Genomic DNA, 56,713 nt, shown 5'->3' on the forward strand with positions numbered 1-56,713 from the left:
TGTTCTTCCGACGTATTAAAAGGCAGCGTTGGAAGCACATAGGCATCTAGCGCTTCACCGAACGCCTCGGCATATTTTTCGGCAATCAACGTATCGAGGTGCATCGGCAGGTAAGGACCAAACTGTTCCGTCGCACCAACCGAAATTATCGCAATCGTTGTTTCACTGGCGGCCACTTCCCGCGTACTATTTCTATAACTGATCATGGAAAAACCCCTTTATTCGTTTTATTTCTTGAACTACGACTGCTATTTCTAATTTTATCCAATTATAACAGAATTACCAACTAAAATTAGCAACGACTCCGTTTGATCCGATTGGGAAGATTGTCGTTTTAAAGTCAAGTAGCGAGAGAACGGCAGAGGTAGGGAAGATTCACCTTCAGCGTTAACGATCATTCCTTGAATGTATGAAGAAAAAACAAGCAGTAATCACGATCATGATGCCACAACACAGGAGTATCCATGCAATCGTGAAATGAAAGTAGAGCGAAAGTGAGATTAACGCGTACGACAGCGGGACTAAGCCGTTCGATGCCGCATTCACTAAACTCATGACACGCCCCATCATCGGCTGTTGACTTGTCGCTTGAATGGTCGTCAAGAGTAAGACATTGATGACAGCGGACATCAACCCCATGATAAGTAACAGGACGACACCTTGAAAGACCGTTGTGATTTGACCGAGTGTGCCTAACCCGATGCCTAATCCACCAATCAGTAGAAGCAGTAAGCGGATCGACTGACTTTTGATATTGCGTAGTCCTATGAAGGCAGCACCGAGCAACATCCCGATTTGATACGCCCCTTGCAGATAACTTAAATCAAGGGCTTGCCCGTGCAGCACACCATCGACTAACAACGGGATTCCCATTAAGAGTGGGCCGAAAAAGAAAAAATTGATGATGATTAAGATGAACAGAATCGTTCGTAAATAGGGTTCAGAAAAAACATAACGGACGCCTTCGACAAGTTCCGCCGTTGCAGATGTTGAACGTCGGTGTTCAACACGGCGTTCGCTAATGAATAACGAGCAAAGGAACGTCACGGACAAAAAACAGCCGACGACAACAAATAAAAGAGTAAACGAGTAGGCCGTTAAAAGAATCCCGCCGAGAAGCGGGCCTGACAATAAGGCGAGTTGGTTCGACGTTTGAACAACGGCATTTGCCCGTGTTAAGTCTTCGGATGACAGGAGTAACGGAAGGAGTGAGGAGCTGGCAGGTGAAAAAAACGCATCGATACAGCCGAATAGAAAGGCGAACAGTGACAACTGAATGATTCCTAAGGCATCATTTTGATAGACAAACAAAAGGGCGATGACAAAACCTAGCCGGAATAGACTGGAAAAGCGCATGATCATCGCCTTTTTGAAGCGGTCAGCAATCACGCCGCCGATCAACATAAGAAAAATTCGTGGAAGAAGCGTCAACATCAGGACGATACCGAGGTAAGCCTCTTGCTGCAACACACGTAAGATATACCATTGTTCAGCAAAGAGGTAAGTCGATAGTGCAAGAAAAGAACATGTACTCGCTAGCCAAAGACTAAGAAAGGAGCGGTTTCGAAAAAAGGAATGATTTTCATTCACCGTGCGTTCATACATCAGCGTTCCTCCTTCCGTTATTTTTCCTCGAACAATGCCTCATCGATTTCAAACCCGGTCGCCATGATATAAAAAAGTTTTTTGTCGTCTTCCGTCACGCATTGATCTTCTAACTCAGCCAGGAGCTGCCGGTATTTTTTTGTGAATTCTAAAAATTTTTGTGGTGTCGTCGAGACTTCTTTTTGGACGGACAAACTGGTCCACGCTTCGACATCGGAAGAACGTGGTTGAAAGGAGTCGTCCGGCGCAGTCAGGACACGTGTTTTCGCGCGGTCGAGGACTTCAAGGTAAGACTGGCGAGTCGCTTGTTGTGTCTCAACTAAATTAAGCAAATGATCAGCCGGGATAAAGCCGCGTGCGACGGATTGATAATATTTCAAGACGTTTCCGCCCTGAATCTCTTCTTTCACCAATGCAATCAGCTGGTACTTTTCGAGTTCACGTAAGTGGTACAGGATTTTTGCCCGGGAGACATCCAGTTTTTGAGCTAACTGGTGACCCGTATGCGGTTGTTCAATCAAGTGCATCAACATCTTTGTCCGCATCGGGTCACTGATGACCTTCAGCTGTTCATAGTGTTCTAAAATCAAAATCGATTTTTGCATCATTTCCAACACCTCTCATCATTAAATAAACCGGTTAATAAAAGTTAACCGTTAAACAAATCATAGCGGCAACAGCAAAAAATAGCTAGTGAAACTTACAAAAAAATCCAGATGTAGTAGTTACCGATACAAAAAAAGATTGCAGAGGAGAACCCTCTACAATCCACGAGCAGACATCCGCTGGTGATGCTGCACGATCAATTCGGTCAATTCTTCAAGCGTCCCGCTGCAAGGGATGATTTCCGGCAAATGATAAAACGTACTCGTCGTCTCGAACCGGTCATATGTCTGATCAACGCAATGGAGAAAAATCGGCTTGTCTTGTCCTAGTGCAATCCCGAGTTCGATGTGGCTTCCTTTCCCTGCCGGCAGTAAAATGATGACGCAGTCCGAGAGCGTGATGGCCTGTTTTTCAGCATGACCAATCGTTTGCAGTGCCGCTTTACTCGTCGCCCGTTCGTTTTGGGTCCAGTCATACGTCAGCGAAAATCCGCGATCAATCAGTTTATCCCGTAATATCCGGACATTCGTGATATTTGCAAAGCTTGATCCGATATAAAACTGCATCCGTCTGCTCCTTTCAGCATGGCTTGTCAAAAAAACTTAATTCGCTTACTTCACCTTCAAAATGACCTTCCCTTTCGCATGACCGGATTCCGAATACGCGAGTGCCTCCTGTGCCGCTTCAAACGGATAGACCCGATCGATGACCGGTTTGATTTGCCCCGTTTCAATCCATTCCGTGATGTGCTGCAGTTGTCGTCCGCTCGGTTTCATGAACAAAAACGTGTATGTGACGCGGTATTTCCGCTCGAGAAAGGCCTCGCGGACCGTCAAGAGACGAAATAACATCGTTTTTAAAACCCCGGACCCGTACGCTTTGCCGAACCGGCCATTCGGCAATCCGGAAATCGAAACGATTTGTCCACCGGGCCGGACAATCTTAAAGGCCCGTCTGAGCGTGTCGTCGCCAATCGTATCGTAGACACCATCGAAGTCATGTAAGACCTCATCAAACGCAACGGTCCGGTAATCGATGATCTCATCGGCACCGAGTGCTTTGACCAAATCATGACCGGCAGGACTGGCGGTCGTCGCGACATACAGCCCCATCGCCTTCGCCAGTTGAATCGCGAACGTTCCGACACCGCCGGCACCGGCCTGAATCAAGATTTTTTGACCCGGTGTCGCTTGTAAGACGTCGTGAAGTGCCTGATAGGACGTCAAACCGACGAGCGGGATCGACGCTGCTTCTTCAAACGATAACGCCTCCGGTTTTCGTGCGACGAGGTCTTCATGAATCGCGATGAATTCCGCGAATGTCCCGATCCGCTGTTTTTCGGCGCGTCCGTAGACGGCGTCGCCGACTTGAAACTGTGTTACCGCGGGACCGACCCTCGTGACGATGCCGGCAAAATCGTTGCCGAGAATCAACGGGAACTGGTAGGGAACCAACAGCTTGACCTTGCCGTCCCGAATCTTAAAGTCAACCGGATTGATGCTAGCGGCATGAATTTCGACTAGGACATCATGCGCCGAGACAACGGGAAGGGGCTGTTCGGTTAGTTCGAGTGGTACGTTTCCATATTTTTCAATCGTCATTGCTTTCACCGAGCATCCACCCTCTCTGACAAGTCTTTTTAACCAGTGTATCACGCCTTCCGATAATGCTATACTGAAATTGGATAGGGAAAATATGGGATTAACCAATCGTGAAAGCAGGTGACGTGTTGAAGAAATGGGGAGAACGGTTATTACAGGAATGGATTCGTATACCTCGCTGGTTGAAACGGACCGTTCCTTTAGCAATCACGTTCGTTTTCGTCTGGCAGCTTGTCAGGACGATGCTTGATTTTGAGATAGGAGCGGTTACGTTCAGTGATGTCCTCATTTGTTTGATTGGTGCGGGCATCATCGTCTTTTTACCAACGATTGATTCGAAACGATAGGGAGGTTACATCATGTCAACGAAAGACGAACAGGAACAACCGTTAACAGGGGGAAACGTTTCTGCCGTCAGTCGCGCAGGCGACACGGTCCGGCGGGAACAAAAGCCGGACAGTCCGCGGATTCACCGGCTGCTGGTGCACCTCGAGAAAAAAGAGTACCCGGCAAGTCCCCGGTTTCTCGGAATCGATCCGCAAAATCGGGAAATCCTGTCGTATCTTGACGGGGAGGCGGGAAACTATCCCCTCAAGGCCTACATGTGGTCGGAGGCCGTGTTAGCAGAGACGGCCCGGTTACTCCGTCAGTTTCATGATGCCACGGCAGACTTCGAAGTACCCGCGTCATGGGAGCCGCTCGATAATACGCCGTTGCCTTATACAGTCATCTGTCACAATGATTTTGCCGTCTACAATGTCATTTTTAAGGACGAGAAACCGATCGGCGTCATCGACTTTGATTTAGCGGCACCCGGCCCACGGATTTGGGACATCGCCTACACGTTGTATACGTTCGTCCCGCTCAGCCGGCTTCATCATGATGAACACGGGCGACAAGTCGACTATGACCCCGTTACGGGACCAGACCGGATCAAACGGCGTATCGACATCTTTTTGGCGGCTTACGGGATGCCGGAATTAAAAGAGCAATTGTTTGATACGTTGTTGTTACGGATTGAAGCGCTCCTGTTGACGATCCATCGGAAAGCGGCCGACGGGGAGGAAGCGTTCCAACGGATGATTGAGGAGGGGCACGCGACGCATTATGAGCAAGAACTTGCCTTTATCAAGCAGCATGGCGTGACGTGGTTCGATTAAGAAAGAGGGAGTGGTGCAAATGAAGACGGAAACAGATATCGCCCAAATGTTTGAACGGGACCGGGAGACAAGAATACTTCTTGAGGCGGTCGCGAGACTCGACTTACCGGACTGGTGGATTTGTGCCGGGTATGTCCGGGCGAAGGTTTGGGATGTGTTAGAGCAAAAGGAAGCGACAGCAGTCGCAGACATCGACGTCATCTATTTTGATACATCGGACACGACAGAAGCGACTGACCAAATGCTGGAAGCCCGACTGAACGAACAATTGCCGGATTATCCTTGGTCCGTCAAAAATCAGGCACGGATGCATACCAAAAATGACTTACTGCCATACCGGTCGTCCCGCGACGCAATGGCACAATTCCCGGAGACGGTGACGGCGATCGGTCTGACGCTACAAGCGAACCAGCTCGAATTTTTCACGGCCTACGGCGTTGGTGATCTGTTGCAGCAACGGCTGCGGCCGACGCAGCCCTTTCAAGCGCCGGCGCGGCATTTGATTTACCGAAAGCGGTTGGCGAAAAAACAGTGGGTGAAGAACTGGCAGGGTGTCCATGAAGCGGAAAATGAAACAACTGGATTAAAAAAAATTTAAATTGCTGAAACGAAATCCGTCGGTTACGCAGTCTAACAGGTAGTGACAGACAGAAAGGGGAGAACGGGCGATGATCGGTCGGCGAAACAAGCGGCAACCCGCGTTTGATGATGACGCGTTTCTGACGTTTTTGACGCGTCATGATACCTATCTTTACAAAATGTCCTACCTGTACTTAAAAAATGACCAGGATGCGCTCGAAAATGTCCAGGAAGTCGCCTATCGCGCCTGGAAACACCGCCAGACGTTACTGGACGCGACGATCGCCAAAACATGGTTGACGCGGATCGCAATCAATTGTGCGCTCGACATGTTAAAGAAAACCAAAGGAATCCGAGTCGACTACGCGACAGTGGCGAAGGAGATAGCGGAACCGGTCATATTCGAGGACCGACTCGTCAATGATCTTTACCTGCAGGACTTGCTCGAAGTGCTCACGGTAGCGGAACGGACCATCGTGTTCTTACGGTATTACGAGGATTATACGTTGCAAAACGTCGCCGATCTCCTGCAAATACCGGTCAGCACGGTCAAAAGTACACTCTACCGGGCCATACAAAAGGTTCAGACACGACAGACGGGAGGCGGGGCGGGATGAACGAGCAGGTCAAACAGGAAATCGATAAGATCGACATACCGCGGGGACAGGTCCGCAGTCAATTGCTCGCCGGCGTGGAGCGGGCACGGCGACCACGCTTCACCGGACGTAAGGTCGCGACAGGACTCGTTGCAGCACTCCTGTTGACGGTCGGGGGAGGCAAGCTACTGGGAGAGACACCGCCTGCGACAGAAATCGTTCGGACAGACGGTGCAATCGTCGTTCCGGACTGGACGCAGGATGAACAAGTGGAGGACAGTTCGACCGCGGGCAGTATGCTCCCGGGACTCGTCTACAAGCAGGAACTGTATCTGGCGATGGAGACACCGCTGACGGATGACGTCCGTACCCTGCAAGGGGAACGGCTGGAGCGCGTGACGGCAACACTTGAGGAAACAGGTGACGATGTCATCGAAAATGCCTCGAACCTCGGACCAGTCATTTTGTATCGGGTCGACGGTTACAAGCCGTCCGTACGCCTGTTTGCCGTAGGGGAGGAAGAAGGCAGAAAAAAAGTCTGGCTACTCGAACGCCAGACGGGTTTTACGGTGACTACGGGAAACGATTTTTTTAAGGATTTACATCTTGATCAACCGGTTAAGCACTTCGCCTATCAGACATTTGACGAGTGGAATGACGCCGAAACGGCACGACCGGTGACTGTCGAACTTCCGTACCGGGCCTTCCTGAATGCCTTGTATCAAAGTGATGCGATGATCCGCGAAGAAGTCCCGAAAGAAGTCGCGGACTACATGCATCCCGACAGAATGAAGGTCTTACGCGTGACGCAAGCCGATGGCATCACGGTGTCCCTGCGGCTGATCGCAGGCGGCTACGTCGTCTATCCGCAACTGGACGTCTTCTTTAAAGTCGATCCGGTCGCTTTTAAGGAGATGTGGGAGGCGTTGTGACCGCTGCATCAATCGTCTTCCGGAAACCATGAAACGGACGATAACCGAGTTGTTCGTAAAACGAGTGGGACGAGGCGCTCGCGAGAATCTCGAGCCGCGTCGCCGGGTACTTTGCGTGGGCATGTCCGAGCAAGGCTTGCCCGAGTCCACGTCCGCGGGCACTGTCTGCGATCAACAGCTCACAGATGTAGAGCGTGATCGCCGTATCCGTCATGCCGCGGATGTAGCCGGAAACGGTTCCGTCGATGACGACGACGTACGTGACGTTCGACGCCGCGAAGGCGCGTTTCGTTTCGTCCGACCGGGCGACGAGATTACTCCAGCCTTCAGCCGCATTCAACCGTTGAATCGCCTCGAAATCCTGTTCCGTGTAGGGACGGATTTGGTATTGTCGTTCTGACATGGTAAACACTCCTGTTCTATAAGTTAATTTTGAAGCACTGTGCCTAATTCGTCCCAGTCGTCGATCCAGTCCGTACAAGGAGAGAGTAGCGCCGAACCGTTTCTTTTCCAAATCACGTTCATCCCGACTTGCTGCGCACCGAAGACGTCGTTTACGGGATGGTCGCCAATGTAGACGGTCGCATGTGCGTCAAGGGCACACTTTTCTAAAAAATAGTTGAAAATGAACGGGTCTGGCTTTTTGATTCCGATGTCTTCCGAAATGAGGATGAAATCGAAAGAGTCCGCTATTCCTAAAGCGTCTAAAGTGGTGCGCTGGAAATCAGTCCGATCAGATAACCTTGTTTTCTTAACGCCTTTAACATATCCGCCGTACCCGGATAGGCGAGGCAATGGTTCGGAAAGGAAACAAAGTAATCGTCGAGTAATTGACGCCACGTCACCGTCGTGATCTCGAACTTCTGCAGCAACTGTTGATACACGATATCTTTTGAAACATACCCATCGTTGTCCAGTGTGATAAAGTGACGCGTATAGTCCGGCAGTGAAACGGGTTGGAAGTCGTTAAAGAAACGCTGATACTGTCCCATGATGAAATTTTTTAAGGACAGCTGACGATTTAAAAGCGTCCCGTCTAAATCAAACACAACTGCTGTTATATTTTTAATTTCAATCACCGCCAATTAGATTAATAAACCGTATACCCATTTCCATATTAATGGAATAATTGAACAAGAGAAAGTTATTTCGACAATTCATCTAAGTAGGAGAGGAAAAATCATGGCTCATTTCGATACAAAAACGCCGGGACGACCGCTCGTCATTCTGCCCGGTCTTGGCTGCAGCTATCACGAATGGTATCCGATCATCGAAGCATTAAAACAAACGTTTCGTGTCATCTCGTTTCACCGACATGAATTGGAGAACACGACTGAACACGGCACGGCGGGGGTTGCCGTGCAACTCAAACAGTTACTTCAAACAATAGGCGTCACGGAACCGGTCCTGCTTGTCGGACATTCTTACGGAGGGCTGTGTGCGCAACAGATGGCACACGATTATCCGGAGCATGTGCGCGGACTCGTGCTCGTCGACTCGACGTCCGTCCGCTTGCGGCACCTGGATGCCTTGACGTTACCGGTCCTCGATGCCCTGTCGACCGATCAGGTCTGGCTTGACAAGTGCCGAAGTTACGCGGAAATGACACAACACGCCTTATGCGAGACCATCCAGCCGGAACTGACGCAGGAGCAACAACAGTTACCCGTAAACGTCCAACAAGAGCTGCTCGACTTCGAAACCGATCCGTTGCTGTACAGTGAAATGGCCACAGCCATCGAACGGTGGCAGGACGACGCCCTTACGTTGGAACGGCGCGGTCGTCTCGCGGATCTTCCGCTCGCCGTGCTCGGACGCGATAAGGAACTGGCCGTGAACAGCGGAATCGAAGAGGGGTTGCCGGAAGCGGAGCTACGATTACTTGAGGACACATGGGAACGATTGATTTGCGAACAGGCCGACCTGTCGACTCAAAGCAAACTACTTTTTGTTGAGCAGGCGAGTCACGCGATTCATCTGGACCGACCGGAAGCCGTTCTTACAGCCATCGACCGAATCGACGAGCGTGCACACGATTAAGCCGAAAGGAGTGAATCGATATGGGATCACGAATCATGCACTACTGTATTGCGTCATTGCTCGCGGACACGCTGAAACTGGAGCCCCGGAGTGATTTTCTGTTGGGTGGGATCGCGCCGGACATTCACGGACTGATGGGTGTACCGAAAGGGAAAACGCACTTTAAGGACGTGGATGAGACAGGGAAAAGCCGGATTAACCTGGACCGGTTTTTGCATACATATGAATTAAAACGAACAGAACCGTTTTACCTCGGCTACTTTTGTCATTTAATATCTGATCAAGTCTGGTTGGATTTTTATTTGGAAAAGACCGCGTACGTCTCGCGCGGGCAGTGGCAAACAGATTTAGAAAAATCCTACCGTGACTTTCAGCGCTTGAATGGACGGATCATCAAACAGTACGGACTCACGATCGAGCCGTTGACGATCCCGTATTTTGAGATTGAAGGGTACGGCAAACAACATTTACCGACACTGATCGCGGAATTAGAAGCCGACTTTCGACACGATGTAGCGCTATCACGAGAACCACTAGAGGTATATGCCGATGATGATTCCGAAATCATCCAGTACATCGAACAATCCGTGTCACGGTGCCTGGAACGATTGCCAGAAGGGATTAAAACGAACAGAACGTTGCACGACAAAAATGTTTATTAATTTCAATTACCGTACTATTTTAATAAAAATAATTAGACAAACAACAAGTATATTTAAAACACTTTTCTCCTACAAGTTAAACAATCATGAATTACATCAAAAAACAGCTAAGGTGCTTTCTACCGTAGCTGTTTTTTCCAATTCCTCCGAAGGAGTGATGTCGTGTTCATGACAATTGTTTTTGTGCTGATTTATCGGCATACATTGCGGAATCAGCTTGTGCGATGAGCTGCTCAATGTCGTCTGCAGCACCCATCGCGAGACCAGAGGCAATCGCAATTTGGGACGCAGCCATCTCAGTATGAATAGCTGAGCGAACTGCCTCCATTTCGTCACACGACAAGTGCGATTCGATGATTGCAAATTCATCACCGCCAATGCGGTAGACGTTTTGACTGTGATTTTTCAAAATCGTAGCCGTCGTTTTGAGCAGACCATCTCCAGCGGCATGACCGTGATGATCATTTTGAATCTTCAAGTCGTTTAAATCGAATAACAGAACGCCGAGTGGAACATGTTCGCACGTCACGAGTTCCCGTACCATATTATCAAATTGATATCGGTTATAGAGTCCTGTCAAAGCATCGGTCCGACAGCGTTGTTCCAAGTTATGTTTTTCAGATATAGCCCGTTCGACATTACGAATGATTCCCTGGATAGCAACGAGCTGTCCATTCTCATAAATCGGGGTCGAGTATTCTTCGAACCAAATATAATGTCCTTCGTTCGTCCGCCACCGTTGCAAAAAGGGTGTCTCGTAATTTCCTATTCCCGATGCTTTTGCGACGAGAAGATCGAAGTCTTCCGGGTGAACCCGTTCGAAGCAGACAGCGGGGTCGGCGTAACTCGCAGCGACAATTCCTTCACCAAGATGTTCGTCAAGTGACGGGCTGATGTAACGAAAACGTTGAATTGGTTTTACTTCGAACACATAGACGATATCTTTCGTATGGTGGCCAATCAGTTCGACTGATGGTGGGGGAGCAGCGTTTGATTTTTTGAGTTTCATGAAGCCAAGCGTCATAAGAATACCGATACCGATTCCTAAAATAAGCATGCAAGGTCACCTTCTTCTAATCTGTATGCCCTATATCGTACCACGTAATTTGCAAATTTTTTACTTTTTTATGTGTAAATGGGGATTTAAATAATTAGTAGATGAAACATTAGTTTTAATGACTCTCTTTTGAAAGAAGACTTGTTTTCAAACAAATTGGAAACACGTGACTCTTTCCAGACTTTTTCGGGTATGGTCTTGATAGGAACTACTTAATATACGAGGAATTGAACGGATTGCGATCTGCTTTAAACAAGAAGCTGCTTCATCCTTTCCGCGTGCATCTACGGACAATCGACTGTCCGAATTGCAGACAACACTTTTTAAAGGAGAGAATGAAATGGGACATGACCACGGGCACGACCATGCACACACTGGAAACAAACGTGTGCTATTGATTGCTTTTTCCATCATCACACTATTTATGATCGTTGAAGTGATTGGCGGATACTTGACGAATAGTTTGGCACTTCTCGCTGACGCCGGACATATGTTAAGTGACTCGGCGTCACTCGCGATTTCGCTCGTCGCGTTTAAGCTCGGGGAACGGGCGGCGAGCGGCAGTAAGACGTTCGGTTACAGACGTTTCGAAATCCTGGCTGCCGTCATCAACGGTGTCGCCTTAATCGGGATTTCGCTCTATATCTTTTATGAAGCGATTCGTCGTTTTACAGAGCCGACGGCGATTGCTTCGACGGGGATGCTGATTGTCAGTGTCATCGGTCTTCTCGTCAATCTGCTTGTCGCTTGGATTATGTTACGTGGCGGCGACGTCAAAGAAAACCTAAACATGAAAGGTGCCTATCTCCATGTCTTGAGTGACACACTCGGCTCGATTGGTGCGATTGCAGCAGCCTTGCTCATCATGTTTTTCAGTTGGAACTGGGCCGATCCACTCGCAAGTATCATCGTTGCGCTGCTCGTCTTACGAAGTGGTTACTTCGTGACGAAATCAGCCGTCAATATTTTGATGGAAGGTGTCCCGGAGAACGTCAATCTCGAAGACATCACCGCGACGATTCAAGGGACAGAAGGTGTCGACGACGTCCATGACTTACATGTCTGGGCAATCACGAGTGGATTAAATGCCCTGTCGTGTCACGTCGTCACGAACGGGGACATGTCGATTGCTGAAGGGGCGGCGTTACTTCAGGAAATCAAGCATAAGCTTGAAGATCAACATATCCATCATGCGACGATTCAAATCGAGACCGCGAATCACGAGCATAGTGATGCCTTGCTTTGTGAACTGGAGGGGAGTGCCGCACCTCATTCGCATCACCATTAATTAAATGGATCAACATCATGCATCGTTCACGGCAGCTGTCCTTTTGTTTTAAAGGAGTTGATTAGATAATGGATCATCATTATTCGCCGAGTGAATTTAAAAAGAAGATGTATGCCGATTTAAAAGTAACACCGAGCGACTCTGTTATTCTCATGTGTTCGATCTTCATTGCCTCAATCGGTCTGAACATGAACTCCATTCCAATCATCATCGGCGCGATGCTCGTCTCGCCGTTGATGACCCCTATCTTAGGTGTCGGATTTGCATTATCTGTATCCGATTTAACACTCCTCAAACGTGCGACGAAATTATTGATTGTCCAAGTGTCTGTCAGTCTGATTGTGGCAACGTTATACTTTTCCATTTCACCTATCACGTATGCAAGTAATGAGATCATTGCACGAACGTCACCGACGATTTGGGATGTCGTGATTGCGTTTGCCGGCGGGACGGCAGGCATCATCGGTGCGCGAAAAAAAGTCAGCAATAACATCGTCCCCGGCGTCGCGATTGCGACCGCTTTAATGCCGCCTCTTTGTACGGTCGGCTATTCGATTGCGACGATGAATTTGGACTATTTTTTAGGATCGAGTTATTTATTCGTCATCAATTGCGGCTTCATCACGATTGCGACGTTCATCGGTATTCGGTTCATGGGCATCGCCTCTGCAGTGAATGCCAACAAACGCCAAAACCCTCGCATTAACATTGCGCTTGCCGTCCTGTCCATCCTGATTACGATCCCCAGTATTTTTTCTGCCGTGACGTTAGTCCAGGAAAGTCTCATCAGTACCGGAATCACGTCGTTAATCGATGAGCAGTTCGCGGATAACGTGGTGATTGACCAGTCCTATGATGAACAAAAAGAACTATTGACGGTGACGGTCACCGGGAAACGCCTGTCTCAAGAAGAGGTGACGGCAATCGAATCGAGTCTACCGGACTATGGATTAGCGGATACGAACTTAGTGATCAATCAAGTCCCGGACATCAACGCCTTGACAGGTGAACAGGCAGCAGCCGTCCTGGACCGTTATCTCGAAGAACGGTTGCGTCAATCCAGCTGGTTCAGCAACCGGTCATTCAATCTTGATGGACTTCCATTCCAATTAAAGGACTGATTCGATGATTGCCTTTTTCATATTGATGCGAAACATGTTTCATGTCGTCCGAATCCTGTTTCGCCAAGAAGAACAGAAAGCGGTCATGTTTTCCGTCGTCTTCTTACTCGCGGTCGGAATGTTCTTCTATCATAGCGTCGAAAAATTGACGTATCTCGATTCCGTCTACTTAGCGGTCATGACATTGACGACGGTTGGCTATGGTGACGTTCATCCAATCACGCCACTCGGAAAAATCTTTTCGATGGTTTACGTGTTGCTTGGCATCGGGGTCATCAGTGCCGTCATCGCCAACTTCAATCGGGCGTTAAAAGAATTTCACCAAACGAAACGGAAGCCAAAATGAGGTCTAAAGGAGGAGGGAAATGATGTGAAGTTCAATCTGGTTTTTATCTTCTACAGTTGCTTACTCGGGATTCTCGTCGGTGTAGTCGCGTCACTTTTTTTAGGAATTGTCAACGCATTGATTCATCTCGTGTGGACGACATTACCGGAAACGTTTGACAGCACCTGGTACCCGCTCTGGATGGGAGCGACGGGTGGGGTGTTGATTGGACTGTTTCAAAAGTACATCGGGGACTATCCGAAGACGATGCACGAAACATTACATGAATTTCAGGAAACCGGACGTGTTACGTATGAAGGGGCGATTATTAAAAACAGTAGCGCGGCGCTACTTGTCTTGACGTTCGGGGCAAGTCTCGGTCCGGAAGCGGCACTCGTCAGTATTTTAGGAGGATTGATGACATGGATCGGCGACCGGATGACATGGACGATTCATAAAAAGGAACAATTGCTTGAACTCGGAATCGGGGCGATGTTAGCGACGATATTTTATGCACCATTCGTCGGTGTCAGTGAAGCGATCGAAGAGGGAATCGCAGAACGTCGTTTTCAATCAAAACTGACGAAAGCCCTCTTGTACGGGATTACGACAGCATGCGGGATTTTAGCGTTTACGTTGTTGAACCGTCTTTTCCCGAGTACTTCCGTATTCGGTATCAGTACCCCCGAAGTCAATTGGACGCGGGAAGTCCTTTACTTCTTAGTCCCGGCAATCCTCATCGGGGCAGGTTTTGGAGCAGTGTTTCTTCTTCTTGGTCGATGGACGGACCAGCTTGCAATCAAATATTCATCACCGCTCGGACTCGCGATCAGCGCCGGACTCGCCATCGGTTTGTTTGGTATCTGGTCCCCGTATTTTTTATTTTCCGGTGAACATGAACTATTAGACTTCTCAAAAGAAGCGCTCGATCAATCCATTCTCTTTTTAGTCTTGCTTGCGCTTGGAAAAGCTTTGCTGACGAATATCTGTTTTTCATTCGGATGGCGGGGCGGGAAAATCTTTCCGGCGATTTTCTCGAGTACCTCCATCGGCTTCGCGTTTGCCGTCTTGTTTCCGTATACACCCGGGCTACTCGTTGCCGTCGCCGTTGCTGCGAGCTGTACCGTCATTTTGAAACAGCCTTTCGTCACGGCGACGTTGTTATTATTTTTGTTCCCACTCCAATTCTTCCCGTTCATCTTATTCGTCGCAATCTTGATTAAACGAACCTCGATTCGAATCGAAAGAAGTATCAAGTAAACGTCAGACCAATCATGCAATCCTTGATTTTCTCAATCAATCTCTTTTCCTGCTCCAGCAACGAATCACGAGCACAGAAAGCACGACGAACACGACCATCCAAGAGACGTGTTTCATGGCAAACGTAGCGATGAGATTCCAGCGCTCCTGTAAATAATAACCGCTCGTCATGAAAAGCAAGGACCAGACCGTAAAGGACAGTGCCGTCGAAAGTAAAAATGTCGTCAAGCGAATCCGGACCGTCCCGGCACCAAACGCAAAAACCGTTTTCCAGAGCGGGGACAAGAGCAGGTACCAGCCACCATACTGGCGTAAGTTGTGTTCGGCGCGTTGCAAACGGTCCGGACGTACGTGAAGCCACTTCGTCAGCGCATGCAGCAGCCGTTCACCGCCGAAGTAGCCGAGACCATACAAAACGAGTTGCGACAGGATGAAACCGATGACGCCCGTCGCGAGCATCAAGACGTAGGACAGCTGATTCGTCGCCACTAAAAAGCCGGCATAACTCATGATCAGTTCGGTCGGGATAAAGTGGGCGAACAGGGCGAGAAAGACACCGAGATACCCATACTGGTCCATCCAGAATTGCCAGTTTGTCATGTCATTTCTCCTCTCGAAGTCGTATAGCGGCAGGGCGCGCTAGAAGTTTACGGAATCGTTACACACCCTTCATAAATGAAACGGTCGACATCTCCGATAGAATCGACGAGGAGATGATACACCATGAGACCCAGAAAAAGAAAACGATTGCTGAGTGAACAATTGAACGGGTGGTTAATTCCGTTAGTCGGAATCGGCTTACTGACGATTAGTTTACTGAGCGTCTATGAAGTATATCAGACATCGACGAAGTCAGTGACGGAACGGCTCGAACGGGAGTTGACGATGCTCGATACAAGCGTCAAAGCGATTGCGCTGACCTATCCGGAAGCGAATAAAGCGCGGGATCAAGCAGTGAAACGAACAAAAAATCAGCAGTTGGCGGATCTTGCGCAAGATGATTATGAAGCTGCGTTCGAAACGTTCCGTTCGAAAGATCGGGTTTTCCCGGCAATTGCATTAACGCAGACTGAGCAAACCACCGTCCGGCGCGACTTAAAAACGAAAACCGTCACGACGGTAACGCATGGAGACCGGTTCATCCTAGCGAAAACGATTCAGGAACTCGATACAATCGTCTTCTTATCGGTCGACCGGGATCAACTGATCGGTCCTGCCAAGGCACTGGCATTCGAACTCGGGACCTTAAGCCTCGCAGTCCTGTTTTTCGTCAGTCTGCTGATCCGCTTCCGGATTAAACAACAGCTGACCCCATTATCCGTCCTCTCGCTGAAGATTGAAGAAGCGAACGCAAAACGGAACTATCGGCCGCTCTCCCTTAAGACCACCACGTTTGAGGTCGAACAGTTAGTGTTCCAGTACAATCAATTGATGAACCAAATCACAAGCTTGACGGGTGAACTGGGCAACACGAGTAACCAGCTCAAGCAGATGCAACCGGAATTCATGACCCAGCTATCGGCAACCGAGGAGTCGGTGACGGCGATCTCAGAAGTCGCCACTTCCTTGACCACCCATTCACGGGAAGTGGAATCTGTCGTCGAAGAAACAGATCAACTCCTGCACACCTCCTCGTTAGCATTAGAACGGATGAATCAATCACTACAAGAGAGTCAACGGACGCTCGTTCAGTTCCAGTCGGAGATCGTACAGGAAGAAAGCATTCTTGATGCGTTGAAAATCAGAACGCAGACGTTACATACGTCGTCCGATGTTGTCTTACGGTCACTACACAGCACGCGTGAAAAAAACGATTCGATGAACCACTCCATTCAGCAGATTCAACGCGTCGCTGAGGCGACACGACGGTTATCACTCAATGCCTTGATTGAAGCTTCGCGCGCCGGTGAAGCGGGGCGCGGTTTCGCAATCGTCGCAAAAGAAGTCGAACTGCTATCGCTTGACGTGACGCACTTGATTCGGAGCATCAATCAAGCCAACGACGAATTGACAGCGAGTGTCACGACGATGGAAGGCGATTTAAGCCAGATGACGACACACATCGATGACACGTTCCAACAGTTAGGTCAAGCGACGGACGGGATGACCCAGCTATTTTCCGGTTCATCCCGGATTGAAGAAGCATTACGGCACGTCGAGCTGGAACGCCATGCGGTCAATACGGTGAATCCAGCAGTCGTCTCGCACCTCGAGACCATCCAGCACACCTTACTGACGTTACAAACGTATGGAAAGACGCTGGGTGATCAAATGAATGTGAACATCGCGCGGCAGGAACAGTTAAAACGTCATGGGGATACGATGCATCAACAGGTCCAACTCCTTGAACGAGCGATTGATGCAAGTGACGACACCTTGACTAGACGGTAAACAAAAAAACCAAGACACACTCCAACGTAAGCACGGAGTAAGATATGAAAAAACCGTGTTTCCTGTCACTTCGGAAGGAAACACGGTTTTGATTAACAGGTCTCTAGTCATTGCTCCAAATAGCGGTAGAGCGTACTTTTGCTAATCCCCGTTTCTTGACGGATTTCAGCGAGGTTGTACTGTTTGCTTTGGTACATTTCGATTGCCCGTTTGACATTGGCATCTGCTTTACGCGGGCGGCCCGTCTGTTTCCCGTCCGCCTTCGCTTTCGTCAATCCTTGTCGTGTCGTCATACTGACGACATCGCTTTGGAGGGCGACAAGATGTTCGACGAGTTCTCGAAACGAATGCGTCAGCGGTTCGCGGGTATCGATTTGTTCCCGGATTGTCACGAGGTATGCTTGTTTTTGTTCGATTTGTTCAAGCAATTCAATCAAATGGCGTGACGAGTCAGCCAAGACATAAAGTTGCGAGACGACGACCACATCCCCCGGCGCTAGTGAAGCGATTAAGTGTTCGAGCGCTTCCCGTCGTTTGGACGAAGCGTGTTCTTCGATGACTTGACGTTCGGGTCTGAAGGCTTGAACGGTTTCCATTTGAAAGATACATTCCGGATCTTCATAAAACGGACGCATATAACTGATAATCATAAAATTCTCCTCACATCGTACACTAATCGTAAAATCAACCGTCCCAAAAAAGTTCCATTATGAGACTTTAAGTGGTACGCTTAACGGACATTCAACGAAACCACCCATTCGGGTCACCCTTAGTATACGGGAAACCCTGTAGGGGTGAAAGGAAAGGTGGAACGAAATTGATGAATTTGACACTCCGGGAACAATGGTTCTCAAACATCCGCGGCGATATTTTAGCGGGAATCGTCGTCGCCCTCGCATTGATTCCGGAAGCGATCGCCTTCTCGATCATTGCCGGTGTCGATCCGATGGTTGGCTTGTATGCCTCGTTCTGTATCGCCGTCATCATCGCTTTCGTCGGCGGACGACCGGGAATGATATCGGCAGCGACCGGTGCAATGGCACTCCTGATGGTCCCGCTCGTCAAGGAACACGGACTGGATTATCTATTAGCAGCAACGATTTTAACCGGTGTCATTCAACTCGTATTCGGTATCTTGAAGATTGCCCGTTTCATGCGGTTCATCCCGAGAGCCGTCATGATTGGTTTCGTCAACGCACTGGCAATCTTGATTTTTATGGCACAAGTCCCGCACTTCGTCGGGATTTCAACGTTGACGTATGTCGTTGTCGGCATCACACTCGCCATCATCTATTTGTTGCCGCGCTTGTTCAACGCGGTTCCGGCACCGCTCGTTGCCATCATCGTCTTGACTGGACTGACGATTTACTTCGGCTTCGACTTACGGACGGTCGGAGATCTTGGAACAATCGAACGGTCATTGCCATCGTTCTTCCTACCAGACGTCCCGCTCACATTCGAGACGCTCCGCATCATCTTCCCGTACGCACTCGCCTTGTCGATCGTCGGATTGCTCGAATCCTTGCTGACGGCAACGATCGTCGACGACATGACGGGAACGGAGAGCGAAAAGAACCGCGAAGCACGGGGGCAGGGGATTGCGAACTTCGTCACCGGATTTTTCGGAGGGATGGCTGGATGTGCGATGATCGGTCAATCCGTCATCAATGTTAAATCCGGGGGACGTGGTCGACTTTCGACGCTCGTCGCAGGATTGTTCTTAATGTTCTTGATCATCGTCCTTGGCAACTGGGTCATTCAAATTCCGATGCCGGTTCTTGTCGGGATTATGATCATGGTTTCAATCGGAACATTTGATTGGTCGTCCTTCACCTATATCAGAAAGGCACCGAAAGCCGATGCGATTGTTATGTTGACGACGGTCATCACGGTCGTCGCAACACATGATTTATCAATCGGAGTCATCACTGGAGTCATCTTGAGCGCCTTGTTCTTTGTCGCGAAAGTCTCAAAAATCAACGTCGCCAAACGACAGGAGAAGGATCAGACGATTTATACCGTCCAGGGACCCCTCTTCTTCGCTTCCGTCGATCACTTCATCGCATCTTTTGATTATGAGGTCCACGATACTGCGATCATCATCGATTTCTCATCGACACAAATCTGGGATGATTCAGGAGTCGGTGCCATCGACAAGGTAATGTTACGCTTGATGTCGAATCAGAATAGTATCACGATCCTTGGATTGAATCCGGAAAGTAAACGTCTCGTCGATCGCTTGGCAATTCATAACCGACCGGATTCGAAGTCCTCCCCCCATTAACCTGAAGGAGTGATTTGTATGTACAATCATATTCTATTAGCCGTCGACGGTTCTGACCATTCTGTCCGTGCAGCGGAAGAGGCGATTAAACTCGCACGCTTGAATGAATCGAGCAAGATTGAGGTCGTGTTCGTCGCGGACTTCGCGAAAGCACGCGAAGAAGTCTTGCATTCGGAGGGAAGCGGAGCGCTCGAAGTCGCACGGCGACGAAAGCTCGGACCGGTCGAAGAAAAGCTCGAAGCGGCAGGGGTGTCCTATTACGTTACAATCCTCCGCGGGGAGCCGGGGCCGGCCATTGTCGAGCATGCGAATCAGCAGCCGACGGATATGACGATCATCGGTAGCCGCGGGTTGAACTCGCTTCAGGAAATGGTCCTCGGCAGCGTCAGCCATAAAGTCGCGAAACGCGTTAAAAGCCCCGTCATGATCGTCAAATGACCGGACGAGGGGATATTCTCTATACAAAAAACAGACCACTTTGTTGCCGTTGCACACAAAGTGGTCTGTTTTTTGATTTTAAAGGCGCATGCCCGGAGACAGTTTGACGACGCGGTAAAGTATGAAGGCACCGACCAACAGAATCGGATACGTCGTCTCGATGTGTTTGACGAATACAATGAGAATCGGGACGGCAATCAATAGGCCGAGCAGGACATAACTGATTTTGAGTAATCTGCGCTCTTGTTGCCGCAACACGGGAAACCAACCTTCAAACAGCAGCAAAAGCAGTTGTCCGCCGTCGAGCATGATCAGCGGAAGACAGTTCGTCAATCCGAGAAAGAGACTCGTCGCAGCGAGTAACTGAAGCAGGACCGTCACGGTGTAAGGACCGTCCGGCAAAAGAGACGGCAGACTATCAAACAGGAAGTGAACCGGATACGTGACCCACGGTGTTATCAGGTGATACCACCCGGCCACTAGAGATTGTGCCGGATTCATGATTTGCAGGACCGAGAGACAAGCAAGCGGGACGAGGACGATGCTCATGATTAGTCCCGAAGCGACGAAGACGATCCGTCTAGCGCGATTGACAGCAGCGTCAACCGGTAAGACATAACCTCCGAGTAACAGCAAACAAAGCTGGTAGGTGACTCCACGGTATGTTGTCCGCGCGAGAACGGGACCGAACCCAACTGACAGGGTGCGGACCTGTATCCGGACGAGCTTGGCACCTGCGACGTGCCCGAGTTCATGGAGGAGCGTCGCCAGCAAAAAAGTCCCCAATAATACGAAATACGACATGATTCGCTCCTTTTAACGCGTTAATTGTTCTTGAAAGATGAGACGAAACTTCGGACGAACGTCGATTTCGATGGTTTGGACGACTTCGTCTTGTTCCAAGGTCAGTAAAATCCGTGCAGCTTCCCGGTCGTCTTGAATGATTTCAAATGACGAAAGTGCCTGTAAGGACATACTCGACAGCAGTCGACCGTCGGAACGCTGATTGACTTGAAGGGAAAACTGACCGCTTGCCGGTGTCAGGCGAACGATAAACTGTTCGACGGCATTTTGAAAGCGGTACGTCGATTCGTCGTAATAGAAGAGCGGAACCGGTGCATCCGGTTCTACTGAAAATAACGACAACAGGTCTAGTTCTTCAGGAAAAGACTTCACGAAAATCCACTCCTTTGGTAAAATGAACTGACTTTCATATCATACAGTATTTTACAAAAGAGGGTATAATGAAATTGGAAGCAACCATAATGAAGGAGGACAACACGTGGGCTACATAACAGAATTAAGAAAATTCATCGGCAGTCGACCGATCATCAGCGTCGGTGCGACAATCCTTGTCATCAATGAACAAGGTCAACTTTTGTTCCAGCACCGTTCGGATACAAACGATTGGGGATTACCGGGGGGCTCGATGGAACTCGGGGAAACATTAGAAGAAGTCGCAATCCGGGAATTATATGAAGAAACGGGACTTGTGACGGACAAGGTCGAACTCGTCGGTGTCCGGTCCGGGCCTCGCTACCAGTTCACATATCCGAATGGAGACCAAACGGATAGTGTAATCCACCTGTTCCACGCGCAAGAGGTTTCCGGTACTTTACAAATCAATGATGACGAAAGTTTTGACTTGGCATACTTCGGTCAAGAAGCGCTCCCGGAAAACATTGAAAAACGGGCACATGCCTTACTGGAGGAATTAGGTACTACGATTTGGGCATTACATAACTCCTTTGAAGTAAAGGATTAAATCGAGCATTCAGAAAGTCTTAGCTGAAACTAAGACTTTTCTTTTTGATTTTTTGTTTTTTGAAACATCTAATCGGAAAATGGTAGAATAAAGAAAATTGGTAGGATAAAGGAAATTGGAGGTAGGGATATGGGTTATGTGATTATGATGTCTGTTATTTTCATGCTAGTTGGATTGGTCTTTCTGATTGTGATTGATCATTCGAGAGAGCAAAGTGAAAAAGGAAAAGATAGATTTGAGGAAGCTAAGATTCAAACACGCCCTGCTACATGGAGAAATGGTATGCGCGAAATCGAAATGGATGCCAGCAAGTATGATGATTATGCGGGGGCTCTGGTTGAAAAATACCCGATGGCTATGGAGAGTTTGATTAGAATGGAATGGTTGGCAGAAAAGATGACAGAAGAAGAGAAAAGAAAAGTGAGAGAAGAATTCGAAGAGAAGTTTGATGCTGTGATTGTTGAAGAGGAGAGAAAGAGAAGAGATGAAATGAAAGTAGAAATTGAAGATGTGTTGGAAAAGGCGTTTAAGGAAAATCAGTATGTGAAGTGATACAGGTAGAATTGAAGAAAAAGCGCCCGACGTCCTTTTAATCAGGACGTCGGGCGTTATCTGTTACTTCGAGACAACTGAAATGCGTTCTTTATCATGGCGATTGTGTTCGACCTCGTCCGCAATTGCGACAGCATAATCGGCGTAACTGATATAACTGTCACCTGCTGCATTAACGGTCAAGACGTCTAAAGCGAGTTGGTACGTACCTGTTCTTGCACCTTCCGGATCAAAGAAGGCTGCCGGACTGACGAACGTCCAGTGTAAGTCGGTCGTCTGTTCCAAATCAATCAAATTGAGCGTCTGACTTTTCGCCGTCGGAAGGTATGCTTCCGGAAAATCCGGTGTATCCGCCAAGCGTGTCGTCTGTTCCCGGTCGACGAACAGGCTACCGGCTCCGCCAACGACGATTAAACGCGTCGCCGTACCGGATAATGCCTCCATCAAATGCCGGCCGAGTTCGACATGCTGCAGTTCATCTCCAGGCGCTGCGCCAAACGCATTGATGACGACGTCGAATCCCGACAGGTCGTCCTTCGTCAAGGCAAACGCATCTTTTTCAAGGACAGCGTCGTGCGTCGTCCGGGTTACATTTCGGACAATGGCCGTCAAGGCATGTCCCCGTTCTGCCAGTTCCCGTAAAATAGTTCGTCCTGCTTTCCCACTTGCTCCAATCACTGCAACCTTCATCAACAATCTCCTCCTTCAAAATGAATGTAAGCCTTATATCTGTAATTATTTTAGTTACAGAATTTTTCGTTGTCAAGGAAATTGACAAAAAAACTTCTGCTCACTAAACTGATAGTACTGGTGGTGAAAAAAATGATTAACAGTCGATTAGCGGTCGCGGTTCATATTCTTGCTTTAATCAGTTCAAGTAAAGGCGAGCCCTTGTCTTCCGAAATGATTGCTGGAAGTGTCAACACGAATCCGGTCGTTATCCGTCGCCTGACCGGTCTCCTGCGAAAAGCAGGACTGCTCAAGACACAGGCAGGGCGGACGGGAGCCATCTTGACGAAAGAACCGGCAAATATCACGTTGCTGATGGTGTACCGTGCCGTTGAACCAAAAGAAGACTTATTCATGATACATGAGTCCCCGAATCCGGACTGTCCGATCGGTCGCGAGATTCAGACAACGCTCGAGACGACATTCAGTCGGGCACAACAGGCGTTAGAAACAGAACTAGCGGCAGAAACATTAGCCGATGTCATTCATCGACTTGGCGCAAAATAATGACATTCAAGCTTAAACCCGCTAGCGGATTTAAAGGAGGATAAACGATGCGCTTGATCAGTTACTCTGCTGTAAGTGTGATTTTATCGTTTTTATTTTTTACGAGCTATGCCTTACTAAATAACTTAGAAAATGAATTCCTGTATCAATTCGGGACATTTGCGGTGACGCTCTTTTCATTTTTATTCGGAATTCCGATGTTGTGGATTGCGAGTCGTCACAGCTTACCATTACGCCTCTTAATTTACTTGACGACACTCGCACTTTCGATTTTATTGTTCATTGGCGGCTATCAAACATTCGCCGCGTCTTCTCTCGATATTCAGTTAAACTTGTCAGGGATTATCCGCTTTGCTTTAATCGCCTGTCTACTTTATGTTATTCCCTATGAAGTGTGCATTAAACGATTGAAGCAGCCTTCCATCTCGACGTAAAACGACCTTTATCCGTAAGGTCGTTTTTTATTTTGCAGGAATTTCCAAATGGAGAGCGAATTTAACTCAGTACGCAACGAGTAGAAGGAGGAATTTAGTATGAAAGATACGTTTCAATGTCAGGCGATCGGAAAATCGTTTACTGGGGACGGGATCGAAACGAAAGCGCTTGACGATGTCAATCTGACGCTCGACGCAGGGGATTTCATCTCCATCATCGGACCGTCTGGATCGGGAAAATCAACATTACTCAGTCTGATCGGGACACTCGACCGTCCGACGACGGGGCAACTGCTGTACGGTGACCAACCGATCAATCAACTGAAGAGTAAAGAGTTATCGGATTTCCGGTTCGAGAACGTCGGGTTCATCTTCCAACAGTTTCATTTGATCCCGACGCTGACGGCGCTCGAAAACGTCATGGCCCCGTTATTCGGTAGAAAAGTCGCCTATGATAAGAAGGAGCGGGCACTCGCCTTACTCGAGCAAGTCGGTCTTGCAGAAAAAGCCAGTTCCTTGCCGTCCCAGCTCTCCGGCGGACAACAGCAACGCGTCGCCGTCGCCCGTGCGCTCGTCCATGAGCCCAAATGGCTCCTCGCAGACGAACCGACGGGAAACCTCGATACGGAAACCGGGGAAATCATCTTCCAACTCTTAAAACGGTTGAACGCTGAAAAAGGGTGTGGTGTCCTGTTCGTCACGCATGACCCGGAGCTTGCCGACCGCGCCAATCGAAAAATCGAGATGAAGGACGGACTCGTCATCGCGGATTCGCGTCTCGTCACAGTCTGACGGAGCACCGATTTTGTTTTCGGACGGTCGACCCTTTACACTTAACGAGTAAAGGAGGCGACGCACGATGCGACTAGGTATACTCGATCAAGTCCCGCTCCATGAAGGGGATACGATTGAACAGACGATGCGATACACGAAACGACTCGTCGAAGCAGCAGAGCAGCTCGGTTATGAGCGCTACTGGTTCGCCGAACACCATAATACGAATGGCTTACTCAGCGCGACACCTGAACTGTTCATTGCCCGGATGGGGAGTGATACAAAAACGATCAAGCTCGGGACGGGTGGCGTCCTGTTACCGCAGTACCGCCCGTTAAAAGTCGCGGAAAACTTTTCGACGCTCGAAGCCTTTTATCCGGGACGGATCGAACTCGGAATCGGCAGTTCACCAGGCGGGAGTGAGCGGACACGAAGTGCCTTGACGGACGGGGAAGCGAATAAGTATTCTGAGTTCCCACGCTTGATGGATGAATTGTCCGGTTTTTTAACTGATTCGTTGTCCGCAAAACATCCGTTTCGAATCGTCAAGACGACGCCGCGCGTCACGCGAACGGCTCCCCTCTACTTGCTCGGTCTGTCACCGAACAGTGCACGGCTCGCGGCAGAGCGGGGGATGGGGCTTGTCTTCGGTCATTTCATCAATCCGGACCGCTGGGAAGAGACATTACGGACATACCGCGAGCAGTTCATTCCGAGTGCGCAGTTCGAGGAGCCGACGGTCATTGTCTGTGTGTTTGCGGTCTGTGCCGAAACGGCGACAGAAGCAGAACAGTTAGCAACGACGCAAGATGCCTGGATTCAAGGGATCCGACTCGGAAATTCGATTGTCCCGTCGTTTGATACCGTCGGGACGAAGGACTGGAACCCAGAACAATTAAAACGGATCCAACACGACCGACGCCGGACCATCGTCGGAACGGCGACGGAAGTCGAAGCAGTACTCGAACAGTTGGCAACCCGGTACGGGACGGATCAATTTTTGTTAATCAATAATGCTTACGACCAAGACAACCGACTTGAATCGTATCGGTTGATCGCGGAACAGATGTTACAGCACTAAAAAACGGCCGACGATGTGTCGGCCGTTCCTGTATACTCCGCTTATTTTTGTGATGTCGGACGAATCAGGATTTCATTGATGGACACATCGTCCGGTTCACTGACGGCATAGTTGATTGCACGAGCAATCGCGTCGGCATCGATTGCTTGCATGTTGCCGATGCCTTGTTTGATGTCTTCATCCGTGATGTGGTCTTTTAACTCCGTATCGACGGCTCCCGGTGAAATGATTGTCGCCCGAATGTTATTGTCGACCGATTCTTCCTTCCGGAGACCTTCCGTAATCGCACGAACGGCAAACTTCGTTCCACTGTAGACAGCGCTTGACGGCATGACTTCGTGACCTGCGACAGACGAGATGTTGATGATATGCCCTGATTTTTGTTTTCGCATGTACGGAAGGACAGCCCCGATTCCGTAAAGGACACCTTTAATGTTGACGTCAACCATCGTGTCCCATTCATCCTGCTTGTTTTTATGGAGTTGTGATAACGGCATCAGACCGGCATTGTTGACGAGGACGTCGACAGATCCGTACGTCTCCTGCGCCAGTTTCGCGAGTTGGTCGAGTTGCTCCGTCTTCGTCACGTCCGTCACTTGATAGACCGCTTGACCACCGAGCTGCTCGATTTCTTCTTTTAATGCTTTCAGACGATCTTCACGCCGTGCCGCGAGGACCAGTTTTGCACCGTTCTTCGCAAGTAATTTTGCGGTTGCTTCCCCGATCCCACTTGATGCACCTGTAATGATGACGACTTTGTTTTCAGCCATGATTGATAACCTCCTGTAGTAGTTGCTTCACTGATTTATGCTCACTTTTGAGTTATTGCCTGTTTTGCTGCACGGCAAACCTACGGAGGACACTTATGAAAAATAGGAGCTGGTTCGTATGAAACGACGGACGATTCGTTTAATCGTCATCTTACTTGTGATTGGATTGATTTTCATCATTGAACCATTCCGAAATCAACCGCCGCTTCCTGACGTGTCGGTCGGAAGCCAAACGATCCCGACGCAGCAAGGATCCTATTGCTGGCATGGTCTCATACGGGGACAATGTGTCGACTATATCTATGCGAACCCGCTCGAAATGACAGAAAAATTGAAGCCGACCGTGGTCCGATCGGCGTCACCGATTACGATTGCCTTTCATGACGGTCCTACGCCGGACGATTTAAAAATCGAACAGTGGCAAGATGCAGAGACAAGACAGACAGTTACGCTGCAAGACGAACAACTCAAAGCACCTGATGCGCGCGGAATCTATGTGTATCATGTCATCGCTGATTGGAAGCAAGGGGACGGGAACTCGGCTTTCGTGATTGAAGTGAAATGACACGTCGAAACGGGTAAAGACGAGTAAAATCGTCGTGTTTAAGCAGAGAGGATGAAAAAACATGAGACTCGAACAGAAAGTAGGCATCGTGACGGGGGCAGCGTCCGGAATGGGGAAGGCAATCGCGGAGCGGTTTGCAGCTGAAGGGGCACGCGTCATCGTGTCTGATATTCAGCTTGACGGGGCGAAAACAGTCGTTGCGTCGATTGAAGCAGCGGGCGGGACAGCAACTGCCATCAAAACGGATGTCACGTCTGCTGAAGCAATCAAACAACTGTTTGACGAGACGTTAGCGGCTTACGGACAATTGGATATTCTCGTCAACAATGCCGGAATCATGGACGGGATGGAAGGGGTTGACGAGCTGACCGATGAACGCTGGGACCGCGTCCTCGCCATCAACACGACGGCGGTCATGCGGACGATGCGTCTTGCGATTCCTTTATTTCGTGCACAAGGTTCAGGAAACATCATCAATAACATCTCAATCGGTGGACTAAACGGAGCGCGTGCCGGTGCTGCGTACGCCGCCTCCAAACACGCCGTCGTCGGTCTGACGAAAAACACGGCGTTCATGTATGCACAAGAAGGGATTCGCTGTAACGGAATCGCGCCCGGTGCCGTCGAGACGAACATCGGACAGTCGATGACGAACATCAGTGAGTTCGGGATGGGACGGACGATGCTCGGGATGGGCTTGAATCCTAAAACCGGACAACCTGACGAAATCGCACAGCTCGCCTTGTTCCTTGCTTCGGATGAAGCGAGTTTCATCAATGGTGCAATCGTCGTCGCCGATGGCGGATGGAGTGCCTATTAACGAAAAAGGAGGTAAAAACTAGCGATTCATGGATAAAAATAGAAATATTCAGACAATTTAAAGGATTATTTCATCTAGTCGCTAATACTTTAAGATGACTAACCGACTCGTCATCTTTTTGTTTTCTCGTTTTTCAACTAAAGGAGGAATTCTGAGATGTCCCTTGAGCAAAGTACACAACACGTCACGGATGCACATGTCATCCGCGCCATTGAACAAAATCTCGCCATCATCCGATTTGATGACCAACGTAAAATTGCGTACGTGAATGACTTATTTGCCGAGACGATGGGGTATCAGGCGAAGGAACTGATCGGCAAGTACCACCGCGATCTGTGTTTTCCGGAGTTTGCCACGAGTGCGGCCTATGAAGCGTTTTGGCGGAAGCTGCTGCAAGGGATTACGTATCAAGATAAAATCGAACGGCGGACGGCAGAGGGCGAACGTAAATGGCTCGAAGCGACGTATATGCCAATCTTCGGGGACGGACGGCGTGTCATCGGTGTCTCGAAAATCGTATCGGATATCACGGTGCGTCAGCAAGACGTGCTCCGGATGGCAGAAGCGCTAAATGAGACTTCCGCTTTTTTGACCATAAAATCTGATAGCGGTCGGCAAGACGGGTTACAGGTTCTCGCGACCGTCCAGCAGATTGAAGCAGAGTCAACAAAAAATCTGGCTAACCTCGTCGCTCTCCAAACAGAGGCCGACTCGATCAATGACATTGTCAAAACGATACGGGAGATTGCAGCACAAACGAACTTACTTGCCTTGAATGCGGCAATCGAAGCGGCACGGGCGGGAGAACACGGGCGTGGGTTTAACGTCGTCGCGACGGAAGTCCGGAATTTATCCAATAAAGTCTCCCAGTCGATTGGCGAAATCAAAGAAAACATCGAAGGAATCGTTAAGCGGATTGAGACCGTCTCAACGAGCATCGAACAGATTTCAACAAAAGTCCAGACGAGCAGCGGGCAGTTGGAACACGCTGTCAGCGAGTTTGAGTTACTCGCTGAGTCTGCTAAGCAACTTGAGCGTCAAGCGAAAGATTTTGTCCATGTCCTTTGAAAATAACACATGCTACCAGAACTTCCTTTTGTGGGTCTCTAGACAGGAGAACCGAAAGGAAGTTTTTTGTTTGTAGTGAAATCGACACGCCATACTCTGAACAAGGATCCTACTGAAATAGAGGTCGCCCGCAAATCAGCTTATGCCTTACATTCTACGGATACGTTGTATATCATGAAAGAAGGGTCCGTCGTTGACGCCCGAGTTTTATCAAAATCAGGCGAGAATACGCCCACTTCTAAACGATCCGGGTGAAGCCCTAGTGAAAGTGGGAGATGAATCGCCACCCTCTCTTTCGGGTATATCCTTTGTAAGGAGGTGAACCTCATGTTGACTTACAAGGCCTACAAATTCAGAATATACCCGACAAAAGAGCAGGAAATCCTGATCGCGAAGACGATCGGTTGTTCGCGCTTCGTCTTCAACCACTTCTTGGCGAAGTGGGATGAGACATACAAAGCGACAGGTAAAGGACTGTCCTACGGGTCTTGTTCGAAAGAACTCCCGTCGTTGAAGCAGGCGTTCGACTGGTTGAAAGAAGTCGATAGCACGTCTGTGCAGACAAGCGTCAAGCATCTTGCTGATGCCTTTGACCGCTTCTTTAAGAAGCAGAACGAACGACCCCGCTTCAAGTCGAAGTGCAACCCCGTTCAATCGTACAAGACGAACATTCAAGGCAAGTCTCAGCTTCCAGAAGTCTCGATCGTCGGCAACACGATCAAAATTCCAAAGCTGAAGTGGGTTCGTTTCGCCAACTCGAGGCAGGTCGTCGGACGCATCTTGAACGCGACCATCCGGCGGAACGCTTCAGGAAAATACTTCGTCTCCCTGCTCGTCGAGCAGGAGAGCAACGAACTGCCGAAGACGGGCTCATCCGTCGGCGTCGATGTCGGGTTGAAGCACTTCGCCATCCTGTCGGACGGCACGGTGTACAAGAATGACCGTTACTTCCGCTCGCTTGAGAAAAAGCTCGCACGTGAACAACGTAAGCTCTCTCGTCGTCAACGGTTGGCCTTGGACAAGAAAGTAACACTTTCCGAGGCGAAGAACTATCAGAAGCAGAAGCGGAAGGTCGCCCGCATCCACGAGAAGATCGCGAACAAGCGAACCGATTTCCTGCACAAGGTATCGACCGAGATCGTCAAAAACCACGACGTCATCGGCATCGAGACCTTGCAGGTGAAGAACATGCAGAAGAATCGCAAGTTGAGCAAGTCCATCTCCGAGGTCAGTTGGTCGGAGTTCTTCCGCATGCTCGGATACAAGGCGGAATGGTACGGAAAGACCGTCGTGAAAGTCGGCAAGACCTTCGCCTCTAGTCAACTGTGCTCCCGTTGCGGACATCAACACAAAGACGTGAAACATCTTGGCTTGCGTGAATGGACATGCCCGAGTTGCGGCATCCATCACGACCGCGATGTGAATGCAGGACTGAACCTCAAACGAGAAGCTGAACGCCTCTTAGCTTCTTCAACCGTCGGGACGACGGGGCTAGCCTGATCAATTTTCGACCGTTAGGTCGGATTACTCAGGAATCCTCCACCTCTAAGCGAAGCGTAGGTGGAGGTAGTTCAAGCCAGCAACCATTTCTCCGCTTGTTTTCGGCTGACTCGGAACTTTTGCTCGTTGCGAGTGTCTATTATAACTGGATTCTGATTTTCCCGTTGACCGGCGGATTTGCGATGCTGTACGAAGGCGTGTTCGCCGGACGCACTGAAGGTAAACCGGTCCGAAATTCGATGATTCAAGGGTTTATCACATTTGCCGTGCTGTTGCTGTCTGTGAACTGGATCGGCAACCACGGGGTCTGGCTCGCATTCATCGGCTTTGGACTGGTGCGGTCCGGTTCGCTCCATTTAGCAGAACGGCGTACGCAAAAAAAAGCACCCTCCCGCACACGCCTGAGCGGCATACGGTAAGGTGTCACATAAATGCTGGACGTTATGAACGCATCGAATTACCAAAAAAACGAATCCCCCTGTTAACGATCAACAGTGAAAATCCGTTCGCGGACAGTCGTTGTTTTCAATTGTTTTCGGGCATCGATCGAGTCACGGATATGTATGATGTATTGTCGTCCTTTCCGATACCCAGAGCGTGGCGGCTTAATCCGCAACTCTTTCCCATCGATGACAACGAGTTCATTTTGCATCCGTTCCCCCGTCGAATCGGTGACGGTGACGGTTCGGTTCGAGACTTGATCAGCGCGGAGTCCATGTGAAAATTCAATGTCGAATGTATGATACGTCGAAATCGAACGTGTCCGTGATTTGAAGTGCGGGTCGTCTGTCCGTGCTTCAAGCGAACAGTAACAACCGGTGAAGACTAAGCAAACAGTCAGGATAATGGAAAATAACGGTTTCAAAACAGGGCTCCTTTCGTCATTTCCTTCATTTTAATACAAATTATGGCAGTGCACAATCCGTCTTAGGTCGGAACACTACATTTTTTTCTTCAAGGAAGGCGGGAGCAGGTGGTATACTCGAAGACGAAAGAAAGGCAGTGAGGATATGACAGAAAGTATGCGAGAAATTATCGTCTCGATTCGAACAAGTTATGATTTTAAAGCAGACCAGGGCCGGGCCGTCCGCGTCGTCGAGTTTCACGGGCGCCGGACGACGACGATCGATACGATTAAACAATCGACACCGAAGCGGATGATCCTGCTCGAGATGGTTCGGGCCGTCAACTCATTTAAAGAACCGTTCCACATTATTTTTAACGTCGAATGTAACTTCGGCTTTAAATACTTGAATGATGAACGCAAATGGGAGAACCGTGATCTCGGAGATACGTTTAACGAAGCAATCAAACAGGGGGGGCACACGTTCGAACTACGTGACAGCTCTTTTTACGAAGGCGGAAAAGACTTGCAAAAATGGTTACTCAACATCTTAAAGAAAGCAGACTGAGTCGGTCTGAAGAGGAGTTCTATCGTTACCGATGGGATTCCTTTTTCTTTAAGACTCCCGCGACTTACTAATATGTGGTAAATTTGTTGAAAGAAAGATTCTTTTTAAGAGGAGGTACGCTTTTGAATCATGTATTGCGTCGGTCGAGCCCTGTCGTCGTCAGCTCCTCGATCCTCTATTTGATTGTCTCGAGTCTCGTCTTGAGCGGCTATTTCCGGACCATCGTTACCCATCCGTTCAGCTGGTTGTTTTACACGGGTATCTTGTTGTCGGCTTGTTCGATCGTGCCACTCAGTCAGGTGCGGCACGTGTATACGGGCATCCTGCAAATCGTGTTAGTGTGTCTGCTGCTTGCGATGACTGGACTGATGACGGTGATGTATGGACTCGAAATTATCTTGAACTGACTTAAAACTTACATGAAGAGGTGTCTACATATGAACAAAGAAGATCACCAACTTGCGAGAAAACTTTTAACGACTTACTTAACTGGAACCCAACTCTCGACGATTCACTTGGCGAGTTTCGTCAGCCTGGATTTCATTAATCTCTACGATGCGATGAATCCGGAAATTTCGTTACGGATTGAAACCGACCGCCTCTATTATGGGGACGTCGAATCTTCAAAAGACTGGGTCGTCCGTCATATGACGAAAGAAGAGATGTTGCATTTGATCGTGACTTTACATACTGAACGGATTACAGGGGTCCGGATCGGGAAAACGATCCCGCATCTTTTCCTGACGTTCAGTTCCGGGAAGACACTCGTCGTTAACGGCTCGGACACGTATTATGAATCCTGGACGGTCGATTTACGGTTGAATGCTGAGGCAACGGCCTCGATCGTCGCTGTACCAGGGGACGAGCTTGCCGTTTTCGCCAGTGATAACGCCTTGTTCCAGGACCGGGTCACGGATTGACATGAATACAGAAATCCTTACACTTACGAATGAACTCGTCAGCGACCGGTTTCCCAAGTCCTTAGCAGCCATGATTGCCGGTAGTCATGTCCGCGGACGGGCGACAGCAACGTCTGATATCGACCTGATCGTCCTCATGCCAACAGGAGCACGCACCTACCGGGAATCGTTTCTGTATGAAGGATACCCCGTCGAAGCGTTCATTTACACGGAAGCGACGATTGCCGACTTTTTCGAAGCGGATCGGGCGCGTCGACGCCCTTCGCTGCAACGGATGGTCGCGGAAGCGGTGCCAATCCGGGTGCATCCACTCGTCGACCAGTTGAAAGCGGAAGCGTCGCGCCAATTGCTTGCCGGACCAACGCCATGGACCGTTGAACAATTAAATCAGAACCGCTATTTTTTGACGGATCTGCTCGATGACTTCATCGGGGTAGAGGACCGGACGGAAGGACTCGCCATCGCAACACGTCTTTTCGATCAAGCCGCCAGTTTTCACTTAACGGCATCCGGACGCTGGCTCGGTCAAGGGAAATGGTTGCCGCGTGAACTGACTGCCCTCAGTCAAGCAGATGCTGACCGATTCTCGGACGCTTTCGACCGTTATTTCCGTTTTGATGAGAAACAAGCCGTCATTTCATTAATCGAGACGTGGCTAATGCAACATGGCGGACGACACTTTGACGGATTTTCCATCGGGAAATAGGACCTGCTCTTGTTGCGACGAGCGGGTCTTTGTTATGCTAAAGAACTAGACGAAACCATCAACCGGTCGTTCCAATTGTCGCGTACATAAGGAGAGAATTGTATGAAGAAACAATTTATATGGCTCATCAGTAGTTTCCTTGTCGGGATTGGTTGTTTCTTATTTTTACAACACGACAACCATTCCGCCGCGTTCCATGATCCGGCCCCTGAGTTAACACCGCAGGCGGTCGTCGCCGGTTTCAACAAAAATGCGACCATTCCGCTTACGACGAAAGAGGTCTACTGGACCGAAGCATTGAGTGACACGCAAGCGGTCGCTTATGCAGAGACGAAGACGACGCGCTACTTAATTGTCTTACGGCGTAAAGAGGCAACGTATGCCGTCACCCACGTTACGCACCGCACCGTACACGACGGACAAGAGTGGGCGGAAGGGGATGTCATCGATACGGACGCCGGGCGTTTCCTGATTGTTGTCGGGGAAAATGACCGTCGCCTGATTGACCATTTGACGATCGCGCCTTATAAGGTCTCGTTGACGAACGGCGTCGAAGAAACCCGCGCTATTGAAGCGATGACACGTACATTTGACGTCGCGACGAAGGAGCGGTTCCATACAGTGCAAAAGCTCCCGCAAGCTTTTCCGAAATCACTGTTCTTTGACCTCCATGCGGTCGATGCCTCAGGCGCAGAACGGTTCCGCTTCTTGTCGAACACCATCGACTGAAGCATCAAGAGTGGGCACTCGTCTTCTCGTTCGGTATACTAGTTGCAGTGAACAAGGGAGGAATCGATATGTGGATCGTAATGAATCAACTACGCGTCGTCAAAGGGAAGTCCGACCAAGTAGCGGCGCGCTTTAAGACGACAAAAGGAATTGAAGAGATGGAAGGATTTATCCGGATGCAAGTGCTCGTCGATATCAGTCAGGACGAACATGATATCGTGACGATTATGACGACATGGGGAAAACAAGCAGATTTCCATGCCTGGCAAGCGAGCCAGGCATATAAAGGCGTCCACAAAAAACGCGACGCGGGGACTTCTGAAGTCAAACCGCTCGTCCTCTCCAATGCCGTGACGGAATATGCCGTCGTCGCCGATCATCCGCATCTCTAAAAAATGCCTGACACCCGTTCTTCGGATGTCAGGCATTTTACATGTTCTTTCGCATAAATGGGTAAAAGAGTTAAAACGGACAACAGAGGTGAGACAGAATGACGCGACGGAAACTGATTGTATCCGGTATGACCGTAGTATTCGGCATGGTATTGATCCTCGGTTTTTTACTGTCTGGTGGATTCGTCTATCTCTACTTTTTTGCCATCCTGATCGGTTGCGCCTCGTTTTTGCGGGAACCGCTGTCCCGTGCAGAATGGTTGCAAGAAGGCATCGTCTTCATCCTCGTATGCTGTCTTATTTATGTCACCCAGCATTTTTTATTCTAATCAGTTGATCTGATAGGAATCGAGCAGTAAGTCCCGTGCTTCCGGCGTCAATTTAAAACTGATTTTCCGCGTCCGGTCTTCCAGGTAGATATCCGTCTTTTTGACACGTCGGTCGAGATAAATCCGATACTGTTGTGCTTGATCTCCGTTAAAGAGCGTCAAATAGGACCGTTCTGCGAGTTTTCCCTTTTTCTCCGCGACCTGACTTTGCTTGATCAATCCGGTCAACGTCTTCATTTCTTCGACGGATGTCATCAGGAATTCCTGCTCGTTCAATTCGTCATAGGGCGTTTTTTGTGTGTAGTCAACCTTTGGAAACGGTCGGTCATGAAAAACGGCATGGTAGGGTGACTCCGAACTGTCGTCGTCATCCGGTAGCAGCTTGATGCCTTGCGGTAGCTCGGACTCTTGTCTGACAGTCAACGTATAGCGCGACCGTTCTCCTGATGTCGTTGTGACATGTAGCAATCCATACTCACCCTGACTGTTCGGTTCTGCCGGGTAAAATTTCGCTTTGACGGCGTCCGTTGCCGCGAAAACCGGCTCTTCCGCCAAAATATTCATTCCGTCCGAAAGCAGGTGCAGACGAATCTGGTATCGGTCGTCCATGTACGTATTATCAATAAATACGAAGTGCGGTATCCCGTGGACGAACGGCGTCAATTCCATCACATTCGTGACGCTCGTTTCTTTCGTCTGATCGTTCGTCGCCCGGATGACGAGGTATCCCGTCGTCGGCAACACCAACTGCCTTTGCGACTTACGTACCTTGTCGACCAGATCGCTGTACAGTTGACGACTTTTTGAATCGACGGCCTTGATTTCAATCTTTTTCACCGGTTTCGTCAAGTCCGATGTTGAAAACGAAGTTTGTTTTTTCGTTAACGAATGGAACGTCGGTCGATGTCGCATGTCATCACAATAAAGATATGGTCGTCCGTCCGACTCGATGTACGTCGCCCGCGTCCCTTCGACGAACAGTCCGATGTTGACGAGCGAGACGTAATAATGGTCACCCACTGTATACTGTGTTGGTGGCTTGACCTTTTTTTGATGGCAGACTTCTTGAATCAGGCTACCCAGTTTCGGATCGGCACTTTTGAAGTCGCTGACGTTTAACGTATCGTACAGGTCCGGTACATAGCTGAACCGGACCGGTTCCGGATCTTCAGCACAACCACTTAAGAATACGAGGCAGAGTGCCAACACGAACCGTATGCGCATACCTCATTCCCCCTCAATCTGTTCCGCGAGCTGTGCAGCCAGCTCACCTGACAATTTTGTACCTTTTTTTGAAGTCGCGTCTTGCAGGTAAACATCCGTTTTCTGGGCGCGATTTTTTAAATACACAGTGAACGTCTGTGTCTTCCCGTTGTCAACGAGTGTTAAATACTGCAGCGTCGGCTTTTGGCCTTGCGGTTGCTCGAGGGTGACCTGTTTCAGTTCGTTCGCGAGGACCTGCGATAACTCGTCGGTTACGATTCCGATTTTCCGGATGTTCCCTTCTTGCAGGGATTCGATCGTCGGGTGGAGGAACCCTTCGATTCCGGCATGTCGTTCTTCATCGTCCATTTCAAATAACTTCACCTTCTGATAGACCGGTTGATACCGTAACGACAAGGTTTTTTCTTCCATATCACCTAAGTCATTTTTTGCGCGTAACGTGACATACGGAATCGTTTGATTCGCCGTAAGTGTCTCCGGTAAGGAATGGTACTTCATGTCGACTTTCTCCTGGTCATAGGTCGTCATCACGATTCGGTCCTGCAAGTACCAACCCGGACTTTCAAAATTAATCGAATGATAGGTCGCATTTGCCCCGTTACTGCTTCGACGTGTCGTTAAATAAAAGTCTGTTGTCTGGTTGAGGAATGACGTCGGGACATCGACGAAAACATGCTCTTTGTTGTTCTCTGTCAGGATGACGAGTACCTGTCCCGCAATCGGCATATGTAAGTTATGGAAGGGTGCGAGACGACGGCTGAAATCACCTTCTGTTTTTGCTTCGCGATTTTGCTCCGCATGACGTGTCCGTTGTTTTTCCGTCACCGGGAAAAATGTCGGCGCCTGCAAGGGTTTTTTGTCCGTTCCTTGGTCTACCTTCACCCAGGGATGGTCTTTCGCCTTGACCGGATGAATTTTTAATTGATGCGTATCCCGCGACCGGCAGGCGAGGTACAGGTTTTCTTTTTCAGCGAGATAAAAGACTTCGGTTTGGGCTCCATACATTTCGAGCGTTTTTAAGGAAAAGTACATCTCATATGTATTGAGGATCCGGTAGGATGATGGCAGTTCCACCGTTTTTTTGTTCATACACGTTTTTAACATCTGTTTTTTCTGTTCTGCCGGTACATCGTCTACGAATTGATGATCGACAAAACTTTCGGCTGACCAATACGCCGGTACGGAATCAAGCTTCAATAAACGTTCTTGACCGCACCCGGTCAAGACGAGACTGCAGGCCAGTCCTAATGCCAGTGACCATGATTTAATGACAATCCCCCCAAAAATCTTTTTATGATTATTTTACCATAAATAATTTCCATAATTTATCTGTTTTTAATCTTTTAACTTTAAGATGTTAATCATCTACTTGAACGGGGAATCACTAAATTATGCACGAATTTACTACTACATGGGGGTTATTCAAATGGGTACATTCATTCAAGCAGTTGACGGAACACAGATTTATGTCGAGGATGTCGGTTCAGGACAACCGGTCGTCATGTTACACGGATGGCCAGCGAATAACAACATGTTCGAATATCAAAAGAATGCCTTACTCGACGCCGGCTACCGTTACATCGGGGTTGACTACCGCGGCTACGGCAAATCGGATGCTCCAGCCAGCGGATATGATTATGCAACGATGGCATCTGACATCGATCAAGTCATCACGCAGCTTGAACTGAAAGACGCAGCGTTACTCGGCTTTTCAATGGGTGGCGGGATTGCGTTACGCTATCTGCTCAACCACGGATCGAGCAAAATCTCGAAATTGATTCTTGCGGGTGCTGCAGCACCGGTCTTCACGCAACGGGAAGGGTACCCGTACGGCATGACAAAAGACGAAGTCGATGACTTGATTGCCGATACAAGAAAAGACCGTCCGGCGATGCTTGAAGGGTTCGGAAAAATCTTCTTTGAACAAGAACATTCAGAACCACTGACACAATGGTTCCACAATTTGAGTGTCGCAGCCTCTTCTCACGGCACGATTTTATCGGCAATCGCCTTGCGCGACGAAGACTTACGGGATGAATTGCCGCAGATTGACGTCGAGACGTTAATCATTCACGGCAAAAAAGATAAAGTCTGTCCGTTTGAATTTGCGGAAGAGATGCAAAAAGCAATCCCGAACTCACGGATTGAACCATTTGAAGAGAGTGGGCACGGGACGGTACTCGATGAACGCGAAAAATTCAACGACACCTTACTTGCGTTCTTAAAATAATCAATGACACAAAAACAGCCATCGCATACTTGCGATGGCTGTTTCAAACTGTAGACAACGTGCTATCGGGAAATCAAGCGTCTTTTTTCGTTGCTTTCCTCGGGCGAGGCGCAAGCCGTTGCTCCTTCGTCCTAACGGACAAGAAGCAGGGTCTTGCCTGCCTCTGACTGATATGCTCCCCAAAAAGTAGACAGTTGAAATAAGAAAAACTGTTTACTTTTGAAAGGAGCTTTTTTCTATGTCCAAATTCAAGCGTTCCGCTAGTGAAAAACTATATGCCATCCAAACTTATGAAGAAGGAGTGTCCACGTTGTGGGAAGTCGCAAGACTCTTCGGGGTCACACAATCGACCCTACTCAGATGGAGACAGATGTATCGTCAAGGCGGTATCTCAGCTTTGGAGAAACGGTCGGTATGCACGAAGTATTCCAATGAGTTTAAAGAGCGAGCCGTACGCGACGTGCTAGAAAAAGGTGAGCCCGTCATGGACGTCATCATAAAATTAAACATCTCCAGTGCAAGCGTACTCAGACGTTGGATTTCAAACTATAATGGTCGTAGTGAAGACACACTACTAAAGGAGCGATTCGCTATGACCAGAGGAAGAATCACGACATTCGAAGAACGCGTTAGTATAGTCAGCGACTGTCTTAAAAATGGAAAGAAGTATAAAGAAACTGCGAAGACCCACCGGGTCTCCTACCAACAAATCTACAAGTGGGTTCAAAAGTATGAAAAGAATGGGATTGACGGACTGATGGATAGCCGTGGACGTACGAAACCGTTTGAGGAACTGACGGACGTGGAACGCCTCTCCATCGAGATGAAAAAGATTGAGCAAGAGAACGAGCTTCTTCGAATGGAAAATGAGTTCTTAAAAAAGCTAGAGGAGTTCGAAAGGGGGAGAGGTTAGACCAAGTCCGAAATTTGGATAAGTACAAGGCTATACAATCGTTGGCGGACCAGTTCGGCTATTCGATTGTCGCCCTCTGTCGTTTTGCGGACGTATCCCGTGCTGCCTATTATAAATGGTTAAATCGTGTACCGACGGTACGCGAAGAAGAGAACATCATGATCATTGAAGAGCTGACATCTATTCATGAGTCGGTAGATGGAGTCTATGGATGTGAACGAATGGTCTTGAATCTAGATCGCCAATTTAACAGAACGGTTAATCATAAACGGGTTCGTCGCTTGATGCGAATCGCCGGCATTCGTTGCGTCATTCGTCGAACACGACCGAAATATATGAGAACCATACCCGGACAAACGGCAGAAAATCTTCTGAATCGTGAATTCCATGCGGAAAAACCGAATCAGAAATGGTTAACAGATATCACGGAATTCAAATACGGCACCTCAAAAAAGGCTTATTTAAGTGCAATTCTCGATTTGTATGATGGATCAATTCGTTCATTTGTGCTAAGTCGTTCGAATAACAGTCAGCTCGTCTTCGATACGCTAAAACTCGCCTTGGATGATGATCCTGGTAGCTTCCCTCTTCTTCATAGTGACCGTGGGTTTCAATATACGTCAAATGCCTTTCATCATATGACTCAACAAGCTGGGATCACACAAAGCATGTCCCGTGCCGGTAAATGCATCGATAATGGTCCAATCGAATCTTTTTGGGGAGCGCTAAAGTGTGAAAGCTACTATCTTCATACATTCGAGGAGTTCGATGAACTCCACGATGCAATCCGACGCTACATTCGATTTTATAATGAGCTGCGGTATCAAAAACGATTAAACGGCTTAAGTCCGCTGGAATTCAGGGCTCAAGCCGTTTAAAAAATTTATATTATTTGACCTGTCTACTTGACGGGGAGCAGTTCAGACAGTGCGTTAAAAACGCACTTTTCCCATAGGAGTCAACGAAACGTGACGCTTTTTAGGTAACACTATGACGAAAAGCTAGTCATGCAGACGGTATAGGGCGCAATCCGTCTCGAATCGCTTAGAACCGCGAAAAGCAATCGGTCGCGACCCTGCAGCTTTGCTGTAGCGGCGCGGACGATTGCCGCTTTGAAGACGAGGCGAGACAGGGAAACGCGAACGAATTGCATCTCATCTCGATATCGCCTGTTTATGCTTCACAAGAGTTTTTCTAGACCCAAAAACAGCCATCGTAAGTATGCGATGGCTGTTTTTGGGTCTAGATTGAGCAATGAATGTCTCTCTGTTTTAGGAGGTTCAGTCAGACATCTTAGTGCACGTTCCGTCTTGAACCGCACTCCCAGTTCATTCGAAATTCGAGTTCTTTACGTCGTATAACTTTTGATGAACCGGCGATCGATCCATTGTTTCAAACGCCAGCTCAAATGATTCGTCTGATAGTGTCGTCCGTAAAGCAAGGTCCCTTGCTGATGTCCCATCGAAAGAATCGTCAAGTAACGCCCTTGCGGCCGGAACGTCCGCAACCGTTCCTGATTGACGAAACGAAGGAGATTCTCAAGCAAGACCGGGGCTTGCCGGACGGCGGTTACCCCGTTCTTCGGTGTGTTCGGATATGCGGCGAGCGTCGCACAGTCGCCGACGGCAAACAGAGAGGGGTCCTCTAGCGACTGGAACGTCTCGTGGACGAGCAAAAATCCACGCTCGTCACAATAGAGGCTAGACGCCTTGAACAAATCCAGTGCTGACGCGCCACCTAAAAACAGGACGGCATCCGATTTGAATGATTGACCCGACTGGAGCCGGACGGTTTGTTCATCAAGAGAGACGAACCGGTCGACGATGCGTGTCACACCCAGCGTATCCAACCGGTCAAGGATGCTCGCTTCTGCCGAGTGTCCTGCGAGGAGCGGTTCATCATGAACGAGCGTGACCGGACAACCGTCTGATTGGAATGACGCTGCCATCTCGATCGCAGCAGCACCGCTGCCGACGATGACGGGCGACGATGCCTCTTTAAACTGACGGAGCGCCTGATCGATTTGATAATTCGGCTTGATCGTGACGCGTGCCGTCGCCTCTGAGAGATTCCAATCATTCGAACCGATGTTACACGATACAACGTCGTAAGAAATGATTTCGCCTGACTGACAGAAAACTTGTTTCGTTTGCGGATCGATCCGCGTGACACGGTCCTCCATCAATGTCTTTCCGTGACGAGAACAGAGTGCTTTGACATCGACCCGCGTCTCCTCGAGTTGATACGTGCCGTCCGCAAGACCGGAAAACATTCCTGAATAATACTGATAACGGGACGGATTGATGACGATCCATTCAACATCCGGATGCGTTCCTTCCTTGATACATTCTAAATGGGCATGACCTGCCCCGACTAATACGATTCGTTTCAAATCTTCACCTACTTCTTTAAATTAACTGCTTCCGAAACTATGATTCCCTGAATCCGTCCGCGTTAATCTAATGAATGTCATACGACAATCCGAAGCAGGGTAGCACCAAAGCAAACAAGACCAAAAAACAGGCGGTCCTGCTGCGTCACGACAGGACGGACATAATAGGTCCGCTCGGCCTGAAACCGACGCGCTTCCATCGCAATCGCGATTTGTTCCGAACGGATGATGCTGTTCGTAAAAAGCGGTAAACTGATGGCGAAAAACGTCTGCCAGGGCCAAATCGACTGTTGTTGCCGGACCCGGCGTGCTTGGCGGATCGTCCGGATTTCCTGCTGGAAAATCGGAATAAAACGAATCCCTGCTAAAAACCCGTATGCGAGCCGGTCCGGAAGGCGGCACTGGTGAATCAGACTCATGACGAACCGGGTTTGGTCGGTCGTCGCGATGAACGTCAAACTGAGGAAGACGAAGGCGAGCATCCGCAGTGCGATCAACCAGGCGTGACCGATACTTTCTTCCGTGACGCGAAACCAACCGAATGACCAAACTTCCGTACTGCCTTTTCCGAAGGCTGCCATCATCCAAAACGTCAACAGAAACAAGATGAGGTAAGGGGCGACCCGCTTGCCGAGCGTCAACAGAGACCAACCTGAGCAGCCCAATCCGACCGCAGCGAGTGCAAGTAAGGCCATCGTCTCGCGTAACGTCGGTGCCGCAATCAACAGCACCATCACGTAAACGAGGGCACCCAGTTTAATCGCCGGATTAATACGCGCGAGCGGGGAGACGTTTTCCTGCACGACGTTTCACCTCCTCGAGTTGCTGATACAAATACGATAACGGACGAGAGAGTTGGTTATGCTCGAGTAACGTCTCGTCTTTAAACAAAGTGTCCGGTGTGCCGTCGAACTGAAGTCGCCCGTCACCAAGGACGAGCACCCGGTCAGCGTGCCGATGAACGAGCTCCATGTCGTGCGTCACCATGATCAGCGTCGTCCCGTTTAATCGCGCCTGCTCGAACATCTCGATGAGTTGACCTGTCGTCTCGGTATCTTGACCGAACGTCGGTTCATCGAGCAACAGGACGTCTTTTGGTTCTAACAACATCGTCGCGACGCTGAGCCGTCGCTTTTGACCCATGCTCAGGGCGAGCGGCGACTGACGGGCGACACGGGTTAACCGGTAGGATTGCAACGCCGTTTCAATCCGTTCCGGCGTCGGCACCTCCATGCTGATTACGAACTCGTCTTCGACCGTCTGCTTGAGAAATTGGAGCTCTGGCTGTTGAAAGACGAATCCGACGTGTTGGTAATAGCTCCGATTTTTCCATGTCCGCAGTTCTTTTTCGAACAAGCGGACCGTACCGCCTTGCGCCGGAATCAATTTCGCCAGTGTTTCGAGCAACGTGCTTTTACCGGCACCATTCGATCCGACGACCATGATCCATTCTCCGCTGTGTGTTGCAAGCGACAGGTCGTCGACAATCACTTGCTTACGGCGTCCTAACGCGGTGCGTGTCAGCGCGAACGTCTTGTCTTGTCGGACCGGAGGACGGTTGTTATTCACTTTTCGTAACCGCGTCGCCTGGGAAGAAGCGGGGGGTAACGTTTCCAGTTGATACGGGTAGAGGAGCGGTGTCGCAATACCGTGTCGTTCGAGTTCAGCGCGATGCTGACCGAAGATTTCATGCGGCGGACCATCGTGTAAAATCGTTCCCCCGTGATTGAAGACGAGCACCCGGTCGCTGAACGTCACACAGCGGTCAAGCTGATGTTCAATCAGAACGAGCGTCAACGTCCGGTCGTGATGGAGTTCCTCAATCAGTTGCATCAAAACCCGATGTCCTGCCGGATCGAGTTGCGCCGTCGGTTCATCAAGTAATAGAATATCCGGCTCAAGCGCAAGGACGCAGGCGAGGGCGAGTCGTTGTTTCATCCCTCCTGACAGTTGCATAATCGGTGTCGTCAGCGGCACGTCCAGTCCGACACGTGCCAGTGCGGCGTCAATCCGGTCATCCATCTGACTGCGGTCGACTGAACGATTTTCAAGACTAAAGGCAACTTCCGCTCCGACGGTCTGCATGCAGAACTGGTCGTCCGGATTTTGAAAAAGGATTCCGACCGTTCCGTTCGTCTTGCAGTGACCGCTGACATCAGCTTCAATCGCGTCAGGTAGTAAGCCGGCGAGAACATGTAAAAACGTCGTTTTCCCACTGCCGCTCGGTCCGACGAGCAACGTCGTTTCCCCTTCGTGTAGCGTCACCGTCACGTTGTGCAGGACGGTGCCATGTTGCCCCGGATAGCGGACAGACAAGTCGTTACAATGAATCATGCCGCATCCGGTTTCTGTCGTTTACGCCCGATCGCATAACCGTTCAACGTCCCTGTTTTGACAAGCGCATCGACGATGACTTTCGCAAGTAATCCACCGAGCAATGCACCGCTGACGAGTTGAAGGGAAAACGTCAACAGAAGGGTCGTCGTCGTATAGTAGGCGAAACCGTTGACGACGAGACTATAGACCATGCTACCGATTGCTGCGAACATGCCGGATAGAATCAACGTCATTGTGTTGAACTTCCGGTACCCGAAGAGGGCGAAGGCGATTTCCGCCCCAATCCCTTGGGCAAAGCCGATCAATAGGGCGGATAATCCGAAATGACTCCCCGTGAATAATTCGACGGCAGCGGCGACGACTTCTGCAATCAGTGCTGCTCCCGGTTTTTGAATGATGTAGGCGACGAGCGGACTCGCGATGACCCAAATCCCGAACATCCAGTTTGAACCGACCGGTCCGAAAATCGCCGAAACCGGTAACCACAATGTCGACCAACCTAAGTACAGTACCCCGCAAGCAACCGACAACATCATCATGACGATGATTTCTTTCATTTTCCAACTGTTCATGTTCCTATCTCCCTTTGGCACAACCACCAGACAAACAAAAAGACCGCCCTCTATGAAAGAGAGCGGTCGCTGAATCTGCAAACATGCAGAAAAATTGAACGAATTACCGCTCCACTTTCCTACGCTAGTATGAACTAGATCAGGTTCAAAGGGTCCGAAGTGAATCGTCTCAGCCAATGGGCTCCCCTAGTGGATGTGCATATAGTGTGTACGCTTTTTACTGTACCGACTCTACAGACAGTTGTCAATACAGATAAAAAACCCTCCGCGAGGGGAGGGTAAGAAAAATTATTCTTTTTCTTCCGTTTGTTCTTCAGTAGAAACTTCTTCTGTCGCTTCAGCTGGTTCTTCAGCATCAGTTTCTTCGAGATCCGCTTCAAGTGTCGATTCGACGACGGCAACGACTTGAATGTCACCTTCCGTAACGATACGGTATTCTTTTTCTTCCGGTAAATCCGAAACCGATAGAGAATCACCGAGGTTAAGGTTTGTCACATCGACTTCGACGCGTTCCGGTAATTTATCTGGTGTAGCTGCAACTGTCACTTTAAAGAGTGTTTGTGAAAGATATCCACCAAGTTTTGCACCAGCCGCTTCGCCGACGAGGACGATATCTGTTTCGACTTCTGTTTCTTCATCCATTTTAACAGCGATGAATTCAACGTGCTTGATTGTTGGTGTGAAGATATCCATATCGAGTTTGTTGATCAGTGTGTTGACTTTTTTACCACCGATTTGAAGTGCAACAAGTGCATTCTCACCATGTTCACGAACGACTTTGATCAATGCTTTTTCGTCAAAGGCAATCGGTGTACTTTCCACTTTGTAACCATACACGACACCAAGAGCTTTTCCTTCATGACGTAATTGCTTTCTAAGTGAGCGTGGGCGTACTTCGCGTTCTTCTACTTTTAATGTTACTGACATGTTCATTTCCCCCTTGAATTTGGTATAGCCCTCAAAAGGTAATGAAGAAAGGAGTGGAACGAATCGTTCCGGCCAAAACAGTGCATCGAATGCTATTTCAAATTGATTTCATAAAAATGAAGATCGAAGTGAGTGGTTAGCATTTCTCTCCCAGGTCATTACGCTGATATTGAGAAACATGTGGTCGTAAAAGCAACTCGCTGATGCGGTGCTATGATAGTTATACCCCCGTAACATTAAAAGCTAAACATTCCTCGGCAACAAAAGGGCTGTTGGAAGTCCGTTTCCCTTAGAGCAGCAACGGTTTCCAACATGTTAAAAAATCGGTGCGTTTTTGCTTATTCAAGCAGTTGCACCATCTCATCGACTGACAGTGCGAGCGAATCTGGTTGTTTGAGTATGTCCGTCACGAGTGTCGCTTTCCGCTCTTGCAGCTCGATGATTTTTTCTTCGATCGTACCTTTCGTGATTAACTTGATGACTTCGACCGTCTGTTTTTGTCCCATTCGGTGTGCCCGGTCAGCCGCTTGCTGTTCGACAGCCGGGTTCCACCAACTATCATATAAGATGACGGTATCCGCCGTCGCCAAGTTCAATCCGGTGCCACCCGCCTTCAGTGAAATCAAGAATAGATCAACTTCTCCGGCATTAAAACGGTCGCAGCGTTCGAGACGCTCGGCAATCGGTGTATCCCCGCGCAGTTCGAAGTGGGGAAGGTGCATCTCATGCAGGTCGTCCCGAATCAAATCGAGCATTTTCGTAAACTGTGAAAAAATCAAAATCCGTTTGCCCGCTGCCCGTTTTTCTTGAATCAAGGCGAGCAACCGGTCCTGTTTCGCCGACCGTCCGCGATAGTCCTCGACGAACAGACGGGGATCGCAACAAATTTGACGGAGGCGGGTCAACCCGGCCAGTAATTTTATCCGTTCTTCCGGTTTCGACTGATCGAGATGCTGTAACGTTTCCAGTTGTAACTTCGCCAAGTGGGCGGCATACAATTTTTTCTGCCCTGCCGTCAGTTCCGTATAGTGGTGAACGACTTGTTTCGCCGGTAACTGTTGCAAGACGTCCTGTTTCGTCCGGCGCAGTAAAAACGGTTCGACGAATTGTTGGACATCCCGTGCTGACCAGTCGAGAAACCGTTGCCGGTCCGGTAAGAGTGACGGGAAGACGACGTCGAAAATCGACCAAAGGTCAAGCGTCCTGTTTTCGAGTGGTGTCCCGGTCAAGGCGAACCGACGTGTCGCCCAAAGCTGTTTTAAGCTGACCGTCGTCTGCGACCTTGGATTCTTCAGCTGTTGCGCTTCATCAAAAAAGATACAATCGTAATGGATTGCCTGATGATTTTTGATGTCGAGCCGGAGCGACGGATAGGAAATGACAAGAATGACGTCGTCCGGCAAATCTTCGAGCTGGCGTAAGCGCGACGCACGACTTCCACTGAGCACATGGACGGTGCGTGTCGGAGCAAAGCGGCGCAGCTCCGCTGCCCAGTTGTAGAGGAGTGACGCCGGGGCGACGATCAGGATACGGGCACTCGGGAGCGTTTCGATATAACCGATGGCTTGAATCGTTTTGCCGAGTCCCATCTCGTCCGCTAAGATGCCATGACAGTCGTGTGCCGCAAGACTCTTGAAGAAGCGGACACCGTCTTGCTGATACGGCAAAAGTTGTGTCGCAAGCGGTTCCGGTAACGCCAGTCGTTCTGTTTTTCCGGCTTTCATCTCGAGCAAACGTTCCTTCAATTGACTATGGACCGTCAAGAAGGCAGCCGGGGTCAACAGTGACAAGTTCGGCAAAGCAGGAACGGTCAATTCCGCTTCAAGCAACTGCCGTTCTGTCGCGTCCGCTTCAAGCAACAACCGTTTGATTTGCTTGAAGGCGCGGTCTTCGAGCGATAACAGTTGTCCCGAGCGTAAACGGTGGTACGTCTTTTGTGTCACGAGTGACGCGAGGATTGCCGACAGCTCTTGTTCTGAAATCCCATCCATCGAAAACTTGAACGTCAACCAATCAAGCCGCTTCTTTATGTTGACTTCAATTTTTGGATGGAACGGACCCGGGAGCAATGCCGTTTTGATACTCGCCGTCGCGTACAACTCGAGTTGACCGAGGGCGACCATCGGGTCAAGCAAACCTTTTAAGACAACATAATGACGACTTTCTCCTTCTACTACATAACGTGCCTGATTCGCGCGGAATCCCATTTCTTCTAAGTAACGCACCACCGCCTGCTCTGTCGACAAGTCGCGTCCGACCCAATCTGTCGGACTGAGCGGGTTGATGGTTTTACCGTCGTAATCAAACGTGACGACGACTTCTAAACGGGTATGGATCCGGTCGAGAGCCAGTTTGACTCGAGGCGATCCGCTGACGAGTTGACCCCGGACAGCTGCGCTCATCCAGATGTCCGCTCGTTCTCGTAACCCGTCGCGGTCGTTCAGTAAACGGTCGAAGTAGGGCAGGGACAAGAGATAACTGCGTTGCGTCGTCAGGCTTTCGAGTGCAATCCCGCCATCGCGGACATCAAACCGGAGCTGCGCTTTATTTTCGCTCGTCAATGTCGCAAGATACGTTGCAGCTGCCGCATCTTCAATCGCCGGTCGCGCTGAAAAGGGTGTGATGGCTGGCCGGTTCGGCCCGGTCGTCCCGTAGGCTTGGATTTGCTGTAAGGCTAACAGCACCGCGACGATATGGCCGCAAAATGAGGCATCCATCGCAAGTGACGGACAGTTACATCCAGCATCAACTCCCGTTTCCCGGAGATGGACATGGACGTGAAAACGAGATTCACCGGCAACTTCCGCTTCGACGAAGAGGTCACCCGGCGAATAGTTGCGTAAGGTTACTTTTTTTGCCGTCACATACCGTTTTCCGCGACGAAAGGCATACGTATCTGACATTTGCTTGATTTTTCGTTCACTTAATCCAAAATTCATCTGAGGTCTCCTTTACCATAAGGTGACATAATACTATTATCGTTCACCATCAAATAGTTCGATCGCCCGTTTTTTCTCTTGATCGCCGATATGGGCATAGACTTGAGTCGTCGCGACGGACTCATGCCCAAGCAATTGCTGAATCGTCAAGACATCGACGCCACCTGTCGCGAGACGCGTCGCAAACGTATGCCGCAACTTGTGTGGTGTGATGTTTTTCCGTTCCAAAAACGGTAAGACCGGTCGTAACCGATCGGTATGCCGCTTTAATATATGTTGGACCGCCCGCGGGCTGAGCGGTTTCCCTTGTTTCTCGAACACAGCGTCCGTCCCACGCATCGACAACTGATAGTGCGCGGCGTACTTTCTGAGGGCGACGCGTGCCGGTTGCGCCAGCGGGATGACCCGCTCCTTGTTGCCTTTCCCAATCACCCGAATCGTCCCTTCATGAAAATCGAGATCGTTCCACGTCAATTGTGTCATCTCACTGAGACGCATCCCGCTATAGCCGAGTAGCTGGAACAACGTCACGTCACGGACGCGGTCACGCTCATAATGGGCCGCCTCCCGCGGATTCATCTCAATGTTCGACGGCAGCAATTGAATCAGTTCATCCCATTCGCGTTTCGTTAAGTAGACCGGATCGCGTTTCGCTTGTTTCGGACGGTTGATTTTTGCGACCGGATTTTCCGACAAGACGCCGATGTCGATCAAATGGCGAAATAACGATTGTAACGCCGATAATTTCCGATTGATGACACTCGGTGCATTACCCTTCGTCAACGCTAAGTATTCGGCGTAAGCTGCAATTCCCGCGCCGTCAATCTCAAGGAACGCCTCTTGCGTGATATCAATCGCCCGGACATCCTGCCCTGACGCGGCGGCGACAAAGCTAAAAAACGAATCAAAATCATACACATAACGACGCATCGTTGCTTTCGAGAAATTTTTTGAAGCTAAGTGGTCGATGTAATCGCGAATAAATTCCGGCATTCGGTGATAGCCTGGTAGATCAACAGTATGGGCCGGAATTTGGACGGTTTTAACGGTTTTTCCTAGATTTTTAAATAAACTCATCAGTCTATTCCCCCTCTGACCTTACTATACCAAACGTTGGTAGACGGTACACTAGTTTGCGTGAAATAGTTATTTCACGCAACGTTAAATTGTCAGACAGGGAGCGCTCAGTTGCATCGACTTTCCGACTCATGGGCGACTGGTCAACTCGATGCAAATCAACGAAAGGCGTAATTTCTTACATCAAATAGAACAATAATTGTATTATGTCACCTTGACAGAACGAATCCGGAAAAATATTCTCAAAAACCAATTTCGCTCTCAGTTGCATCGAACACGACTTCGACAGGTAGTTGGTCGTCTCAATTTCGTACAGAACGTTTTTCATTTTCCCTCGAAATTGTCGAGAACTTTTAGAAAAACGGCTTAACCGAAAGTGATTCGGGTATAGACAAGAAGATTGATTTAATTACGCATAGGGGGAGAATTAAATGATTTCTGATCAACAAGCACGTCAACTACTAAAAGAAGCGAAACGGATCGCCGTCGTCGGTGTTTCGGGTGATTCAGGTAAAACCGCGAACTGGATTGCCGATTACCTTGTGCAACACGGGTACGAGGTCATTCCCGTCAATCCGACACTTGATGAATGGAATGGACAGAAAGTCTATCCGACAGTCGATAGCATCCCGGGTCATATCGATATCGTCGATGTGTTCCGTCGCTCCGAGTTTTTAGCGGACACGGCAAAAGAAGCCGTTGCCCATGGCGACGTCGGAATGATTTGGAACCAGCTCGGTCTGTCGAGCGTCGAAGCGGAAAGTTTAGCGCTCGGGGCAGGAATCCCGTATATCGAAAACCGCTGCATCAAAATCGAACATCAATACTTATAATTTTGGATCAAATCATGACACTTACTCAAGCGCGAGTAAGTGTCTTTTTTTACATTCCCCCTTGTCAGATAAGAAGAAGATGCCTACAATTAGATACAGACTACTAGAAAAACGAACGAACGTTTGGAAAATCGGCGTTTTTCTATATGAGGTGAAAACTATGGCGACAGATTTAAACAATTATAATGATGATGCCATTCAGGTGCTCGAAGGACTCGAAGCAGTCCGGAAGCGCCCAGGTATGTATATTGGATCGACCGATCATCGCGGACTCCACCACTTGGTGTATGAGATCGTCGATAACGCAATCGATGAAGCCCTTGCCGGGTTCGGAGAACAGATCGATGTCACGATTCATAAAGATAACGCCATCACGGTCCGTGACCACGGACGCGGGATGCCGACCGGAATGCACGCGTCGGGGAAACCGACGGCAGAGGTCATTTTCACTGTCCTCCACGCCGGTGGGAAATTCGGTCAAGGCGGTTATAAGACGTCTGGTGGACTGCATGGTGTCGGTGCCTCCGTCGTCAATGCCTTATCGACAGACTTGAAGGTGACGATTTATCGTGACGGCAAACAGTTTGAACAGACATTCGAACATGGTGGAATGCCGAAAACGACGTTACTCGAGACGGGAACGACGCGTCAAAAAGGAACGGCTGTCTACTTTAAGCCGGATGCAAAAATTTTCAGTACGTTGACATACAACTACGAAACGCTCGCTGAGCGCCTCCGTGAATCCGCTTTCCTCTTAAAAGGCTTGAAAATCACGTTGACGGACGAACGGTCCGACAAAGCGGATGTCTTCCAATATGAAGAAGGCGTCAGCGAATTCGTCGGTTATTTGAACGACGATAAAGATGTCTTGCATCCGACGGTCGCGTTTGAAGGCGTCGAAAACGAAATCGAAGTCGATATCGCGTTCCAATTCACGGATGCCTACTCGGAAAATGTCTTGTCGTTCGTCAATAACGTCCGGACACGTGACGGCGGAACCCATGAAGTCGGTTCGAAAACGGCAATGACCCGCGTCATGAACGAATACGCCCGCAAAAATAGTTTATTAAAAGAAAAAGATAAAAATCTCGACGGCAATGATATCCGGGAAGGCTTGACGATGATCGTTTCGATTCGGATTCCGGAAGAATTCCTCCAATTCGAGGGACAAACGAAGTCAAAGCTCGGTTCTCCCGAAGCACGGACGAGTTGTGACGCCGTCATCAGCCGCCGTCTGTCGACGTACCTGGAAGAAAACCCGCAAACGGCGACTTTGCTCATCAAAAAAGCCATCCGTGCGGCCCAAGCCCGCGAAGCAGCTCGCAAAGCCCGGGAAGAGGCACGGAACGGCAAGAAAAAGAAACGTTCCAGCATCTTAAATGGTAAATTGACACCGGCCGCTTCGAAAAACGCCGACAAAAATGAGTTGTTCCTCGTCGAGGGAGATTCTGCCGGTGGTTCGGCGAAACAAGGTCGCAACCGGACGTTCCAAGCAATTTTGCCACTGCGTGGGAAAGTCCTGAATACGGAAAAAGCGAAACTCGCTGACATCATGAAGAATGAAGAAATCAACATGATCATCCACGCAATCGGAGCCGGGGTCGGGGCAGATTTCGACTTGTCCGACTGTAATTTCGATAAAGTCATCATCATGACCGATGCCGATACCGATGGCGCCCACATTCAAGTCCTCCTGCTGACGTTCTTCTTCCGTTACATGCGTCCGTTGATTGACGCCGGAAAAGTCTTCGTCGCCTTACCGCCGCTGTACCGCGTCTCGAAAGGTAAGGGAAAAACGGAGAAATTCGAGTACGTCTGGGATGAAGACACACTTGCGAAAACAACGAAAAAGTATGGTAAAGGCTATATGATCCAACGCTACAAAGGACTGGGTGAGATGAATGCTCCTCAACTTTGGGAAACGACGATGGATCCCGAGACCCGGACATTGATCCGCGTCACGATTGACGACGCCGCTGTCGCTGAAAAACGTGTTTCTGTCTTGATGGGCGATAACGTCGGCCACCGCCGGTCATGGATTGAAGATAACGTCGCGTTTGGACTCGCGGAAGACATCTCAATCATTGAAAACGAACACGTGACGAAAGCGAGTGTGACAAAGCATGTCTAATTTACAAAACATCTTAAATTTATCGCTCGAACAGGTCGTCGGTGACCGGTTCGGTCGTTATTCGAAATACATCATCCAGGACCGGGCCTTGCCGGACGCGCGTGACGGGCTTAAACCCGTCCAGCGGCGTATTCTCTATGCGATGCATACGGAAGGGAACCTGTACGACCGTGCGTACCGGAAGTCTGCCAAGACGGTCGGGGTCGTCATCGGCAATTACCACCCTCACGGCGACTCGTCTGTCTATGAGGCGATGGTTCGCTTGAGTCAGGAGTGGAAGTTACGGTATCCGCTCGTCGACATGCAAGGGAATAACGGGTCGATTGATGGTGATAGTGCGGCCGCGATGCGATATACGGAAGCACGCTTGTCGAAAGTCTCGAGCTTGATTCTAGACGGCATCAATAAACAGACGGTCGACTATACCCTCAACTTCGATGATACGACGGAAGAACCACTCGTTTTACCATCGTTATTACCGAACTTGTTGATGAATGGCTCGACCGGGATTTCTGCCGGATACGCGACAGAGATTCCACCGCACCACGCGGGCGAAGTCCTCGACGCGGCAATTGGTCGTATCTCAGGCACGGTCAACGATGTCAACGACCTGCTGACACATATGCAAGGACCTGATTTCCCGACTGGTGGCGTCGTGCAAGGGCTCGACGGGATCAAAAAAGCGTTCGAAACAGGACGCGGGAAAGTCATCATCCGGTCGCGGGCGACAATCGAGACACTCCGCGGGGGACGTCAGCAAATCGTCATCACGGAATTACCGTATGAAGTCAATAAAGCAAATCTCGTCAAACGGATGGAAGAATTACGCCTCGACCGTAAAGTCGAAGGCGTCGCCGAAGTCCGCGATGAAACCGATCGCGACGGACTGCGTGTCGTCATCGAACTGAAAAAAGAGGCTGATGCAGAAGGGATTTTACATTTTTACCTCAAGCAAACCGACCTTCAAATCGCCTATAACTACAACATGGTCGCCATCCATGAGCGGACACCACGGCAAATGGGTGTGCTCGCCTTACTGGATGCCTATTTAAGTCACGTTAAGGAAGTCGTCATCCGCCGGACAACGTTTGATCTCGATCAAGCGAAACGCCGCCAGGAAGTCGTTTCTGCCTTGATGACTGCGATTTCCGTCCTCGATGAGACACTCCGTCTGATTCGGGCTGCGACGAACAAAGCGGAAGCAAAAGAGAACCTGATTGAACGCTTCGCCTTCTCGGACCGCCAAGCGGAAGCTGTCGTCATGCTCCAACTATACCGCCTGACGAACACGGACATCGTTGAATTGCAGGAAGAGGCGGAAAAACTCGAGAAGGAAGTCACGCGACTCGAGAAAATCTTGAACGATGAGAAGACGCGGAATCGTCTCATCATCAAAGAATTGAGCATCTTAAAGGAGCAAGTCGCGGATGAACGCCGTTCGACGGTCGAAGCGGAAGTCGAAGAACTGAAGCTGAAGACAGAAGTCATGATCGCTGTCGAAGAAACGATGGTCTTCATGTCGAAAAACGGCTACATCAAACGTTCGTCGCTCCGGTCATTCGGTGCCTCGAACGACCTTCCGGAGATGAAGGAACAAGATCGTCTGCTCTATCAAGGGCAAGCGATGACGACCGATCACGTCATCGTCTGGACGACACGCGGGAATTACTTATTGATTCCCGTTCACCAACTTCCAGACACGAAGTGGAAAGATGGCGGACAACACGTCGCGAATCTCGTGCCACTTGAGCCGGGCGACCGTGTCCTCTCGATCGATCTCGTCCGGACGTTCGACGAAACAGCACACTGTCTGTTCGTGACACGTCAAGGGATGGTCAAACGGTCGAAGTTGAGTGATTACAATGCCCAGCGGAAGTCGAAACCACTGCAAGGCGTCCGTCTGAAAGCGGATGACGAAGTCCTCTATGCTGCGGTCTCGACTGGTGAGAAACAACTGTTCCTTGCGACACAAAGCGGTTTCGGTCTGTGGTTCACGGAAGACGACGTGCCGGTCGTCGGTGTCCGGGCAGCAGGTGTCAAAGCCATCAACCTGAAGGATGATGATGTCGTCGCAGGGGCAATCGCCTTTACGCAGGCACCAAACATCGTCTTGTTGACGCAGCGGGGTGCCTTGAAGAAGATGCGCCTTTCGGATCAGTTCCAAGTCACGAATCGTGCCTTACGCGGTCAACAATTGTTGCGTGATTTAAAATCAAAACCACATCAGGTAGCGGCGTTACTTGATGTCACGAATCAAAAAGAACTCGTTTTAATCGGAAAAGAACAGGAAAAATCGATTCAAATCGGTTCCTTGTCTTATCTCGATCGGTTATCGAACGGTTCATTTGCGTATGATGAAGAAAAATTCGGTCCACTCGTTGACTGGTATACCGTTTGACGGTCAGACGTCCCTCACGATGAAGTGTGGGGGACGTCTTTTTTTCTGTCTTTTTGTAGGAAATGTCGTCCTTTTAATCATTTTTTTAGATTATTTCCACAAATTATCGGTGAATCTTTAGTTTACAAATTGAAAGAGTGACCAATAACCGCTACAATAAAAGAAAATGGTCAGGTCAAGCATGTCACATCAGACGCGAAGCGGTTCGAAGCGTAGCTTATATGTCTTTCTCAAGCAGCTGCGGATCCGTCCTTAGCTGCTTTTGTGCCATCTGCCTAACTGGAGAGGTGATGAAGATGAAATTCAGACGACGCGAAAAAGTAGCAATCTATATCACACGGGAACAACCAGAGGGATGGGAACTACTTGTTTTTCATCCTCAATCAGCTCCAGATAGTGACTGGCAGATTCCTGCCGGGACGATTGAAGACGCAGAAATCGCCAAGGAAGCAGCTGTCCGCGAGACGTTAGAAGAAAGTGGTCTATCACTTGCGACCGTTCAATACGTCGGCGAAGAAGAGATGCGTTACCCAGAGCGGATGCGGGTCCATTACACGTATTTCTATCATGCCCATATCGAATGCCAAGAAAACAGATGGACGCATTGTGTTGCGGGTGACGGTCAAGATTGCGGTGATTTTTTCCATTTTGCTTGGTTGCCGCTTGATCGCATTACACAGCTTGAACGCCGGCATCATATTTTTCTTGATCGGCTCATTCATCGGTTGGAACGGAATCAACCGTATGATTGTCGTAAACACGGCTAACGTCGTGTTTTTTGTTTTGTCTCACTATATTGAGTTTACCTTACTTATGAGACAAGGTTATTTAACTATTGATAATATATGTTATGTTAACTAGGAAAGAAAAATATTTTTTTGGCATGTCCCCCATAAAAAATAGTCAGTTTGCCCCTTTGTTTTTTACATCCACCCCTGTTACTCTAAATACAGTAACAAATCATTTGTTGCCTTTATATCGGTAACATTCCGGTTGTAACCGGAATATCAGTAACAAAGGAGGAATTTGATGCAAGCCGTCGCCATTTCATTTGACGTCAAAAATTCACGCACTTTTCCGCACAAAGAAGAATTATTGCAGACACTCCGGACGTTGGCGGAGCAATTAAATGACCAGTTTAAAGACGCACTCGTCCCATTTCAAATCAAGTCTGGAGACAGCTTACTCGGTGTTTTCCAAAGCTACCCAGTCTGTTATCCTGTTTTACTCGAACTCGTTAATAGTCCGCTTGACGGTTATGTCGGCGTCGGATTTGGTCAATATGAAACGCTTTCGACGACAGAAGCCGACGAAGCGAACGGTAGCGCCATCATTTTTGCCTTCGAAGCGCAAGAGGCGGCCAAAAAATCAGACAATCAAATCGTTTTCGCCGGCCCCCCTTATTTCCCGGCTGCTTTACTAACAGGCTATGTCGATATGCTGTATCCCGCTTATTTTGGGAAAACAGATCGTCAAATCGAGCTCCATACACTGATGGACCGATTCCCGGACGCAACGTATGAAGAAATCGGACTAAAAATGGGTTTTCAAGAAAAAGATGCCCGAATCAACGTCGCGAAACTTGTTGCCCGCTCGCAACGTAAACAACGGAAGCAACTCGAAACGGCTTTTATACAAGCGCTCGAGCAACTCCAGGTCTGGGAGGCGATTGGATGAATTTACTGTTGAGCCTCCTGATTGCCCATCTCGTTGCCGATTTCCCGCTGCAAGGTAAACGGATG

The 56,713-nt window shown here is 49.2% G+C and carries 64 protein-coding genes, 1 pseudogene and 1 riboswitch (2 of these 66 running past the window's edge); of the genes and pseudogenes, 41 read left to right on the forward strand and 24 right to left on the reverse strand.

Going from position 1 to position 56,713, the window contains the following annotated elements; translation table 11 throughout:
* The 5 genes from P403_RS0100345 to P403_RS0100365 form a co-directional block, all read right to left on the reverse strand.
* Nucleotides 1-206: the 5' portion of a creatininase family protein gene (locus P403_RS0100345; RefSeq protein ID WP_029330053.1), read on the reverse strand. It extends 544 nt beyond the left edge of the window; the window shows 206 of its 750 coding nt (coding positions 1-206); its start codon is at nt 204-206; its stop codon lies beyond the left edge, outside the window.
* A 181-nt stretch (nt 207-387) separates the two neighbouring features.
* Complete coding sequence (locus P403_RS0100350; protein WP_051667252.1) at nt 388-1,605, reverse strand: MFS transporter; 1,218 nt, start codon at nt 1,603-1,605, stop codon at nt 388-390.
* Nucleotides 1,606-1,622: 17 nt separating this feature from the next.
* On the reverse strand, nt 1,623-2,213 hold the full coding sequence (locus P403_RS0100355) for an ArsR/SmtB family transcription factor (protein WP_029330056.1): 591 nt from the start codon (nt 2,211-2,213) through the stop codon (nt 1,623-1,625).
* Between the two features lie 153 nt (nt 2,214-2,366).
* The gene (locus P403_RS0100360) at nt 2,367-2,777 is read right to left on the reverse strand and encodes a nucleoside 2-deoxyribosyltransferase (protein ID WP_029330059.1); all 411 of its coding nucleotides are present in this window, start codon (nt 2,775-2,777) and stop codon (nt 2,367-2,369) included.
* Nucleotides 2,778-2,822: 45 nt separating this feature from the next.
* Complete coding sequence (locus P403_RS0100365) at nt 2,823-3,821, reverse strand: NADP-dependent oxidoreductase (RefSeq protein WP_029330062.1); 999 nt, start codon at nt 3,819-3,821, stop codon at nt 2,823-2,825.
* Between the two features lie 101 nt (nt 3,822-3,922).
* Here P403_RS0100365 and P403_RS0100370 point away from each other — a divergent pair, with 101 nt between their 5' ends.
* From P403_RS0100370 to P403_RS0100390, 5 genes are all read left to right on the forward strand, one after another.
* A complete protein-coding gene (locus P403_RS0100370; RefSeq protein ID WP_029330065.1) occupies nt 3,923-4,159 on the forward strand; it encodes a hypothetical protein in 237 nt (78 codons plus the stop codon).
* Nucleotides 4,160-4,171: 12 nt separating this feature from the next.
* A complete protein-coding gene (locus P403_RS0100375; protein WP_029330068.1) occupies nt 4,172-4,972 on the forward strand; it encodes a phosphotransferase enzyme family protein in 801 nt (266 codons plus the stop codon).
* Nucleotides 4,973-4,991: 19 nt separating this feature from the next.
* Nucleotides 4,992-5,570: a nucleotidyltransferase family protein gene (locus tag P403_RS0100380; protein WP_084157596.1), complete on the forward strand. Its 579-nt coding sequence runs from the start codon at nt 4,992-4,994 to the stop codon at nt 5,568-5,570.
* A gap of 70 nt (nt 5,571-5,640) precedes the next feature.
* On the forward strand, nt 5,641-6,168 hold the full coding sequence (locus P403_RS0100385) for an RNA polymerase sigma factor (RefSeq protein WP_051667254.1): 528 nt from the start codon (nt 5,641-5,643) through the stop codon (nt 6,166-6,168).
* On the forward strand, nt 6,165-7,079 hold the full coding sequence (locus P403_RS0100390; RefSeq protein WP_029330075.1) for a hypothetical protein: 915 nt from the start codon (nt 6,165-6,167) through the stop codon (nt 7,077-7,079). Before P403_RS0100385 ends, P403_RS0100390 begins: the two co-directional genes overlap by 4 nt.
* On the opposite strand, the gene P403_RS0100395 is transcribed toward P403_RS0100390, so the two are convergent.
* Both P403_RS0100395 and P403_RS16350 read right to left on the reverse strand, forming a co-directional pair.
* A complete protein-coding gene (locus tag P403_RS0100395; protein WP_029330076.1) occupies nt 7,054-7,482 on the reverse strand; it encodes a GNAT family N-acetyltransferase in 429 nt (142 codons plus the stop codon). The two genes, P403_RS0100390 and P403_RS0100395, sit on opposite strands and share 26 nt — an antisense overlap.
* 23 nt (nt 7,483-7,505) lie before the next feature.
* Nucleotides 7,506-8,158, reverse strand: a pseudogene (locus tag P403_RS16350) (HAD family hydrolase).
* Nucleotides 8,159-8,261: 103 nt separating this feature from the next.
* On the opposite strand from P403_RS16350, the gene P403_RS0100405 reads away from it, so the two are divergent.
* Both P403_RS0100405 and P403_RS16230 read left to right on the forward strand, forming a co-directional pair.
* On the forward strand, nt 8,262-9,119 hold the full coding sequence (locus tag P403_RS0100405; protein WP_029330078.1) for an alpha/beta fold hydrolase: 858 nt from the start codon (nt 8,262-8,264) through the stop codon (nt 9,117-9,119).
* A gap of 20 nt (nt 9,120-9,139) precedes the next feature.
* Nucleotides 9,140-9,781 (forward strand): zinc dependent phospholipase C family protein, encoded by a 642-nt coding sequence (locus tag P403_RS16230; protein ID WP_051667258.1) that lies wholly within the window; start codon nt 9,140-9,142, stop codon nt 9,779-9,781.
* A gap of 166 nt (nt 9,782-9,947) precedes the next feature.
* Here P403_RS16230 and P403_RS0100415 read toward each other — a convergent pair whose 3' ends face one another.
* A complete protein-coding gene (locus tag P403_RS0100415; RefSeq protein WP_051667260.1) occupies nt 9,948-10,838 on the reverse strand; it encodes a GGDEF domain-containing protein in 891 nt (296 codons plus the stop codon).
* Between the two features lie 340 nt (nt 10,839-11,178).
* On the opposite strand from P403_RS0100415, the gene P403_RS0100420 reads away from it, so the two are divergent.
* The 4 genes from P403_RS0100420 to P403_RS0100435 all read left to right on the forward strand — a co-directional run bounded on the left by P403_RS0100420 (nt 11,179) and on the right by P403_RS0100435 (nt 14,832).
* Entirely contained in the window at nt 11,179-12,126 is a 948-nt protein-coding gene (locus tag P403_RS0100420; RefSeq protein WP_029330084.1) for a cation diffusion facilitator family transporter, read from the forward strand.
* Nucleotides 12,127-12,194: 68 nt separating this feature from the next.
* Nucleotides 12,195-13,247 carry a DUF389 domain-containing protein gene (locus P403_RS0100425; RefSeq protein ID WP_029330087.1) on the forward strand — a complete coding sequence of 351 codons (1,053 nt, stop codon included), beginning with the start codon at nt 12,195-12,197 and terminating at the stop codon, nt 13,245-13,247.
* Between the two features lie 4 nt (nt 13,248-13,251).
* Nucleotides 13,252-13,593, forward strand: coding sequence for a potassium channel family protein (locus tag P403_RS0100430; RefSeq protein ID WP_029330090.1), 342 nt, complete (start codon nt 13,252-13,254; stop codon nt 13,591-13,593).
* 24 nt (nt 13,594-13,617) lie between these two features.
* Nucleotides 13,618-14,832: a chloride channel protein gene (locus P403_RS0100435; RefSeq protein ID WP_029330092.1), complete on the forward strand. Its 1,215-nt coding sequence runs from the start codon at nt 13,618-13,620 to the stop codon at nt 14,830-14,832.
* Between the two features lie 36 nt (nt 14,833-14,868).
* On the opposite strand, the gene P403_RS0100440 is transcribed toward P403_RS0100435, so the two are convergent.
* A complete protein-coding gene (locus P403_RS0100440; protein ID WP_029330099.1) occupies nt 14,869-15,432 on the reverse strand; it encodes a DedA family protein in 564 nt (187 codons plus the stop codon).
* A gap of 123 nt (nt 15,433-15,555) precedes the next feature.
* On the opposite strand from P403_RS0100440, the gene P403_RS0100445 reads away from it, so the two are divergent.
* Nucleotides 15,556-17,223: a methyl-accepting chemotaxis protein gene (locus P403_RS0100445; protein ID WP_029330100.1), complete on the forward strand. Its 1,668-nt coding sequence runs from the start codon at nt 15,556-15,558 to the stop codon at nt 17,221-17,223.
* A 107-nt stretch (nt 17,224-17,330) separates the two neighbouring features.
* Here P403_RS0100445 and P403_RS0100450 read toward each other — a convergent pair whose 3' ends face one another.
* Nucleotides 17,331-17,873: a recombinase family protein gene (locus P403_RS0100450; protein ID WP_029330101.1), complete on the reverse strand. Its 543-nt coding sequence runs from the start codon at nt 17,871-17,873 to the stop codon at nt 17,331-17,333.
* Nucleotides 17,874-18,043: 170 nt separating this feature from the next.
* Here P403_RS0100450 and P403_RS0100455 point away from each other — a divergent pair, with 170 nt between their 5' ends.
* Nucleotides 18,044-19,507 (forward strand): SulP family inorganic anion transporter, encoded by a 1,464-nt coding sequence (locus tag P403_RS0100455; protein ID WP_029330102.1) that lies wholly within the window; start codon nt 18,044-18,046, stop codon nt 19,505-19,507.
* 18 nt (nt 19,508-19,525) lie between these two features.
* Nucleotides 19,526-19,945, forward strand: coding sequence for a universal stress protein (locus P403_RS0100460; protein WP_029330103.1), 420 nt, complete (start codon nt 19,526-19,528; stop codon nt 19,943-19,945).
* 78 nt (nt 19,946-20,023) lie between these two features.
* Here the strand turns inward: P403_RS0100460 and P403_RS0100465 are convergent, their stop codons facing one another.
* Nucleotides 20,024-20,749 carry a site-2 protease family protein gene (locus tag P403_RS0100465; RefSeq protein ID WP_029330111.1) on the reverse strand — a complete coding sequence of 242 codons (726 nt, stop codon included), beginning with the start codon at nt 20,747-20,749 and terminating at the stop codon, nt 20,024-20,026.
* Nucleotides 20,750-20,761: 12 nt separating this feature from the next.
* Nucleotides 20,762-21,121: a hypothetical protein gene (locus P403_RS0100470; RefSeq protein WP_029330114.1), complete on the reverse strand. Its 360-nt coding sequence runs from the start codon at nt 21,119-21,121 to the stop codon at nt 20,762-20,764.
* A 106-nt stretch (nt 21,122-21,227) separates the two neighbouring features.
* On the opposite strand from P403_RS0100470, the gene P403_RS0100475 reads away from it, so the two are divergent.
* Nucleotides 21,228-21,710, forward strand: a complete 483-nt coding sequence (locus tag P403_RS0100475) for an NUDIX hydrolase (RefSeq protein WP_029330117.1) — start codon at nt 21,228-21,230, stop codon at nt 21,708-21,710.
* 129 nt (nt 21,711-21,839) lie between these two features.
* Nucleotides 21,840-22,262 carry a hypothetical protein gene (locus P403_RS0100480; protein WP_029330120.1) on the forward strand — a complete coding sequence of 141 codons (423 nt, stop codon included), beginning with the start codon at nt 21,840-21,842 and terminating at the stop codon, nt 22,260-22,262.
* Between the two features lie 63 nt (nt 22,263-22,325).
* On the opposite strand, the gene P403_RS0100485 is transcribed toward P403_RS0100480, so the two are convergent.
* Complete coding sequence (locus tag P403_RS0100485; RefSeq protein ID WP_029330123.1) at nt 22,326-22,952, reverse strand: NAD(P)-dependent oxidoreductase; 627 nt, start codon at nt 22,950-22,952, stop codon at nt 22,326-22,328.
* Nucleotides 22,953-23,084: 132 nt separating this feature from the next.
* On the opposite strand from P403_RS0100485, the gene P403_RS0100490 reads away from it, so the two are divergent.
* From P403_RS0100490 to P403_RS0100505, 4 genes are all read left to right on the forward strand, one after another.
* Nucleotides 23,085-23,498, forward strand: coding sequence for an Rrf2 family transcriptional regulator (locus tag P403_RS0100490; RefSeq protein ID WP_029330126.1), 414 nt, complete (start codon nt 23,085-23,087; stop codon nt 23,496-23,498).
* Nucleotides 23,499-23,545: 47 nt separating this feature from the next.
* Complete coding sequence (locus tag P403_RS0100495; protein WP_029330129.1) at nt 23,546-23,932, forward strand: hypothetical protein; 387 nt, start codon at nt 23,546-23,548, stop codon at nt 23,930-23,932.
* Between the two features lie 99 nt (nt 23,933-24,031).
* The gene (locus P403_RS0100500; RefSeq protein WP_029330131.1) at nt 24,032-24,724 is read left to right on the forward strand and encodes an ABC transporter ATP-binding protein; all 693 of its coding nucleotides are present in this window, start codon (nt 24,032-24,034) and stop codon (nt 24,722-24,724) included.
* A 67-nt stretch (nt 24,725-24,791) separates the two neighbouring features.
* Nucleotides 24,792-25,787: an LLM class flavin-dependent oxidoreductase gene (locus P403_RS0100505; RefSeq protein ID WP_029330133.1), complete on the forward strand. Its 996-nt coding sequence runs from the start codon at nt 24,792-24,794 to the stop codon at nt 25,785-25,787.
* Between the two features lie 41 nt (nt 25,788-25,828).
* On the opposite strand, the gene P403_RS0100510 is transcribed toward P403_RS0100505, so the two are convergent.
* Nucleotides 25,829-26,557, reverse strand: a complete 729-nt coding sequence (locus tag P403_RS0100510) for an SDR family oxidoreductase (RefSeq protein WP_029330139.1) — start codon at nt 26,555-26,557, stop codon at nt 25,829-25,831.
* Nucleotides 26,558-26,675: 118 nt separating this feature from the next.
* Between P403_RS0100510 and P403_RS0100515 the strand changes: the two genes are divergently transcribed.
* From P403_RS0100515 to P403_RS0100535, 5 genes are all read left to right on the forward strand, one after another.
* Nucleotides 26,676-27,122 (forward strand): hypothetical protein, encoded by a 447-nt coding sequence (locus P403_RS0100515; protein WP_029330147.1) that lies wholly within the window; start codon nt 26,676-26,678, stop codon nt 27,120-27,122.
* Nucleotides 27,123-27,183: 61 nt separating this feature from the next.
* Nucleotides 27,184-27,942, forward strand: a complete 759-nt coding sequence (locus P403_RS0100520) for a glucose 1-dehydrogenase (protein WP_029330149.1) — start codon at nt 27,184-27,186, stop codon at nt 27,940-27,942.
* Nucleotides 27,943-28,098: 156 nt separating this feature from the next.
* On the forward strand, nt 28,099-29,010 hold the full coding sequence (locus P403_RS16935; RefSeq protein WP_029330151.1) for a methyl-accepting chemotaxis protein: 912 nt from the start codon (nt 28,099-28,101) through the stop codon (nt 29,008-29,010).
* A 327-nt stretch (nt 29,011-29,337) separates the two neighbouring features.
* The gene (gene tnpB / locus P403_RS0100530) at nt 29,338-30,510 is read left to right on the forward strand and encodes an IS200/IS605 family element RNA-guided endonuclease TnpB (protein ID WP_029330154.1); all 1,173 of its coding nucleotides are present in this window, start codon (nt 29,338-29,340) and stop codon (nt 30,508-30,510) included.
* 95 nt (nt 30,511-30,605) lie between these two features.
* Nucleotides 30,606-30,929 (forward strand): MATE family efflux transporter, encoded by a 324-nt coding sequence (locus tag P403_RS0100535; protein WP_029330156.1) that lies wholly within the window; start codon nt 30,606-30,608, stop codon nt 30,927-30,929.
* 62 nt (nt 30,930-30,991) lie between these two features.
* On the opposite strand, the gene P403_RS0100540 is transcribed toward P403_RS0100535, so the two are convergent.
* Entirely contained in the window at nt 30,992-31,375 is a 384-nt protein-coding gene (locus P403_RS0100540; protein WP_029330159.1) for a hypothetical protein, read from the reverse strand.
* A gap of 157 nt (nt 31,376-31,532) precedes the next feature.
* Between P403_RS0100540 and P403_RS0100545 the strand changes: the two genes are divergently transcribed.
* The 7 genes from P403_RS0100545 to P403_RS0100575 all read left to right on the forward strand — a co-directional run bounded on the left by P403_RS0100545 (nt 31,533) and on the right by P403_RS0100575 (nt 34,998).
* A complete protein-coding gene (locus P403_RS0100545) occupies nt 31,533-31,922 on the forward strand; it encodes a hypothetical protein (RefSeq protein WP_235195149.1) in 390 nt (129 codons plus the stop codon).
* A 122-nt stretch (nt 31,923-32,044) separates the two neighbouring features.
* Nucleotides 32,045-32,329: a hypothetical protein gene (locus P403_RS0100550; RefSeq protein ID WP_029330163.1), complete on the forward strand. Its 285-nt coding sequence runs from the start codon at nt 32,045-32,047 to the stop codon at nt 32,327-32,329.
* A 30-nt stretch (nt 32,330-32,359) separates the two neighbouring features.
* On the forward strand, nt 32,360-32,842 hold the full coding sequence (locus P403_RS0100555) for a hypothetical protein (protein ID WP_029330165.1): 483 nt from the start codon (nt 32,360-32,362) through the stop codon (nt 32,840-32,842).
* 1 nt (nt 32,843) lies between these two features.
* Nucleotides 32,844-33,548: a nucleotidyltransferase domain-containing protein gene (locus P403_RS0100560; protein ID WP_029330167.1), complete on the forward strand. Its 705-nt coding sequence runs from the start codon at nt 32,844-32,846 to the stop codon at nt 33,546-33,548.
* Nucleotides 33,549-33,650: 102 nt separating this feature from the next.
* Entirely contained in the window at nt 33,651-34,277 is a 627-nt protein-coding gene (locus tag P403_RS0100565; protein WP_029330169.1) for a hypothetical protein, read from the forward strand.
* A 68-nt stretch (nt 34,278-34,345) separates the two neighbouring features.
* On the forward strand, nt 34,346-34,669 hold the full coding sequence (locus P403_RS0100570) for an antibiotic biosynthesis monooxygenase (RefSeq protein WP_029330171.1): 324 nt from the start codon (nt 34,346-34,348) through the stop codon (nt 34,667-34,669).
* Between the two features lie 98 nt (nt 34,670-34,767).
* Entirely contained in the window at nt 34,768-34,998 is a 231-nt protein-coding gene (locus P403_RS0100575) for a hypothetical protein (RefSeq protein ID WP_029330173.1), read from the forward strand.
* Here the strand turns inward: P403_RS0100575 and P403_RS0100580 are convergent, their stop codons facing one another.
* Complete coding sequence (locus P403_RS0100580) at nt 34,999-36,222, reverse strand: hypothetical protein (RefSeq protein WP_029330176.1); 1,224 nt, start codon at nt 36,220-36,222, stop codon at nt 34,999-35,001.
* Between the two features lie 3 nt (nt 36,223-36,225).
* The gene (locus tag P403_RS0100585; RefSeq protein ID WP_029330178.1) at nt 36,226-37,446 is read right to left on the reverse strand and encodes a hypothetical protein; all 1,221 of its coding nucleotides are present in this window, start codon (nt 37,444-37,446) and stop codon (nt 36,226-36,228) included.
* 202 nt (nt 37,447-37,648) lie between these two features.
* On the opposite strand from P403_RS0100585, the gene P403_RS0100590 reads away from it, so the two are divergent.
* From P403_RS0100590 to P403_RS16730, 3 genes are all read left to right on the forward strand, one after another.
* Nucleotides 37,649-38,452: an alpha/beta fold hydrolase gene (locus P403_RS0100590; RefSeq protein ID WP_029330180.1), complete on the forward strand. Its 804-nt coding sequence runs from the start codon at nt 37,649-37,651 to the stop codon at nt 38,450-38,452.
* Nucleotides 38,453-38,690: 238 nt separating this feature from the next.
* Nucleotides 38,691-39,365: a helix-turn-helix domain-containing protein gene (locus P403_RS16725; RefSeq protein WP_029330182.1), complete on the forward strand. Its 675-nt coding sequence runs from the start codon at nt 38,691-38,693 to the stop codon at nt 39,363-39,365.
* 14 nt (nt 39,366-39,379) lie between these two features.
* Nucleotides 39,380-40,243, forward strand: a complete 864-nt coding sequence (locus tag P403_RS16730; RefSeq protein ID WP_235195150.1) for an IS3 family transposase — start codon at nt 39,380-39,382, stop codon at nt 40,241-40,243.
* Between the two features lie 470 nt (nt 40,244-40,713).
* Here the strand turns inward: P403_RS16730 and P403_RS0100605 are convergent, their stop codons facing one another.
* The 7 genes from P403_RS0100605 to P403_RS0100635 form a co-directional block, all read right to left on the reverse strand.
* The gene (locus P403_RS0100605) at nt 40,714-41,757 is read right to left on the reverse strand and encodes an NAD(P)/FAD-dependent oxidoreductase (protein ID WP_029330186.1); all 1,044 of its coding nucleotides are present in this window, start codon (nt 41,755-41,757) and stop codon (nt 40,714-40,716) included.
* Nucleotides 41,758-41,834: 77 nt separating this feature from the next.
* Nucleotides 41,835-42,560 (reverse strand): energy-coupling factor transporter transmembrane component T family protein, encoded by a 726-nt coding sequence (locus P403_RS0100610; RefSeq protein WP_029330189.1) that lies wholly within the window; start codon nt 42,558-42,560, stop codon nt 41,835-41,837.
* Nucleotides 42,526-44,091: an ABC transporter ATP-binding protein gene (locus P403_RS0100615; protein WP_029330196.1), complete on the reverse strand. Its 1,566-nt coding sequence runs from the start codon at nt 44,089-44,091 to the stop codon at nt 42,526-42,528. The genes P403_RS0100610 and P403_RS0100615 overlap by 35 nt, the downstream gene beginning before the upstream one ends.
* On the reverse strand, nt 44,088-44,666 hold the full coding sequence (locus P403_RS0100620; RefSeq protein WP_029330198.1) for an ECF transporter S component: 579 nt from the start codon (nt 44,664-44,666) through the stop codon (nt 44,088-44,090). The genes P403_RS0100615 and P403_RS0100620 overlap by 4 nt, the downstream gene beginning before the upstream one ends.
* Nucleotides 44,667-44,765: 99 nt before the next feature.
* Nucleotides 44,766-44,864, reverse strand: a riboswitch (TPP riboswitch).
* Between the two features lie 90 nt (nt 44,865-44,954).
* A complete protein-coding gene (locus tag P403_RS0100625; protein ID WP_029330200.1) occupies nt 44,955-45,593 on the reverse strand; it encodes a 50S ribosomal protein L25/general stress protein Ctc in 639 nt (212 codons plus the stop codon).
* A 338-nt stretch (nt 45,594-45,931) separates the two neighbouring features.
* On the reverse strand, nt 45,932-48,532 hold the full coding sequence (locus P403_RS0100630) for a DEAD/DEAH box helicase (protein ID WP_029330201.1): 2,601 nt from the start codon (nt 48,530-48,532) through the stop codon (nt 45,932-45,934).
* 36 nt (nt 48,533-48,568) lie between these two features.
* Complete coding sequence (locus P403_RS0100635; protein ID WP_235195151.1) at nt 48,569-49,609, reverse strand: tyrosine-type recombinase/integrase; 1,041 nt, start codon at nt 49,607-49,609, stop codon at nt 48,569-48,571.
* Nucleotides 49,610-50,040: 431 nt separating this feature from the next.
* Between P403_RS0100635 and P403_RS0100640 the strand changes: the two genes are divergently transcribed.
* The 6 genes from P403_RS0100640 to P403_RS0100665 all read left to right on the forward strand — a co-directional run.
* On the forward strand, nt 50,041-50,442 hold the full coding sequence (locus P403_RS0100640; RefSeq protein WP_029330203.1) for a CoA-binding protein: 402 nt from the start codon (nt 50,041-50,043) through the stop codon (nt 50,440-50,442).
* A 160-nt stretch (nt 50,443-50,602) separates the two neighbouring features.
* Nucleotides 50,603-52,573: a DNA topoisomerase IV subunit B gene (gene parE, locus P403_RS0100645; protein WP_029330204.1), complete on the forward strand. Its 1,971-nt coding sequence runs from the start codon at nt 50,603-50,605 to the stop codon at nt 52,571-52,573.
* Nucleotides 52,566-54,971 (forward strand): DNA topoisomerase IV subunit A, encoded by a 2,406-nt coding sequence (gene parC / locus P403_RS0100650; RefSeq protein ID WP_029330206.1) that lies wholly within the window; start codon nt 52,566-52,568, stop codon nt 54,969-54,971. The genes parE and parC overlap by 8 nt, the downstream gene beginning before the upstream one ends.
* A gap of 296 nt (nt 54,972-55,267) precedes the next feature.
* Nucleotides 55,268-55,738: an NUDIX domain-containing protein gene (locus P403_RS0100655; protein WP_235195152.1), complete on the forward strand. Its 471-nt coding sequence runs from the start codon at nt 55,268-55,270 to the stop codon at nt 55,736-55,738.
* A 262-nt stretch (nt 55,739-56,000) separates the two neighbouring features.
* Complete coding sequence (locus tag P403_RS0100660; protein ID WP_029330210.1) at nt 56,001-56,648, forward strand: hypothetical protein; 648 nt, start codon at nt 56,001-56,003, stop codon at nt 56,646-56,648.
* A protein-coding gene (locus P403_RS0100665) for a DUF3307 domain-containing protein (protein WP_029330217.1) crosses the window boundary here: on the forward strand, nt 56,645-56,713 show its beginning. It continues 726 nt past the right edge of the window; only the first 69 of its 795 coding nucleotides appear in the window; the start codon lies at nt 56,645-56,647; the stop codon falls past the right edge of the window. Before P403_RS0100660 ends, P403_RS0100665 begins: the two co-directional genes overlap by 4 nt.

This window comes from Exiguobacterium oxidotolerans JCM 12280 (genome assembly GCF_000702625.1).
GTDB lineage: Bacteria > Bacillota > Bacilli > Exiguobacteriales > Exiguobacteriaceae > Exiguobacterium_A > Exiguobacterium_A oxidotolerans.

Excerpts from the sequence above, each read along its gene's own strand:
- P403_RS0100660 (WP_029330210.1), top strand. The coding sequence starts at position 56,001 with ATGCAAGCCGTCGCCATTTCATTTGACGTCAAAAATTCACGCACTTTT.
- P403_RS0100640 (WP_029330203.1), top strand. The coding sequence starts at position 50,041 with ATGATTTCTGATCAACAAGCACGTCAACTACTAAAAGAAGCGAAACGG.
- P403_RS0100570 (WP_029330171.1), top strand. The coding sequence starts at position 34,346 with ATGTGGATCGTAATGAATCAACTACGCGTCGTCAAAGGGAAGTCCGAC.
- parC (WP_029330206.1), top strand. The coding sequence starts at position 52,566 with ATGTCTAATTTACAAAACATCTTAAATTTATCGCTCGAACAGGTCGTC.
- P403_RS0100625 (WP_029330200.1), bottom strand. The coding sequence starts at position 45,593 with ATGTCAGTAACATTAAAAGTAGAAGAACGCGAAGTACGCCCACGCTCA.
- P403_RS0100485 (WP_029330123.1), bottom strand. The coding sequence starts at position 22,952 with ATGAAGGTTGCAGTGATTGGAGCAAGTGGGAAAGCAGGACGAACTATT.
- P403_RS0100505 (WP_029330133.1), top strand. The coding sequence starts at position 24,792 with ATGCGACTAGGTATACTCGATCAAGTCCCGCTCCATGAAGGGGATACG.
- P403_RS0100385 (WP_051667254.1), top strand. The coding sequence starts at position 5,641 with ATGATCGGTCGGCGAAACAAGCGGCAACCCGCGTTTGATGATGACGCG.
- P403_RS0100465 (WP_029330111.1), bottom strand. The coding sequence starts at position 20,749 with ATGTCGTATTTCGTATTATTGGGGACTTTTTTGCTGGCGACGCTCCTC.
- P403_RS16935 (WP_029330151.1), top strand. The coding sequence starts at position 28,099 with ATGTCCCTTGAGCAAAGTACACAACACGTCACGGATGCACATGTCATC.
- P403_RS0100420 (WP_029330084.1), top strand. The coding sequence starts at position 11,179 with ATGGGACATGACCACGGGCACGACCATGCACACACTGGAAACAAACGT.
- P403_RS0100390 (WP_029330075.1), top strand. The coding sequence starts at position 6,165 with ATGAACGAGCAGGTCAAACAGGAAATCGATAAGATCGACATACCGCGG.
- P403_RS0100500 (WP_029330131.1), top strand. The coding sequence starts at position 24,032 with ATGAAAGATACGTTTCAATGTCAGGCGATCGGAAAATCGTTTACTGGG.
- P403_RS0100630 (WP_029330201.1), bottom strand. The coding sequence starts at position 48,532 with ATGAATTTTGGATTAAGTGAACGAAAAATCAAGCAAATGTCAGATACG.
- P403_RS0100405 (WP_029330078.1), top strand. The coding sequence starts at position 8,262 with ATGGCTCATTTCGATACAAAAACGCCGGGACGACCGCTCGTCATTCTG.
- P403_RS16230 (WP_051667258.1), top strand. The coding sequence starts at position 9,140 with ATGGGATCACGAATCATGCACTACTGTATTGCGTCATTGCTCGCGGAC.
- P403_RS0100440 (WP_029330099.1), bottom strand. The coding sequence starts at position 15,432 with ATGACAAACTGGCAATTCTGGATGGACCAGTATGGGTATCTCGGTGTC.
- P403_RS0100495 (WP_029330129.1), top strand. The coding sequence starts at position 23,546 with ATGCGCTTGATCAGTTACTCTGCTGTAAGTGTGATTTTATCGTTTTTA.
- P403_RS0100515 (WP_029330147.1), top strand. The coding sequence starts at position 26,676 with ATGAAACGACGGACGATTCGTTTAATCGTCATCTTACTTGTGATTGGA.
- P403_RS0100430 (WP_029330090.1), top strand. The coding sequence starts at position 13,252 with ATGATTGCCTTTTTCATATTGATGCGAAACATGTTTCATGTCGTCCGA.
- P403_RS0100460 (WP_029330103.1), top strand. The coding sequence starts at position 19,526 with ATGTACAATCATATTCTATTAGCCGTCGACGGTTCTGACCATTCTGTC.
- P403_RS0100575 (WP_029330173.1), top strand. The coding sequence starts at position 34,768 with ATGACGCGACGGAAACTGATTGTATCCGGTATGACCGTAGTATTCGGC.
- P403_RS0100380 (WP_084157596.1), top strand. The coding sequence starts at position 4,992 with ATGAAGACGGAAACAGATATCGCCCAAATGTTTGAACGGGACCGGGAG.
- P403_RS0100455 (WP_029330102.1), top strand. The coding sequence starts at position 18,044 with ATGAATTTGACACTCCGGGAACAATGGTTCTCAAACATCCGCGGCGAT.
- parE (WP_029330204.1), top strand. The coding sequence starts at position 50,603 with ATGGCGACAGATTTAAACAATTATAATGATGATGCCATTCAGGTGCTC.
- P403_RS0100480 (WP_029330120.1), top strand. The coding sequence starts at position 21,840 with ATGGGTTATGTGATTATGATGTCTGTTATTTTCATGCTAGTTGGATTG.
- P403_RS0100445 (WP_029330100.1), top strand. The coding sequence starts at position 15,556 with ATGAGACCCAGAAAAAGAAAACGATTGCTGAGTGAACAATTGAACGGG.
- P403_RS16725 (WP_029330182.1), top strand. The coding sequence starts at position 38,691 with ATGTCCAAATTCAAGCGTTCCGCTAGTGAAAAACTATATGCCATCCAA.
- P403_RS0100510 (WP_029330139.1), bottom strand. The coding sequence starts at position 26,557 with ATGGCTGAAAACAAAGTCGTCATCATTACAGGTGCATCAAGTGGGATC.
- P403_RS0100615 (WP_029330196.1), bottom strand. The coding sequence starts at position 44,091 with ATGATTCATTGTAACGACTTGTCTGTCCGCTATCCGGGGCAACATGGC.
- P403_RS0100350 (WP_051667252.1), bottom strand. The coding sequence starts at position 1,605 with ATGTATGAACGCACGGTGAATGAAAATCATTCCTTTTTTCGAAACCGC.
- P403_RS0100580 (WP_029330176.1), bottom strand. The coding sequence starts at position 36,222 with ATGCGCATACGGTTCGTGTTGGCACTCTGCCTCGTATTCTTAAGTGGT.
- P403_RS0100395 (WP_029330076.1), bottom strand. The coding sequence starts at position 7,482 with ATGTCAGAACGACAATACCAAATCCGTCCCTACACGGAACAGGATTTC.
- P403_RS0100520 (WP_029330149.1), top strand. The coding sequence starts at position 27,184 with ATGAGACTCGAACAGAAAGTAGGCATCGTGACGGGGGCAGCGTCCGGA.
- P403_RS0100360 (WP_029330059.1), bottom strand. The coding sequence starts at position 2,777 with ATGCAGTTTTATATCGGATCAAGCTTTGCAAATATCACGAATGTCCGG.
- P403_RS0100450 (WP_029330101.1), bottom strand. The coding sequence starts at position 17,873 with ATGATTATCAGTTATATGCGTCCGTTTTATGAAGATCCGGAATGTATC.
- P403_RS0100635 (WP_235195151.1), bottom strand. The coding sequence starts at position 49,609 with ATGAGTTTATTTAAAAATCTAGGAAAAACCGTTAAAACCGTCCAAATT.
- P403_RS0100375 (WP_029330068.1), top strand. The coding sequence starts at position 4,172 with ATGTCAACGAAAGACGAACAGGAACAACCGTTAACAGGGGGAAACGTT.
- P403_RS0100590 (WP_029330180.1), top strand. The coding sequence starts at position 37,649 with ATGGGTACATTCATTCAAGCAGTTGACGGAACACAGATTTATGTCGAG.
- P403_RS0100415 (WP_051667260.1), bottom strand. The coding sequence starts at position 10,838 with ATGCTTATTTTAGGAATCGGTATCGGTATTCTTATGACGCTTGGCTTC.
- P403_RS0100560 (WP_029330167.1), top strand. The coding sequence starts at position 32,844 with ATGAATACAGAAATCCTTACACTTACGAATGAACTCGTCAGCGACCGG.
- P403_RS0100555 (WP_029330165.1), top strand. The coding sequence starts at position 32,360 with ATGAACAAAGAAGATCACCAACTTGCGAGAAAACTTTTAACGACTTAC.
- P403_RS0100620 (WP_029330198.1), bottom strand. The coding sequence starts at position 44,666 with ATGAACAGTTGGAAAATGAAAGAAATCATCGTCATGATGATGTTGTCG.
- P403_RS0100545 (WP_235195149.1), top strand. The coding sequence starts at position 31,533 with ATGCGAGAAATTATCGTCTCGATTCGAACAAGTTATGATTTTAAAGCA.
- P403_RS0100355 (WP_029330056.1), bottom strand. The coding sequence starts at position 2,213 with ATGATGCAAAAATCGATTTTGATTTTAGAACACTATGAACAGCTGAAG.
- tnpB (WP_029330154.1), top strand. The coding sequence starts at position 29,338 with ATGTTGACTTACAAGGCCTACAAATTCAGAATATACCCGACAAAAGAG.
- P403_RS0100425 (WP_029330087.1), top strand. The coding sequence starts at position 12,195 with ATGGATCATCATTATTCGCCGAGTGAATTTAAAAAGAAGATGTATGCC.
- P403_RS0100490 (WP_029330126.1), top strand. The coding sequence starts at position 23,085 with ATGATTAACAGTCGATTAGCGGTCGCGGTTCATATTCTTGCTTTAATC.
- P403_RS0100655 (WP_235195152.1), top strand. The coding sequence starts at position 55,268 with ATGAAATTCAGACGACGCGAAAAAGTAGCAATCTATATCACACGGGAA.
- P403_RS0100565 (WP_029330169.1), top strand. The coding sequence starts at position 33,651 with ATGAAGAAACAATTTATATGGCTCATCAGTAGTTTCCTTGTCGGGATT.